Annotated in this window: 42 protein-coding genes and 1 pseudogene; 17 read left to right on the forward strand and 26 right to left on the reverse strand. The window is 68.9% G+C overall.

Features of this window, described 5'->3' with window-relative positions:
- Both AB0G14_RS25795 and AB0G14_RS25800 read left to right on the forward strand, forming a co-directional pair.
- A partial coding sequence (locus tag AB0G14_RS25795) for a helix-turn-helix transcriptional regulator (protein WP_357701553.1) occupies window positions 1-376 on the forward strand: 376 nt, incomplete at its 5' end.
- A 331-nt stretch (window positions 377-707) separates the two neighbouring features.
- Window positions 708-1,598 carry a peptidoglycan DD-metalloendopeptidase family protein gene (locus AB0G14_RS25800; protein ID WP_357701555.1) on the forward strand — a complete coding sequence of 297 codons (891 nt, stop codon included), beginning with the start codon at window positions 708-710 and terminating at the stop codon, window positions 1,596-1,598.
- 472 nt (window positions 1,599-2,070) lie between these two features.
- On the opposite strand, the pseudogene AB0G14_RS25805 reads toward AB0G14_RS25800, so the two are convergent.
- The 9 genes and pseudogenes from AB0G14_RS25805 to AB0G14_RS25845 form a co-directional block, all read right to left on the reverse strand.
- Window positions 2,071-2,256, reverse strand: a pseudogene (locus AB0G14_RS25805) (DDE-type integrase/transposase/recombinase); the annotation flags it as partial.
- A 240-nt stretch (window positions 2,257-2,496) separates the two neighbouring features.
- Window positions 2,497-2,784: a hypothetical protein gene (locus tag AB0G14_RS25810; RefSeq protein ID WP_357701557.1), complete on the reverse strand. Its 288-nt coding sequence runs from the start codon at window positions 2,782-2,784 to the stop codon at window positions 2,497-2,499.
- 16 nt (window positions 2,785-2,800) lie between these two features.
- On the reverse strand, window positions 2,801-3,121 hold the full coding sequence (locus AB0G14_RS25815) for a DUF4190 domain-containing protein (protein ID WP_357701559.1): 321 nt from the start codon (window positions 3,119-3,121) through the stop codon (window positions 2,801-2,803).
- Between the two features lie 82 nt (window positions 3,122-3,203).
- On the reverse strand, window positions 3,204-3,608 hold the full coding sequence (locus tag AB0G14_RS25820) for a hypothetical protein (RefSeq protein ID WP_357701561.1): 405 nt from the start codon (window positions 3,606-3,608) through the stop codon (window positions 3,204-3,206).
- Window positions 3,605-6,109: an AAA family ATPase gene (locus AB0G14_RS25825; protein WP_357701563.1), complete on the reverse strand. Its 2,505-nt coding sequence runs from the start codon at window positions 6,107-6,109 to the stop codon at window positions 3,605-3,607. Before AB0G14_RS25825 ends, AB0G14_RS25820 begins: the two co-directional genes overlap by 4 nt.
- A gap of 201 nt (window positions 6,110-6,310) precedes the next feature.
- On the reverse strand, window positions 6,311-6,571 hold the full coding sequence (locus tag AB0G14_RS25830; protein ID WP_357701565.1) for a hypothetical protein: 261 nt from the start codon (window positions 6,569-6,571) through the stop codon (window positions 6,311-6,313).
- Window positions 6,572-6,701: 130 nt separating this feature from the next.
- A complete protein-coding gene (locus AB0G14_RS25835) occupies window positions 6,702-7,124 on the reverse strand; it encodes a hypothetical protein (protein ID WP_357701567.1) in 423 nt (140 codons plus the stop codon).
- A gap of 31 nt (window positions 7,125-7,155) precedes the next feature.
- Complete coding sequence (locus AB0G14_RS25840) at window positions 7,156-7,917, reverse strand: hypothetical protein (RefSeq protein ID WP_357701569.1); 762 nt, start codon at window positions 7,915-7,917, stop codon at window positions 7,156-7,158.
- 90 nt (window positions 7,918-8,007) lie between these two features.
- A complete protein-coding gene (locus AB0G14_RS25845) occupies window positions 8,008-8,541 on the reverse strand; it encodes a DUF4352 domain-containing protein (RefSeq protein WP_357701571.1) in 534 nt (177 codons plus the stop codon).
- A 102-nt stretch (window positions 8,542-8,643) separates the two neighbouring features.
- On the opposite strand from AB0G14_RS25845, the gene AB0G14_RS25850 reads away from it, so the two are divergent.
- From AB0G14_RS25850 to AB0G14_RS25870, 5 genes are all read left to right on the forward strand, one after another.
- A complete protein-coding gene (locus tag AB0G14_RS25850; protein WP_357701573.1) occupies window positions 8,644-10,548 on the forward strand; it encodes an N-6 DNA methylase in 1,905 nt (634 codons plus the stop codon).
- 136 nt (window positions 10,549-10,684) lie between these two features.
- A complete protein-coding gene (locus AB0G14_RS25855; RefSeq protein WP_357701575.1) occupies window positions 10,685-11,752 on the forward strand; it encodes a serine/threonine-protein kinase in 1,068 nt (355 codons plus the stop codon).
- Window positions 11,753-11,766: 14 nt separating this feature from the next.
- Entirely contained in the window at window positions 11,767-14,568 is a 2,802-nt protein-coding gene (locus AB0G14_RS25860; protein ID WP_357701577.1) for a helicase-related protein, read from the forward strand.
- A complete protein-coding gene (locus AB0G14_RS25865) occupies window positions 14,565-19,478 on the forward strand; it encodes a class I SAM-dependent DNA methyltransferase (protein WP_357701579.1) in 4,914 nt (1,637 codons plus the stop codon). Before AB0G14_RS25860 ends, AB0G14_RS25865 begins: the two co-directional genes overlap by 4 nt.
- Before the next feature lie 31 nt (window positions 19,479-19,509).
- Window positions 19,510-19,698, forward strand: a complete 189-nt coding sequence (locus AB0G14_RS25870) for a hypothetical protein (protein ID WP_357701581.1) — start codon at window positions 19,510-19,512, stop codon at window positions 19,696-19,698.
- A gap of 116 nt (window positions 19,699-19,814) precedes the next feature.
- Here the strand turns inward: AB0G14_RS25870 and AB0G14_RS25875 are convergent, their stop codons facing one another.
- The 8 genes from AB0G14_RS25875 to AB0G14_RS25910 form a co-directional block, all read right to left on the reverse strand.
- Window positions 19,815-20,009, reverse strand: a complete 195-nt coding sequence (locus AB0G14_RS25875; RefSeq protein ID WP_357701583.1) for a DUF397 domain-containing protein — start codon at window positions 20,007-20,009, stop codon at window positions 19,815-19,817.
- Window positions 20,002-20,883 carry a helix-turn-helix transcriptional regulator gene (locus AB0G14_RS25880; RefSeq protein WP_357701633.1) on the reverse strand — a complete coding sequence of 294 codons (882 nt, stop codon included), beginning with the start codon at window positions 20,881-20,883 and terminating at the stop codon, window positions 20,002-20,004. Before AB0G14_RS25880 ends, AB0G14_RS25875 begins: the two co-directional genes overlap by 8 nt.
- A 398-nt stretch (window positions 20,884-21,281) precedes the next feature.
- Window positions 21,282-22,298 carry an EcsC family protein gene (locus AB0G14_RS25885; protein ID WP_357701585.1) on the reverse strand — a complete coding sequence of 339 codons (1,017 nt, stop codon included), beginning with the start codon at window positions 22,296-22,298 and terminating at the stop codon, window positions 21,282-21,284.
- A 161-nt stretch (window positions 22,299-22,459) separates the two neighbouring features.
- On the reverse strand, window positions 22,460-22,846 hold the full coding sequence (locus AB0G14_RS25890; protein WP_357701587.1) for a hypothetical protein: 387 nt from the start codon (window positions 22,844-22,846) through the stop codon (window positions 22,460-22,462).
- Window positions 22,843-23,598, reverse strand: a complete 756-nt coding sequence (locus tag AB0G14_RS25895) for a tetratricopeptide repeat protein (RefSeq protein WP_357701589.1) — start codon at window positions 23,596-23,598, stop codon at window positions 22,843-22,845. The genes AB0G14_RS25890 and AB0G14_RS25895 overlap by 4 nt, the downstream gene beginning before the upstream one ends.
- Window positions 23,483-25,216, reverse strand: coding sequence for an NB-ARC domain-containing protein (locus AB0G14_RS25900; RefSeq protein ID WP_357701591.1), 1,734 nt, complete (start codon window positions 25,214-25,216; stop codon window positions 23,483-23,485). The genes AB0G14_RS25895 and AB0G14_RS25900 overlap by 116 nt, the downstream gene beginning before the upstream one ends.
- Window positions 25,217-25,219: 3 nt before the next feature.
- Window positions 25,220-25,831: a DUF6879 family protein gene (locus tag AB0G14_RS25905; RefSeq protein ID WP_357701593.1), complete on the reverse strand. Its 612-nt coding sequence runs from the start codon at window positions 25,829-25,831 to the stop codon at window positions 25,220-25,222.
- On the reverse strand, window positions 25,824-26,096 hold the full coding sequence (locus AB0G14_RS25910; RefSeq protein WP_250100268.1) for a hypothetical protein: 273 nt from the start codon (window positions 26,094-26,096) through the stop codon (window positions 25,824-25,826). The genes AB0G14_RS25905 and AB0G14_RS25910 overlap by 8 nt, the downstream gene beginning before the upstream one ends.
- A gap of 110 nt (window positions 26,097-26,206) precedes the next feature.
- On the opposite strand from AB0G14_RS25910, the gene AB0G14_RS25915 reads away from it, so the two are divergent.
- Window positions 26,207-26,590: a hypothetical protein gene (locus AB0G14_RS25915; RefSeq protein ID WP_357701595.1), complete on the forward strand. Its 384-nt coding sequence runs from the start codon at window positions 26,207-26,209 to the stop codon at window positions 26,588-26,590.
- Window positions 26,591-26,630: 40 nt separating this feature from the next.
- Here AB0G14_RS25915 and AB0G14_RS25920 read toward each other — a convergent pair whose 3' ends face one another.
- Window positions 26,631-28,037, reverse strand: coding sequence for a CBS domain-containing protein (locus AB0G14_RS25920; protein WP_357701597.1), 1,407 nt, complete (start codon window positions 28,035-28,037; stop codon window positions 26,631-26,633).
- A gap of 219 nt (window positions 28,038-28,256) precedes the next feature.
- Between AB0G14_RS25920 and AB0G14_RS25925 the strand changes: the two genes are divergently transcribed.
- The 3 genes from AB0G14_RS25925 to AB0G14_RS25935 are packed head-to-tail and all read left to right on the forward strand — an operon-like array spanning window position 28,257 to window position 38,139.
- On the forward strand, window positions 28,257-34,685 hold the full coding sequence (locus tag AB0G14_RS25925; RefSeq protein ID WP_357701599.1) for a DEAD/DEAH box helicase: 6,429 nt from the start codon (window positions 28,257-28,259) through the stop codon (window positions 34,683-34,685).
- A complete protein-coding gene (locus AB0G14_RS25930) occupies window positions 34,682-36,862 on the forward strand; it encodes a UvrD-helicase domain-containing protein (protein WP_357701601.1) in 2,181 nt (726 codons plus the stop codon). The genes AB0G14_RS25925 and AB0G14_RS25930 overlap by 4 nt, the downstream gene beginning before the upstream one ends.
- 50 nt (window positions 36,863-36,912) lie before the next feature.
- The gene (locus tag AB0G14_RS25935) at window positions 36,913-38,139 is read left to right on the forward strand and encodes a serine/threonine-protein kinase (RefSeq protein WP_357701603.1); all 1,227 of its coding nucleotides are present in this window, start codon (window positions 36,913-36,915) and stop codon (window positions 38,137-38,139) included.
- Window positions 38,140-38,162: 23 nt separating this feature from the next.
- Here the strand turns inward: AB0G14_RS25935 and AB0G14_RS25940 are convergent, their stop codons facing one another.
- Window positions 38,163-38,378 carry a DUF397 domain-containing protein gene (locus AB0G14_RS25940; RefSeq protein ID WP_357701605.1) on the reverse strand — a complete coding sequence of 72 codons (216 nt, stop codon included), beginning with the start codon at window positions 38,376-38,378 and terminating at the stop codon, window positions 38,163-38,165.
- Window positions 38,371-39,261 carry a helix-turn-helix transcriptional regulator gene (locus AB0G14_RS25945; protein ID WP_357701607.1) on the reverse strand — a complete coding sequence of 297 codons (891 nt, stop codon included), beginning with the start codon at window positions 39,259-39,261 and terminating at the stop codon, window positions 38,371-38,373. The genes AB0G14_RS25940 and AB0G14_RS25945 overlap by 8 nt, the downstream gene beginning before the upstream one ends.
- Before the next feature lie 262 nt (window positions 39,262-39,523).
- On the opposite strand from AB0G14_RS25945, the gene AB0G14_RS25950 reads away from it, so the two are divergent.
- From AB0G14_RS25950 to AB0G14_RS25965, 4 genes are all read left to right on the forward strand, one after another.
- Window positions 39,524-39,811, forward strand: coding sequence for a DivIVA domain-containing protein (locus tag AB0G14_RS25950; RefSeq protein WP_357701609.1), 288 nt, complete (start codon window positions 39,524-39,526; stop codon window positions 39,809-39,811).
- Window positions 39,808-40,059: a hypothetical protein gene (locus tag AB0G14_RS25955; protein ID WP_357701611.1), complete on the forward strand. Its 252-nt coding sequence runs from the start codon at window positions 39,808-39,810 to the stop codon at window positions 40,057-40,059. The genes AB0G14_RS25950 and AB0G14_RS25955 overlap by 4 nt, the downstream gene beginning before the upstream one ends.
- Window positions 40,060-40,482: 423 nt before the next feature.
- Window positions 40,483-40,656 (forward strand): hypothetical protein, encoded by a 174-nt coding sequence (locus tag AB0G14_RS25960; RefSeq protein WP_357701613.1) that lies wholly within the window; start codon window positions 40,483-40,485, stop codon window positions 40,654-40,656.
- Window positions 40,657-41,157: 501 nt separating this feature from the next.
- Window positions 41,158-41,604 (forward strand): hypothetical protein, encoded by a 447-nt coding sequence (locus tag AB0G14_RS25965; protein ID WP_357701615.1) that lies wholly within the window; start codon window positions 41,158-41,160, stop codon window positions 41,602-41,604.
- Window positions 41,605-41,610: 6 nt separating this feature from the next.
- Here the strand turns inward: AB0G14_RS25965 and AB0G14_RS25970 are convergent, their stop codons facing one another.
- From AB0G14_RS25970 to AB0G14_RS25995, 6 genes are all read right to left on the reverse strand, one after another.
- Window positions 41,611-42,507: a hypothetical protein gene (locus AB0G14_RS25970; protein ID WP_357701617.1), complete on the reverse strand. Its 897-nt coding sequence runs from the start codon at window positions 42,505-42,507 to the stop codon at window positions 41,611-41,613.
- Window positions 42,508-42,563: 56 nt separating this feature from the next.
- On the reverse strand, window positions 42,564-43,184 hold the full coding sequence (locus AB0G14_RS25975) for a thymidylate synthase (protein ID WP_357701619.1): 621 nt from the start codon (window positions 43,182-43,184) through the stop codon (window positions 42,564-42,566).
- Window positions 43,174-43,887 (reverse strand): hypothetical protein, encoded by a 714-nt coding sequence (locus AB0G14_RS25980; RefSeq protein ID WP_357701621.1) that lies wholly within the window; start codon window positions 43,885-43,887, stop codon window positions 43,174-43,176. The genes AB0G14_RS25975 and AB0G14_RS25980 overlap by 11 nt, the downstream gene beginning before the upstream one ends.
- On the reverse strand, window positions 43,884-44,297 hold the full coding sequence (locus AB0G14_RS25985; RefSeq protein ID WP_357701623.1) for a hypothetical protein: 414 nt from the start codon (window positions 44,295-44,297) through the stop codon (window positions 43,884-43,886). The genes AB0G14_RS25980 and AB0G14_RS25985 overlap by 4 nt, the downstream gene beginning before the upstream one ends.
- Before the next feature lie 33 nt (window positions 44,298-44,330).
- Window positions 44,331-45,338, reverse strand: a complete 1,008-nt coding sequence (locus tag AB0G14_RS25990; protein ID WP_357701625.1) for a hypothetical protein — start codon at window positions 45,336-45,338, stop codon at window positions 44,331-44,333.
- A 113-nt stretch (window positions 45,339-45,451) separates the two neighbouring features.
- Window positions 45,452-48,064 (reverse strand): N-6 DNA methylase, encoded by a 2,613-nt coding sequence (locus AB0G14_RS25995; RefSeq protein ID WP_357701627.1) that lies wholly within the window; start codon window positions 48,062-48,064, stop codon window positions 45,452-45,454.
- 27 nt (window positions 48,065-48,091) lie between these two features.
- Between AB0G14_RS25995 and AB0G14_RS26000 the strand changes: the two genes are divergently transcribed.
- Complete coding sequence (locus tag AB0G14_RS26000) at window positions 48,092-48,466, forward strand: hypothetical protein (protein ID WP_357701629.1); 375 nt, start codon at window positions 48,092-48,094, stop codon at window positions 48,464-48,466.
- 381 nt (window positions 48,467-48,847) lie between these two features.
- A complete protein-coding gene (locus tag AB0G14_RS26005) occupies window positions 48,848-49,072 on the forward strand; it encodes a hypothetical protein (protein ID WP_357701631.1) in 225 nt (74 codons plus the stop codon).
- Window positions 49,073-49,158: the final 86 nt, after the last annotated feature.

Here is a 49,158-nt window from a genome sequence, read left to right on the forward strand (position 1 = left end):
CCGACCACGGTGTGGATCAACAAACCAGCAGCTCAACCCGCAGATCTACAGAACACCTGACCACGAAAACGTCTCACTTGACTTGACAGGTTCCGAGGCGTACACCGCGCCATCCCTGGCGGGCGCGCTCGCCGGCGACCGCTCCGCCCACCGACCGGTGTTGTCGGCGCGCGAGACCGAGGTGCTGATCCAGTGGTTCCAGTCGCAGTCCAAGGAGTTCGTGGCTCAACGTCTGGGGATTTCGCTGAGCACGGTCAACTCCCATCTGGAGCACATCCGGATCAAGTACGCGATGCGTGGCCGGGCGGCCCCCACCAAGGCAATGCTGGTAGCGCGCGCCATCCAGGATGGGTTGATCCAGCTCGACGATCTGTGATGGTGTGCGTGGTTGGCTTCTGCCCCGGATGGCTGTCGCACGCCTCGCCCGTCCTCGGCGACTACGGTCAGCACCGGGCGTGCGTTCCTGGCCGACGCGCCAACGTCGGCCTTCACCCCGTCACCACAAGCCCGATCGACCAGCATCGCGATCACTACTCATCCGAGACCATACCCATCGGCCCCACGGCCAGCTCCTGCCCCCAGGTGACCTCGGTCGCCATCTGGCACCTCATCCTTGATCGGTCGATCAACCGATATCTGTACAGTCCGATGCCCTTAGTCTCGTCGCCATCCACGCACTACAAAAAACCGCGGATGAGGAGCCGATGATGAGTGAGGAGATTCAGCCCAACTGCTGTGGCAGTGCGACAGACCGACCACCGGCCGGGCTCAGTCGCCGTACGTTGCTGCGCAGTACGACGTTGACCGCCGGTGCCCTCGTTGTTGGTGGTGGGGTCGTCGGTCTTCCCGGGACCGCCCACGCGGCACCAGCGATCTACAACCCGTTCACCGGATACCCGATCACCGGCACCTGGCAGGACCACCTCAACTACGGATCGCTCGGCGGGATCGACTACGGGATGGGGGTCGGCACCGCCTTGCCGGCCTGCGGCGCCGGCACGATCCAGAACATTCCCTACAACGGCACGGGCGGGCACACCGTCACGATTTACCACGCGGACGGCTACCGCAGCCAGTACATGCACCTGTCACAGTTCCTGCTGGCCAACGGGACCGCGGTCGGCGCCGGGACGATCGTCGGGCGGTCGGGTGGTGCCGTCGGCGCCCCCGGGTCGGGCAGCTCCACCGGCCCGCACCTGCACTGGCACATGATCAACCCGAGCGGGGTACGCATCAACCCGCTGACCTACATCAGCCAGAACCCGGGTGGCGGCGGCCTGCCCAAGACGACCACCGAGCAGGACGGCATCCCCGGCCCGATCTTCTACCAGCGGATGCAGAACTGGCTACGGATCACCGCCGGCTACACCGGCCCGATCGACGGCGTACCCGGCGTGAACACGTACGCCGCGCTGCAACGAGCCATGCGCAACTACGGCTACACCGGCCCCATCGACGGCGTGCCGGGGCCGAACACCTGGAAGGCCGTGCAGCGGCTCGCCTCCGGCTGGGGCTACACGGGGCCGATCGACGGGGTGATGGGGCCGAACTCGTGGCGGGGCTTCGCCCGCTTCCTCAACCAGGACCAGTGGGACTAACCTCCCCAGACCACCACCGCCAACCGAGAAACACCCTCGGCAAGAACCCCCGAACCGCAAAGCCAACTCGCTAAACCATGCGGCCCGAGGAGACTCGACCATCCACGGCTGGGCTGCGCCGGCACTGCTACCGCCGGCACAGCCCAGCCACGGCGACCAACAGAGCACCGAGTTTCCAGTGAAGATGTGATGGTCTCACCACTCGGGTCTGACTCCGAGGTGAGGTTCTCACCGCGATGTGGACACCGGGTTATGCCGCGATCTGGTGCAGCGTAGTGGGTGTGAGGGGCTGTTCGTAGTTGGCGGGGCTGAGGTAGCCCAGCGCGGAGTGGCGGCGTTGGTGGTTGTGGAGGCGATCCACCGGAACACGTCGCGGCGGGTGTCGGCGGAGTGGTTGCTGCTGTATTGGGTGCCCCTGTCCGGTGGAAGATCACGTCGTGGCACGGCCGCAGCGGGCGGCGATCGTCGCGTTGAGAGCGTCGATGACCAGGTCGGTGCGCATGTGGGTGTTGATCGACCAGCCGATCAGGCGGCGGGTGGCGATGTCGATGACGGTGGCCAGATATCACCAGCCGGCGCCGACACGCGGGTAGGTGATGTCGTCGCACCATCGCTGGTCGGGCGCGGTAGTGGTGACGTCCCTGCCGATCAGGTCCGGCGCCGGCGGGACGGCCAAGCCCGCCACGCCCAGCGCCTACTCGACCAACTCCACCAGCTCGGCTCCCAAACCACCCTCCAACCCACCGAAGCCACCTGACCTCAACCCTCAACAAGACCGCCCGATTCTCGCGTCAGACAGTCAGGGGTGATCTTCCGTGCTGGGACTCACCGTGCGTGCTTGCCTCAACGCCCAGCGAACAAGAAGTGGGCGGCGGAGCCTGCCAGCGAGCCGGTTGACCTACGACGGCCGCAGGTCGCGGCCGGCCGCACGCAGATGGACGACCAGCGTGTCCACGGGAATGCCCAGCACGCTCGCGAGCAACGTCAGCGGATCGCGGTGGCCCTTGCCCGTGAGGTCCTCATAGATGGCGAGCAGCCCGCGCAGGCGGGCGTCTGCGTCCTCGGGCCGGGGGGAAAGTTCGGCGACCCGCCCTTCCACGTACCGGCGCGCCATGATCTGGAACGCGTTCACGCCGAGCACGACGTCGTCGTCCGGCTCCGGGTGGCGGTTCTGGTCGGTCGGCATGGCGATCCGTCCTTACTCAGGGGGTGGGGGTGGTCGAGGGGGTGGCCGCGCCGATCAACCCGCCGAAGAAGACCATGACCGTGAGCAGGATCATCGGGGCGACGAAGACGTAGCCGAGGACCAGGCCCGCGACGGCCATGCCTCGCCCCGACTTCGCGTTGTTGCGGGTTTCGTGCAGGCCGATGTGGCCAAGAATGACGGCGAGCAGGCACGGCAGCCCGAACAGGCACCAGCCGCCGAGCACGCCGAGGATTCCCAGCACCATCGACGCGGTCGCCGTGCCCGACGTGAGCGGCGGCCGCACGGCCTGGGGATAGCCGCCGGGCTGATAGGGCACGCCGGACACCGGCGGGTACGGTCCCGGGACGCCGAGGACCGGCGGCTGCGGGCGGGTGGGGTCGTGGCCGGGCTGCGGTACGTCATCGTTCGGCTTCCGTTTCTCCGTCGAGTCGGGCGAGCAGGGCGCTCACCTCGGTGTGCAGGCGACGTAGCTCAGCGGCCGTCGGCGCCAGCTCGTAGCAGTGGTGATGGGCGGCGGCCGACAGGGTTGCCCAGGCGAACGCGACGCGGCGGGCGACGCCGACGCCGGGCCCGAGCCGGCCGCGCAGCATCAGCTGCTTCGCCCGGCCCTGCCGGCACTGTGCCACCGCCGGCCTGGTCCGCTGCCAGTAGGCGTCGATACCGCCCTCGAGGGCGAGCCGGATCAGGCACGCGCACGCGCGCGGCCACCAACCGGCGGTTACCGCGGCCCCACCGAGCGCGCCCGCGCCGTGCAGCAACTCCTCGGCCGCCGCCAGGCAGCGCTGCGGCGTCGGCGCGGTCACCGCAGCGCCTCCGCCAGCAGGCGGGCGTCCGCGACGAGGCCCGGCAGGTCCGACAGGTACGTGCCGTGCACGCCCTCCTTGCACGCCTTGTACGCGGCCACCGCCCGCGGCCCGTGCCGGCGGCCCAGATAACCGAGGACGTCGCCGCCCCGGTCGGCGTCGTCGAACAGCGCCAACGCGACCGTGGTGGTCAGCCGCCGGGACGCGCCCACGATGGCCGCCTCGATGTCGTCGTGCCGCACCCCGCGCGCCACCCGCTGCCGCCACACGACCCGATGGCAGGCCGCCTCCAGCGCCGAGCGGCACAGCTCCGCCACCACCGGCCCGCGCACCTCGGCGGCGATCTCCTCGTTGCGCGCCAGCGCATAGGCGTCCTCGAGGTAGCGGCTCACCGGGTCGGAGCCTGGCCGCAGCGTCACCACCGACCGCTCCGCGCGGGTCACCTCGACGATCCGGGCCCTGCCCAGGTCGAGCCGGCCGATCGCGTCGGGCAGCCGGGTGTCGTGGGTGAAGACCACCACCTGCCGCTGTTCGGCCAGCGCGGCGAGCACCCGGGCCAGCCCGTCGACCTTGGCCGGATCCATGCTCTGCACCGGGTCGTCGACGACGATGAACCGGAACGGGCTCTCCGGCGCGCAGCCGCGCGGCAGGAACGTCGCCAACCCGAGGGCGTGCATCTCGCCCTGGCTCATCACCCCGAGCGCGGTGCCGTTGTCGGCGCCGTCCACGCTGACCGGGAACACGACCCGCCGCCGGGTGTTCGCCCCGTCGAGGGCCATCGCGCCCAGCTCGACGTTGCTTTCCTGCCGCAGCTGCGCCCAGATCCGTTGCGAGTGCTCCGCGAACGGCGCCACCCGTTCGTTGCGCAACTGCACCGCGGTGGCCTTCAGCCAGGCCCGCGCCGCCTTCAGCCGGGCCAGCGTCGCCTCCCGTTCGGGCAGGCCGGCCGCGGCGTCGACCCAGCCGCGCAGCTCGGCCGCCGCCCGCCGCCACCCGGTGTCGCGCTGCCGCAGGAACCCCTCGGCGTACGCGCGGGCCGCGTCCGCCGCCGTCACGACGGCCGGGTACCGCGCGGCGAGGTGCGCAGCCAGTTCCGCCGGCTCCCCGGGTACGCGCCGCAGCGCGGCCACCGCCTCGCGCAGCGCGGCCACCGCCTCGCGCAGCGCGTCCAGCGGCGCCTCGCCGGCGTCGCCTTCCGGCACGGCGAGATCCTCGATGAGGTGGTGCGCCTGCCGTAGCAGCGCGGTAAGCCGCGCCGACGCCGACTGGGCGGCGAGACTGCGGTCCCGCAGCCGGGCCAGCGACGCCGCGGCGGCGGTGCGCCAGTCTCCGTCGAGAGCGCCGTCGGCGCAGACCGGGCACGGGCCGTCGCCGGTGTCGTCGTGGTGCTCGACGGCGAGGCGGAGCAGCTCCGCGGTGCGCAGCGCCGCCCGGGACCGGCCGCCGTCGTGCCGTAGTGCCTCGGCGGCAGCCTCACGCAACTGTTCCGCCAGCCGCGTCACCTCCCGCGTCGGTGGCACGGTCAGCTCGACCAGGCGATGGCACCAGCTCACCGGCCCGTCGGCAACGGCCTCGTCCGGTTCGTCGAGGATCGCGGTCAGCGCCGCCAGGTCGACGGGCCTGCGCCCCTTCAGCAGCGCGACGGCCCGCCGGGCCCGGTCGTCGGCGACGCCGGTCAGGCCCTCGGCGAGCGCGGCGCGTCGGGCGCGTACCTCCTTGACGGCCGCGTCGACGGGTCGGGAGGCGGCCATCAGCCGCTGGTCGGCGTCGGTGATCGCCTCCAGGCCGAGGATCGCGGAGATCGCGTCGAACAGCTGGCTCTGGGTGCCGGCGGTGAGCCGCCCCAGCTCGGTGGCGGTGAGGAACGGCCGGTACAGCTCCAGCGGGCGGGCCAACCCCAGCTCCGCCAGGTCGGTGTGCCGCCCACGGTCGCTGGTGACGGTGACCTCCGCGGCGGCCAGCGCCACGCCGAGCGGCCACGACCGGGTCACCGTCACCGGTTTCGCCACACCGTCGACGCGCAACTGCGTCACGATCCAGCACGGGTCGGGGGAGTGCAGGTTGCGCCACCCCGTACGCCAGACGCTGTTGCGGTCGGCCCAGCGGGCGCTGTCGCCGGTCAGCGCCAGCTCGACGGCCTCGGCGAAGCTCGACTTGCCGGAGCCGTTGCGGCCGACCACCAGGGTGAGCCCGGGGCCGGGTTCGATCTCGAGAGTGCGTTCCGGGCCGACGCCGCGGAACCCGGCGACGGTGATCGACGAGAGCCAGATCAACCCGGGCGCGCCGTCGCCGGCCGGGGCGGGCGGGCCGAGGGCGGTCCGCTCGCCGGCGAGGGCGGCGGCCAGGTCGGCGTCGCCGCTGAGCGCGGCGAGCACGACCTCGGCGGTGCCGTCCGGCACGTGGTCGGCGGCCAGCCGATCGAAGATCAGCTCGGCCAGCGGTTCGGTGCGGCGGGTGGGCAGGGCCCGTGTCGCGGGATAGTGCTGACGGGGGATCGGCATTGTCGTCTCCGGGCGCGTGGTCTCCGCGGACCGGCACGATTGCTGGCCCGCACGAGGTGAGCGGTGGGGGAAGGCTGTCGGTCAGAGGTCCAGGCCCGCACCTGCCCAGGGGCAGATCCTGACGGCGGCGGACAAGGTGGTGGTGCCGTGATCTGTGCGAGCCATGCCCGTCTTCCGGGGGTGAGCAGGCTGCCTGTGCGGTCAGCGCGCGACGCTGGTGTGCCAGTCGCGCAGGAAGGCGTCGACGAGGGCGTGCGCCCGGGGACGTACGTCGAAGGGCTCGCCGAGCCGCCGGCGCGCCATGTGGGACAGGCCGTCGGCGGCCTCGTTGAGGGCGTGGCCGCTGTGCCCCTTGACGTGGGCGAAGGACAGATCGGGCCGCCGAGCCACATACTCGGCGAGGCGCACCAGCGTCGGCTGGTCGGCCCAGCGGCGCGGCCGAAGGCTGTAGCCGGCCGGCATGGCGTCGGTCTCGCCGCCCTGCCAACGGTAAGATGGCGCAGGGCGGCCAGGCTGTCCAGCAGCACGGTCATGCCGGCCGGCGCCTCGTCGTACGCGGACAGCAGGAAGTCGACCGCCCGCAGCTCGTTGATCAGGACCCGCGAGGCGCCCGTCGGGTCCAGCCGGCCGGTGCCCCGACCGCGCAGGCCGTAGTGGCCGTCGCTGACGACGTACCCGATGCCGCCGGCACGTCCCTTCCAGCTCGCGTCGGTCGCGGCGACCACGGCCGCGGACGTCTCCGCCCAGCGACCAACCTGGCCGCGACCGCGTTCAGGGCTCGGCTGCGGGCGGTGGACCTCGGCCGGGCGGCCTGCTGTTCCGCCACGTCGAGCAGTTGTCGGGCCGAGCCGAGTTCGTCGTAGTGGGCGGCGGTGAGGGCTAGCCGCACGGCGTCGCCGATCCGCTGGCAGTCCTCGCAGCGGGTGACGCGGGCGTAGGCGCGCAACGCGACGGCGCGGTCGCGCAGGGGGTCGGGCAGCAGGTCCAGGGCGTACAGGAACTCATCGGGACGCACGTCGCCTCCTGACGTCTCGTACGGGAAAGGGTCAGAGCACCTTGATCGCGTCGACCTGGAGCAGGGGCACCGTCGTCTCGCCGCCGATCTGGGTGTCGTAGCTGAAGGCGCTGAGCACGGTGACGTTGGCGCGGAAGATGTCGTCCTCCACCAGGTTGTCGAGGTCCGCCGCCAGCCCGGTGAGCAGCGTGTTCGTCTCGTAGTCGTACTCGTCGGCCATCCGCCGGTGCGCGACGTTCGCCCGGAAGGTGTCGACGCCCGTCGCGGCGTCGAACTGGGTGACCCGGCCGAACACCACGTAGGTCTTGCCGATGTACGCGTCGGGGTTCTTGGCGACGAGCTTCCATTGCCGCTCGCTCAACGTCTTGTAGGACGGCGGCTTCGGCTTGGGCGGGGGAGTGGTCTTCGTCGGCGACGGGGCCGCGCTGGTCGGCGCGGTAGTGGTGGGTACAGCGGTTGTCGGCGCTGCCGTGGTCGGGGCGGCGCTGCTCGCAGCGGGCGACGTCGAACTGTTCGCGCGGGCAGCCGGGCCGGTGTCGTCGCCGGCCGCCGCGCCGATGACGACCCCGGCGGCGAGGGCGGTGACGAGGGCGAGGGCGCCGACGGCCCAGGTCCGGCGGTGGGAACGCTGCGGCGCGGCGGGGGGCCCGAGCGCGACACCGGCCTGCGGGACGGTCTCCGCGCGGGTCGGTACGGCGGCGATAGCCGGCAAGTCCTGCGACGATGCGTACGGCTCCCTCGCCGGCTGGTCGGTCGGCTCTTCGGAGGGCTTCGGGATGGTCGGATCGGTCACGACGGTTCTCCTGTCAACTGCGGTGGCTGTGGGTGGGACGCCGGGGTGGCGAGGGGCGGGCGGACCGCCCGCCCCTGAGACGTCGAGATGTCAGCTCAGGGCGACGGTGACGCCGCCGGAGAACGGCGAGTCGTGCAGCTCGAGCTTGGCGAGCTTGACGTTCTTCGGGATGTCGAAGACCACGACACCCGTGACCTGGTTGCCGGGGTTGATGTCGTTGAGGAACGTCTCGGCGTTCTTGTTGGCGTAGATGGCGGCGCCGGTGTCGGAGGAGTACTCGGTGCCGTCGGCCGCGTACGCCTTCTGGCTGCTGCCGTCGAACATCTGCGCTTCCTTGCCGATGTTCTTGACGTTGATCGTGACCAGGCAGAACTGGCCCTGCGCCTTCTCGCCGAGCACGCTGTCGCCGACCTTGGCGACGCCGCACTTGGACGACTTCACCGTGAACTCGAACTTCCCGTCCCGGGCCGACTGGCCGATCTTCGCGGTCTTCGCCGGCTTGTCCCCGCCCTTGGCGGCACCGTCGCTGCCGCCGGAGCTGCTCGCCTCGTCGCTGCCGCCGGAGCTGCAGCCCAGCGCGACGAGGGCGGTGGCGAGCAGGGCGAGGGTCGTGGTCTTGCGCATCGTTTTCCTCCAACTGTGAACGTGGCGGGGTCAATAGGAGCACCGTCCGACAACTCTGTCAACAGACAATGTGAACCTTGACAGACGTGCGAGACTTCGTACGTGAAGACACCGACCGTGACCGCCGCAGAGATCGCTCGGCTCGCCGGGGTCGGACGCGCCGCAGTCAGCAACTGGCGCAAACGGCACCCCGACTTCCCGGCCCCGGTGGGCGGCACCACGGCCAGCCCGGAGTTCGACCTCATCGAGGTCGAGCAGTGGCTACGCGGCCAGGGCAAGCTTCCGCAGCTGTCCCGCGCCGACCGGCTCTGGCAGCACCTCGCCGCCCCGAAGGAGACCCCCGCAGCCGCGCTGGCCGCCGTTGGCGCCCTGCTGCTGGCCCGCCACCGCGGCGACCGCCCGACGCCCGGCCCCGCCGACGCCCACCTCGCCGCCCTGCTGCCCGACGTCGACGCCCTCGCCGACGAACTCGGCCCCCAGGCCGCCTTCGACGAGTTGTGGCGACGGTTCTCCGCACCCGGCCCCGGCCGCCCCTTCGCCACCCCCGACGTGCTGGCCGACCTGATGGTCGGCCTCGCCGGCGTCGGCGGCGGCTCCGCCCTCGACCCGGCCGCCGGCACCGGCGCCATCCTGCGGGCCGCCGCCCGCGCCGGCTGCACCTCGGCGTACGGGCAGGAACTCGACCACGACCTCGCCCGGCTCGCCGGGCTGTCGCTCGCCCTGCGCGAGGTGCCCGGCGAGGTGTGCCCCGGGGACTCGCTGCGCGCCGACGCGTTCGCCGGCCGCACCGTCGACGCGGTCGTCTGCCACCCACCGTTCGGCGCCACCAACTGGGGCGACGCGGAACTCGGCTACGACCCCCGCTGGGAGTACGGCGTCCCACCCCGCACCGAACCCGAGCTGGCCTGGGTGCAGCACGCTCTGGCGCACCTGCGGCCCGGCGGGCACGCCGTACTGCTCATGCCGCCGACCGTGGCCGGACGCCGCGCCGGCCGGCGGATCCGGGCCGAGCTGCTGCGCCGAGGTGCGCTGCGCGCCGTCGTCGCACTGCCCAGCGGCGTGGCCGCGCCACACGGCGTACCCCTGCACCTGTGGGTGCTGCGGCGGCCCGCCGCCGACGCGCCCGCACCGGCGCGGGCGCTGCTGGTCGACGCCGCCGAGGGCGACCTCGCGGAGCTGTCCGCGCGGGTGCTCACCGCCTGGCGGGCCTTCGCCGCCGCGCCCGACGTCGAGGCCGACGAGGTCCGGTTCGCCCGGGCGGTGCCGGTCATCGAGCTGCTCGACGAGGACGTCGACCTCACCCCCGCGCGCCGGCAACCCGCCGTCGGGGTCGAGCGGACCGGCGAGCACCTGGTACGCACCAGGGAACGGCTCGCCGCGATCGTCGGCGACCTGCCCGCGCTGATGCCCCAGGTCACGCCCACACCTGACGGGGCAGCACCGCTCACGACGTCGGTCGCCGAGCTGATTCGCAGCGGCGCACTCCACCTGCTCGGCCCGGTCCGGGTGTCCGCCTCGACCCCGGTGACCAGCTCGGCGCCGGTGCTCACCGTGCCCGACGTGCTGGCCGGCGTCGACGCCACAGGCCAAGTCGACGAGCGGCTCGGCCAGGAGATCCCGCTCGCCGTCGGGGACGTGGTGGTGCCGATGATCGCCCGTACGCTCACCGCCCGCGTCATCACCGCGGAAGGTGCGCTGCTGGGGCGCAACTTGCACCTGCTACGCCCCAACCCGGCCGCGCTGGACCCGTGGTTCCTGGCCGGGCAACTGCGGACGTCGGCCAACGAGAAGCAGGCGTCGAGCCTGTCGGGGACGCTGCGGTTCGACATCCGACGGGCACAGGTGCGGCGGCTGCCGCTGGACGAGCAGCGGGCGCACGGGGAGGCGTTCCGGCGGCTGAATGCGTTCGAGTCGGCCATCCGACAGGCGGCGTCGCTGGGAGCCGAACTCGTCCAGCTCACCGCCGACGGCCTGGCCCAGGGCAGTGTCCGTCCGCACGGCGGATGAAGCTTGCGGTGCGGAAGAACCGACGTTCGGCGGCTGGCATCGTGCTCGTTCATCGTTGTACGGTCGTGCGTCCGCCGGGCGTGGGGCCGGCGGCGGGCGCATCGGCGCAGGTGGGTGCCACCACGTGGGGGGTCTGATGGCGCTGGAGAGAGTCGGCGGGTACGAAGTGGTGCGGCCGCTCGGATCGGGCGGGATGGGCACGGTGTACTTTGCCGTCTCGCCCACCGCCGACCGGGTCGCGCTCAAGGTGATCAAGAAGGAGTTGTTGTCGGACCCGACGATCCGCGAGCGGTTCGCCGGCGAGGTGGGCAGCCTGAAGCTGGTGTTCGGGTCCCGGGTGGCCCGCTTGGAGGACGCCGACCCCACCGGTGATCCGGCATGGCTGGCGGTCGAGTACGTGCCCGGTGCCACGCTGCGCCAGCATGTCGACGCGAAGGGGCCGCTGTCGCTGCCGATGGCCGCGATGGTGGGGGCGATGCTCGCCGACGGCTTGACCAAGGTGCACCAGGCCGGGCTCCTGCACCGTGACCTCAAGCCGCAGAACATCATCCTGGGCCCGGACGGCCCCAAGCTGATCGACTTCGGCCTGGCGGTGCTGATGGACCGCGAGCACTACGTGACCGACGCCGGTGTGCTGGTCGGCACGCCCGCCTACATGTCCCCTGAGCAGGTTCGCGGGGAGCGGGATCTGACATCGGCGGTCGACATCTACGGTTTGGCGGCCACTCTGGTCTTCGCGCTCACCGGTCACGGGCTCTATCCGCCGACCAACTCCTGGAACCTGCTGCTGCGGATCACCGAGCCGACCGATCTGCCCGATCTCTCCCGGGTGCCGGACGAGTTGGTGCAGTTGCTCGGCGCCATGCTGGCGCACGATCCGACGGCTCGGCCCGGGCTCGACGACGTCCGCGCCCGACTGCTGGCCGTCGCCACCGAGAGCGGCGGCAAGACCGCCCTCGACCTGCGCCGGGACGTCGCCGCCCTCACCTACGACGCGGGCACGGAACTGCTGGTCCCGCCGGACCTGGTCGATCCGCAGCAGGACCCGGAGGGGTTGCCGGTCGTCGACGAGGCGAGCACCGTGCAAGCACCCGAGACGGCGCCGACGAAGGTCGACCCCGAGCGCCCGGCGCCCCCACCCACCGATGTGAGCTGGCTGGTCGAGAAGCTTCGCCGCCAGTACGCCCGCCGCTCGACCCTGTAGGAAGGCTCCACCCGATGACCACCTCCCAGGCCGCGACCTTCGCCCCGGGCTCCCGCATCGTCGTCCGCGACGAGGAGTGGCTGATCCGCAGCGTCAAGACCGGCACCGCCGACGGCACCATGATCAAGGCGGTCGGGGTGTCCGAGTTCGTGCAGGACGTCGAGGCGACCTTCTTCACCGCACTCGAGGACATCACGCCGCTGGTGCCCGAGGAGACGGAACTCGTCCAGGACACGTCGTCGCGGTTCCGCCAGAGCCGGCTGTTCCTGGAGGCCGTGCTGCGGCGTACTCCGCTGCCGCGCACCGAGAAGGGCCTGGCCCTGGCCGACCGGTTCCTGCTCGACCCGCTGACCTACCAGCAGCGCCCCGTCGAGCTGGCGCTGTCCGGCCTGCGTCCACGGATCCTGCTCGCCGACGTGGTCGGCCTGGGCAAGACCCTGGAGATCGGGCTGATCCTCGCCGAGCTGATCCGCCGAGGCCGAGGTGACCGCATCCTGGTGGTCTCGCCGCAGCAGGTACTGGAACAGTTCCAGCGCGAGCTGTGGACCCGCTTCGCGATCCCGCTGGTGCGGCTCGACTCGACCGGCATCCAGCGCATCCAGCAGGAGATCCCGGCCGGGCGCAACCCCTTCACCCACTTCAAGCGGGCCATCATCTCCGTCGACACGCTCAAGGACGCCGGCCAGTTCGGCCACCACCTGGACGCCACGACGTGGGACGTCGTCGTCATCGACGAGTCGCACAACCTCATCAACCGGGGCACCCAGCGCAACGAGCTGGCCCGCCGCCTGGCTGCGAAGACCGACGCACTGCTGTTGGCCAGCGCCACCCCGCACAACGGTGACAAGGAGTCCTTCGCGCAGCTGATCTCGCTGCTCGATCCGGCGGCCATCGCCAACGAGAAGGACTACCAGGCCAAGGACATCGCGCACCTCTACCTTCGCCGCACCAAGATCAGCCCGGAGGTACGCGACCAGATAGGCGACCGCTGGGCCGACCGCGGCCCGTCGCAGGCGGTGCACTGCGCGGCCGGCCCGATCGAGGAGCAGATCTTCGACGAGCTGACCGACGTGTGGCTGGCCGGCAAGTGGACGGACGAGGCGATCACCGGGCAGCACCGGCTCTTCCCGTACACGCTGTTGAAGTCCTTCCTCTCCTCGCACCGGGCATTGCACGAAACGGTGAAGGCCAGGCAGAAGAAGGCCACCGGCACCGAGCGGGCGGCGCTGGACCGGCTCGCGGAGCTGACCTCTGCGATGACCGACCGGGACTCCAGCAAGCTCAATGGGCTGGTCGACGAGCTGAAGAAGATCGGCGTCGGGAAGAACAGCGACATCCGGGCGGTGGTCTTCTCCGAGCGGGTCCCCACCATCAAGTGGCTGGCCGAGGTTGTCCCCGGGCTGCTGGGGCTCAAGCCGAACCAGATCCGGGTGCTGCACGGCGGCGTCGCCGACAAGGACGAGCAGACGATCCTCCAGGAGTTCGAGTTGGCCGGCAGCGACGTCCGGTTGCTCTTCACCGGTGACGTCGCCTCGGAGGGTGTCAACCTGCACCAGCAGTGCCACCACCTGATTCACTACGACATCCCGTGGAGCCTGATCCGGATCGAGCAGCGCAACGGCCGCGTCGACCGGTACGGGCAGAAACACCAGCCGCAATTCCGCGCGCTCATCCTCACCTCGGAACGTGAGGACGCCAAGGACGACCGGACGGTCGCCGAGAAGCTGCTCGACCGGGAGGAGACCGCCCACCGCAGCCTCGGCAGCGTCGAGGCGGCGACCGGTCTCTACGACGCCAAGGCCGAGGAGGACCGGCTGGTCCGTGACCTGCTCGCGGGCAAGACGGTGGAGGAGTCGTACGCGGAGGCCCACGAGGAGATCGACGTCATGGCCGACCTCTTCGGCGACGTCGGCACCGCACCGGTCACCGCCGACGTGCCCCAAGCGCGAGTGCCGAAGCTCTTCGACTCCACCCGCGACTTCGTCGACGCCGCCCTGTACGAGATCTACGAGGACCGGCCCGAGGACCACATCGACCTGCGCCGGGAGGACGAGCTGCTGACCTTCCTCGCCCCCGACGACCTGGTGCACCGGCTCACCGACCTGCCCCGCTCCTACCTGCGCGCCCACCGCGAGGGTGAGGACCTGCGGCTGAAGGTCACCTTCGACCGGCCGCTCGCGCAACGCAAGCTCGACCAGGCCCGGCAGAGCAAGACCCCGATGTGGCCGGACATCGCCTTCCTCAGCGACGTGCACCCGATGGTCGACTGGCTGGTCGACAAGGTGCTGATCCGGCTCGGTCGCCAGCAGGCGCCGGTGCTCACCGCCGACGTGACCGCGCCGACGTTCCTGATCCAGGGCGTCTACGCCAACCGCCTCGGCCAGCCCACGGTCGTGCAGTGGATGGCCGTCGCCGGCCTGCCCGCGTCGCCGACGATCCGGCCCATGGACGAGGTGCTGCGGGAGGCCGACGTCGGCCCGGCCATGGTCAACCGCGCCGAGACCATCGCGATCGCCCCGCTGAAGGAGCTGCTGCCGGCGGCCGTCGACGTGGCCCGGCGGTACCTCGAAGGCAAACGTGACGAGTGGGCCGAGGCCAACGCCGAACCGCTGCGCCGGTACCGGGAGCAGTTGACGACCTTCCAGCAGGCCAGTCTCTTCGACGAGCTGCCCGGCCCGCACCGGGAGAAGCGACGCCAACGCGTCGACGCCACCGTCGCCGAGCAGCACGACCTGCTCGACCGCCTGGAAACCGCCGGCGACCCGCTGCTGCGGGTCCTCGCCGTCCTCGTACCGTCGCAGGAGAGTGCCGCATGAGTTTCGAGTCGCTGACCAACCGCGGCGAGTACCTCTCCGCCCACTACCTCGCCGAGATCCTGCCCACCACCCTCAAGGGCGGCCTGCTCAAGCAGTGGGCCGAGCGGGAGAAGAGTGGCGAGCAGACGCCGCGCACCCGGTTGCGCCGGATGCGCCGGCCCTTCTTCGACGCCAAGACCGAGCTGACCGACGCGGAATTCTTCGACCCGGAGCGGCTGCGCAAGCACCACCGGGACGTGCTGGAGGCGCTCGGCTTCCACCCGCAGCCGCAGACCGTCACCGTCGAGCGGAACGGCCAGGAGTACGAGGTCCGCGTCGCCCACGCCGAACTGGACGCCGCGCACGGGGTCGTCGCGCTGGACTGTGGTTGGGCGGTCGACACCGAGGCGGCCCAGGACCCGGACGGCGCCGGTCGCCTGCTCGACCCGCTCACCCTGTCGAGCACCGAGACCATCGAGACGGGCGCCAAGCTCGCCTCCCTGCTGTTCGCCGCCGACAGCCCGAAGCCCCGCTACGTGCTGATCCTCAGCGGTGGCGTCGTCACCCTCGCCGACCGCACCGTGTGGGGCGAGGGCCGCTACCTGGCCGTCAGCTTGGACACCGCGTACGCCCGCAACGACGACAGGGAACTCGACGTCGTCGCCGCCCTCTTCGGCGCCGACTCGCTGCGCCCACCCGCCGAGGGTGGCACCGAACCCCTCGCCGACCTGGTCGCCGGCTCCCGCCAGCACGCCGTCGGGGTGTCCAGTGAACTCCGCGAGGGACTGAAGGTCTCCGTCGAACTCATCGCCAACGAGGTCCTCGACCAGATCCGGCGGGCCGGCTACCAGCCGCAGCAGGTGATGGCCCTGGACGAGCTGGCCAAGGAACTGGGCCGGGAGGCCCTGCGCTACCTGTACCGGATCCTGTTCCTGCTCTACGCCGAGGCGCGCCCCGAACTGGGCGTGCTGCCGGTCAACGACCCGCAGTACGTCGAGGGCTACAGCCTCGCCCGCCTCGGTGACCTCGTGTCCCGGCGGATGGCCCCCTCGGCGGGGGGCAGCTACCACCTGTACGAGTCGCTGGACCTGCTGTTCCGCATGGTCAACGACGGGCACCGGCCGCGCGGCGGCGCGGCGGTCGAGGAGAAGGCCAGCGAGGGGGAGGGGCTGCGCTTCGAGCCCATGAAGTCGGACCTGTTCCTGCCGGAGAAGACCAAGCTCATCGGCCGGCTCATCCCCGAGCCGGACGCCGATGACATGGACGACGCCGACGCGCCGAAGATCGACACCCGGCTGCGCAACAAGGTCCTCTACGAGGTGCTGCGCCGGCTCATGCTCACCAAGGGCGGCAAGAAGCGCCGCGGCGGCTTCATCTCGTACGCCCAGCTCGGCATCAACCAGCTCGGCGCGGTGTACGAGGGCCTGATGTCGTACACCGGTTTCGTCGCCACCGAGCAGCTCTACGAGGTCGCCAAGAACGGTGACCCGAAGGACGGCTCGTGGATGATCCCGGCGTCCAAGGCCGACGAGTACGACGACAACGTCTTCGTCTACAAGGAGGACGCGTACACGGGCGTGCGCAGTCGGGTCAGCTACCAGCCCGGCCAGTTCGTCTACCGGCTCGCCGGCCGGGACCGGCAGACCAGCGCCTCCTACTACACCCCGCAGTCGCTTACCGAGGTCACCGTCCAGCTCGCCCTCAAGTACCGCCTCGACCAGGACGGCACGACCACCCCGGCCCGGGAGCTGCTGGACTGGACGATCTGCGAGCCGGCGCTCGGCTCCGGCGCGTTCCTCAACGAGGCGATCAACCAGGTCGCCGCCGAATACCTGCGCCGCCGCCAGAAGGAACGCGAGGTCACCCTCGACCCGGAGCAGTACCACCTCGAACTCCAGCGGGTGAAGGCGTACATCGCCCTGCACAACAGCTACGGCGTCGACCTCAACCGCACCGCCGTCGAGCTGGCCGAGGTGTCGCTCTGGCTCAACGTCATGCACGCCGGCCTCCAGGCCCCCTGGTTCGGCCTGCACCTCCAACGCGGCAACTCCCTGATCGGCTGCGGACGCAAGACCTACGAGCCGAAGCAGCTCGCCGACAAGTCCTGGCTCACCACCGCGCCGAAGGAACAACCGTTCCGGGACGGGCCGATCGACGAGGGCACCATCCACCACTTCCTGCTCCCGGCCGACGGGTGGGGCGCGGTCGCGGGGGAGAAGGAGGCCCGCGAGCTGGCGCCGGCCGAGACCGCCCGGTTGAAAGCCTGGCGTATGGCGATGAAGCGCACGCCGTCCGCCAAGGGCAAGAACCCGCAGGTCAAGCGGTTGCAGGCGCTCGCGCGACGCGTGGAGTTCCTGTGGGGGCTGGTGCAGCAGCGCCTCGCCATCTCCGAGCAGGAGATCCGCCGCGACATCCGGGTCTGGGGTGCCGACGACCTGCCGCCGGTCACCGAGGCGGTGCCCCGGGACGAAATCCTCGCCGACCTGACCGCGCCGGGCACCCCGTACTGGCGGCTCAAGACGCTGATGGACGTCTGGTGCGCGCTGTGGTTCTGGCCGCTGGACAAGGTCGGGCTCCTCGACGGCTCCGACCCGGCCTATCCGGCCGCGCCCGTCCAGGTCTCGCACGTCAAGGACGAGCCGGCGTACGAGGAACCGCCGGTCTACGAGACTCAGGACCTCTACGGCAACGTACAGCCGCAGCAGATGAAAATGCCGACGAAGGCGGCCGGCACACGGCGGACGACGGTGGCGGAACAGCTCCGCCAGCAGGTGCCGCTGTCCAACCTGGACGACTGGCTGACCTTCGCTGAAGCACTCATCGGCCGACGTGACTTGGACGAGGACACCGCGCGGTTCTACGACCGAAAATTCACGACCCTAAGCGAGATAAGCGAGTTCGAGGGAAAACTTGACGGGGTCATCGGCGTTGACTCACCTTGGACCCTCTCCGACCGCTTCCCCTGGCTCCTCGCGGCCCACCAGATCGCCGAGCAGCAGGGCTTCTTCCACTGGGAACTGAACTTTGCCCAAGCGTTCGCCAAGGGCGGCTTCGACCTCCAAATTGGTAATCCACCATGGGTGAGGCCGGACTGGAGAGAAGACCTCGTGCTAGCCGAGCGCGAGCCGTGGTTTCGCTTGGAAGAGCGCCCTTTGGTGGAGGTATGGCATGCCCGCAAATCGCTGCTCGTTCAACAAGAGCTCGTGCGTCGAGATTTTCTGCGTGAACTAACCATCAATGTGGGCCTAGTTAATTTCTTTGGTAGTGCCGCCACTTATCCCTTGCTCCACGGGACGCGTCCTGATCTTTATCGCGCTTTCATGTTGCAGGTGTGGTCGCATCTTGGGCTGCAGGGAATCTCAGGGCTCATACACCCAGACACCCACTTTGGTGGGCCCAAGGAGGGTCGTCTGCGTGGAGCCGCCTATAAGCATCTCCGGCTCCATGCTCACTTCATCAACAAAAAGAAGATATTCCCAGAAATTAGCGACAATGCGACGTTTGGCCTGCATGTTAGCGGCAGTAAGGGGCAGGTCGGATTCGACAATCTAAGCTGGCTGTTCGAGGCTAGGACCGTTCTTGAATCCATGGTTCATGATGGCGCGGGTCCGGTTCCAGGTTATCGTCACCTGCATGCCTGGGATGCAAGACCCCACAAGTCGCGAGTCATTAGAATCGATTCAGAGGTTCTTTCGACATGGCAGCGCCTGCGGGGTGTCTCTAATGCTGCAGTCGACGAGACGCCCTTGCTCTATCCCATTACTACCTACGAGGACAACGCGATCCGTGCTCTGGCGTCCTTTGCTACAAGGATCGGCGACAGCGACTTGGCAATCAGTGGCGGGTACAACGAAGCCAATGGTAAGAGGGCCGGCATAATTCAGTGGCATGAAGGAAGGCCAAATTCCTTGAGTGCCTTGGTGATTCAAGGGCCGCACCTCGGCGTAGCCAATCCCTTCGCTAAGGAACCGAGGGTGCCCTGTAGGAGCAACAATGACTGGGTTGCTCTGGATTTACAGAACGTGTCCTCGGATTTCGTGGCGGGCGCGAACTATATTGTCGCCAGCCCGGAAGCTAGCAGCAGTGCTGGCGGGACGGCATGGGGTGGCGTTCGCGACGTGGACCGATATCGGATTGCGTGGCGAGAGATGATTGCATTCAATGGTGAGCGTTCGTTGTTCGCTGCGATGATTCCCCCAGGTCCTTCCCATGTGAACGCGGTTCGTAGTGCTGCATTCCTGAATGATCGTGCCACTGTCCTCTTGTCTGGATTCTTCGCTGCGCTCCCTCTCGACTATTTGCTGCGGATTACGGCGCGTGGCCATCTTGATGTCTCAGACGTAGCGGCCTTACCGATGCCCGACCCCGCGCATCCTTTGGCGGCGGCGGTAATCGCGCGTGCCCTCCGCCTCAATTGTCTGACCCGCGCCTATGCGCCTCTCTGGGATGGGGTATTTGATCAAAAGTGCATTTCGGAGCGATGGGCTGTGGACTGGCCCGTTCTGTCTCCTCTCGGCGGGATTGAAACAACTTGGAATTTTCATTCACCTCTCAGGAGTGAATTCGCACGACGGGCTTGTCTCGTTGAGATCGACGTTCTCACCTCTTTGTGGTTGGGCATGGGGGTTGACGAGCTAGTTGCAATCCTTCGCTCGCGCTACCCGATCCTTGTCGAACGCGAGGACCAAATGTGGTTCGATGGTAATGGGCGTAGGATCGCGGCCGAGTCATTCGCTTTCGGTTTCGGGCAGAAAAAGGAGAATTATGATCAGTTGATGGCGTACCTCGACGATCCAGTGCGGAATCCGGTGCCGGTGGGGTACGTAGCGCCGTTCTACAAGGCGGATCGGGAGAACGAGTATCGGCAGGCGCATGCCGTGTTCAGTAAGCGGCTTCAGGATGCGATCGACGCGGGCTGGCAGCCGTCGTAGCCCACTATCCCTCTATGATTGGCAAGGATTGATGAACGGCAAGGGTCTCGATCTGGGTGGGTGCCTCATCGCGCTGTTCGTCCTGATGGTGCTGCTCGGGTGTCTTTTCTGGACCACCGAGAAGCTATTTGGCAGCGCTGGGGAGCCTGTGGGCTACGCCGTCATGGCGCTCATTGCACTCGCCGTCATCCGTCGCTTCTGGCAGAGTGTGAACAAGTAAACTCCGGGAAACGGCAGGGCGCGGAGCTGTTCTTTGCGGTTGCATATCGGAGTCTGCTTCAGACGCGGGAGCGCGCCCCTGTGGTTGCTCGGGCGCGCTCCCTTGCGACGCGGGGGTCAGACCCAACGCTTTGTCGCCCGGACGAACCTTGCCCAAGCGGCGGGGGAGAAGGTGAGGGCGGGGCCAGCCGGGTCCTTGCTGTCGCGTACGGCTACGAGTCCCGGCAGGTTGTCGGCGACCTCCACGCAGTCGCCGCCGTTGCTGCCGCTGCGGGTGCTCTTGCGCCACTGGGCGCCAGCCAAGTCAGCCACGGTGGACCTCCACGATGATCTTGTTGATGAGCTGCCTCGATTGTGCCTCATCGAGCGTCAGGTCATCGAGGCTCGCCCACACCTGTTCGTAGGCTGCGTACTCCTCCGGCCGATCCAGGTAGAGCGCCCCGGTCCATGACTCGCAGTAGACCACAGACGGCTCGGTGGTGGTCCGCTTGGCGGGTGGGAAGTCGAGAATGACGAAGGTCCCCGCCTCCGCGCCTCGATGGATCCCGGCGGTCAACGGAAGCACCCGGACAGAGACGTTGGGTAGCTCCCCGACCTCCAGCAGGTGACGAAGCTGGCCGACCATGGTCGCTGCATCGCCGACCGTGCGGAGCAGCGCTGCCTCGGCCAGGATCACCTCTAGTTTGGGTGCCCGGGGCAGCCTCCGGTGAAGAAGAGTCTGCCGTTGTAGGCGTACCTCGACCAGGCGCTCACGCTCTTCTTCTGTCACCTCGTGTCGATGCTGATAGACGGCCAAGGCGTAGGCGCGCGATTGGAGCATTCCAGGGATCAGTGCTTCGTCGAAGCGGCGGATAAAGGACGCGGCGGATTCCAGGCCGACGTACAGCTCGAACCAGTCGGGGATGGCGTCGCCGTACGAGTGCCACCAGCCCTTGGCCTTGGTCTCGTTGGCCAGGGCGGTGAGCGCGCCGGTCAGCTCGGCGGTCGCCCCGTACAGCTCACACATGGCCTTGGCGTCGACGGCGCGTACCGCGCCGAGGCCGGTCTCGATGCGCCACATCTTCTGCCGGCTGCACTGCAGCGCTTCCGCCGCGCCGTCGAGGGTCATCCGGGCCTCGGTGCGCAGCTCGCGCAGCGCCCGCCCGAGCTGCCGTCGCGGCACTGTCGATCCCATGTCGTCGGCCATCCGCCACCCCTCTCCGTGTTGCACGGTGTTACATCTTGACGCCATCGCTGAAACGTGGAACCGTTGCCATTCGGCGATTCTCCGGCGGCTCCACCGCATCAATAGCGATACGCGTCTGACCATACAAGACCGTCCCGACAACAGTCATGTACGCGCAATTCCCATGCGACGATTGTCGGCGTACCAATGGGCGTCCTGCATGTTTTTCGGGTCGGCCGGAGCCGGCGGTCGGGATGGGGGAGTCGGGTCAGCCGGCCAGCGGGCTGAAGCTGTGGCCGTCGAGCACGTTGATCAGCTCGTCGTCGCGGTGCACCTCGTGGCCGCGCCGCCGCAGCTCGGCCACCGGCTCCGCCTGCGGCGAGCTGGCGGCCAGCGGCCGCCGGCTGCCGCCCGAACAGTTACGTGGCGTCGGCCTCAGGGCCGGCGTCTTCCCGGTAGCTGGCCAATGCGGCCGGCAGCGGCAGCCCATACTTGTCGCACAGGAATCGGGTCTGGCAGTACCGCTGAGCGTCGGCGGCCACGCTGCCGAGCACTGCGGAATTCATCCCGGCACCGATGAGGACACCCACGAATGGCACGACCTTGGCGACGTTCTGCACTGGAACCTTGGCACCGGCCGGACCCGTGTGCTGCAGCAGCTTCTCAATAGCGGCCACGAGGCGATGGTCCGCGCGGAGCTTGTCTGACCATCTCACACGTCCCTTGATCGCGCTGGCGGCTCGTGCGGTCTCGCGTAGCGGCCCCACCTTGGCTGCCTGTGCCATGAAGGACCGGTGTACCAGGCGTTCGATGAAGAGCTGCTCGGCGGGATCTTTAGCGTCGTAGCCGTAGGAGTACGCGATGCGCGACGCGATCGACGCGCTCAGGACCTGAATGACGAGGATGTCCGCGGTAATCGCGGCGGGAATCCCGGCGACGGGGACCATGGCGAGCAGACCCATGGCGCCACCCTCGACCGCGCCGGCGGTCCGCCACTTCAGTGTGTTGCGGGTCAGGAGCCGGTCGCACACCCTGAGGTCCTGCTGCCGCAGCTCAGCGAAACTGCCGAGTTCGAGGCCACGCTTGCGCGCGACCTTTTCGACGCCTCTCGGGTCATTGAGCTCCAGGGCCCAGGCGTTGACCAGTTCCAGTAACGCTGCCGCGGCTTCGGCCGCCGGTCGCAGGGCCATGCTGGCAACCGCGTCGCTCCCGCGACGGACCGGCTCCTTGATCGCCTCCGGTACAGCCCTGCTGGCCCGGCTCGCGGCTTGTCGCGCGACGTCACCGGAGCGATCGAGCGCAGCGCTCGCCCAGTTCGGGAGACTACGGCGGTTGTTGCGGCGCTGCCAGTGCTCGTTGAGCCTGTCCCACACCTGCCCTTCGTACGCGCTCATCGGGGTTGTGCCGTCGACGAGCGGGTCGGTGACAGTACTCATCGAGGTTCTCCATTCGACTGCGATGACTGGGACATGATGGCACTGTCGGGTGACACGTGGGTGTCCCGTTGCTGCCCGTAGTCGCACCGGTTTCCGAGAGCGGGCCGACGACATCGGCGCACTTCTGCTGACCCGAGGCGAGCCTCGCTACAGCAGGGCGCTCAACTGTCGATCACGCGTAGATAGACCGTGCCGCTGGTGGCATCCAGGGAGACGGTGCCGTTGTAGTGCGTGGTCCGCACGTCCTCGGTGTACCGCTCACTGATCCGCCAGTCACCGGCGTAGGGCAGGAACGGGCGCAACTCGGCGCTCAGCAGTGCGTCCCGATTGGGCGGTGCCGGCTGCCATTCGTACGCCTTGATGGTTGTAGCGGGCGTGTCGGGTGGCAGCACGACCAGCGCCTCGATGCGCGTGTCGGTCGGGCCCGGGACGCGGTTGTTGTCAATGCCGGCCGTGGACACCCTGCCAGTGGCCCTCGAGAAATCGCCCAGACGCGGAAAGCGCTTGGCGATCGGTTCGCGATCGGTCCTCACCGTGGCCGGGCTCACGCTGGTGTCACCCTTGCTCGCAGTCGTCCCGCCCGTGGGTCGGGAAACCGCGCCAAGATCATGCTCGCCTCGTGCCAGCAGCGGTTCGCCTCCTCGACCTGACCACTCTCGGCCAGTGCAGTCGCCAGGTGATCCAGGGCCAGCGCGAGCTGCCAGCCGTCACCGAGCTGCCGGTGGACCGCGGCGGCCCGCCGGTGGAAGGCGACCGACTCCTCCGGCCGCCCCAACCCCCGGTACGTCGCGCCGGTCTCGTCCAGCGCCATCGCCTCCCGGCTCCGGTCACCCAGCCGGCGCTGAATAGTAGCCGCCCGATGTGCCGCCTCCAGCGCTGCGTCCGGCCGGCCCAGGGCGCGCTGCACCCGGGCGTACTCGACCAACCAGTGCGCCAACCACACCGGGCTGCCATCCTCGGCGATCGCGAGCGCCGCCTCGATCGCGGCCAGCGCCTCGCCGGTACGGCCAAGCTCGCGCAGTGTCATGCTGAGGAAGAACAGCGAGTTGCCCTCCTGCCCCCGGTCGTCGATGGCCCGTTGCACCGCCAACGCCTGCTCCAACAGCGGCACCGCCTCGGCCAGGTCACCCAACTCGTACCGGGTCTCCGCGAGATTGCTCAACAGCAGCGCCCGCCACCGCCGGTCATCGCGACGGGTGAAGATCGCCAGGCTCTCGCCGAAGTACCCGAGCGCATCGGCGAGCCGCCGATGCCGCAGGGCCAGCAGCCCCCAGTGCGTTGATCGACACCCCCGTGCCATGCTCGTCGCCGATCTCCCGCCGGATCGCCAGGGCAGCCTGGTGGTGCTCCTCTGCCTCCACCAATTGGCGAGCCTGGAAGTGCGCCTTCCCGAGACTCTCCAGCGCCTCGGCTTCCGCCCGCCGATCGCCGAGCGACCGCGCCGCTGCCAGACCGATCCGGCCGGTGGCGAACCATGCGTCGAAGACGTTGCGGTGCATGAAGACGCTACGCAGCAGGACCGCCAGGTGCCAGGCCACCCGGGGCGAGCCGGTCTCGGCGGCGGCGCGGGTGGCGGCGACGAGATTGTCCTGCTCAACCGTGAACCAGGTGTCGGCCTCGCCGGCCGTGGCGAAAGTCAGCGGTGTGAGGTCGGGTGGTGGGTCCAGCGGGACCGTCCGGTAGAACGGCAGGGTACGGCCCAGCGCGGCGTCTGCCGTGTGCAGGTAGAAGCGGACGACCCGGCTCAGCGCCGCCCGGCGGCTCTCCTCACTTTCCAGATGCCTCGCCTGATCCACCGCGTACGCGCGCAACAGGTCGTGCAGTTGGTAGCGGCCTGGCGCACTCTCCTCCAGCAGGTGGGCGCGCACCAACGCGTCGAGTGGCTGCCGGACCTGCCCGACCGGCACGCCGGCGAGCGCGGCGGCGGCCGGCACGCCGACATCCGGGCCGGGATGCAGGCCGAGCAGCCGGAAGAGCCGGGCCGCCGAGGTGTCCAGCGCCCGATAGGACCAGGCGAAGACCGTGCGTACGGCGTCGGCCTCCTCGCCCTCCTCCGCGGTGAGGGCGTCCCAGAGCGCCGACTCGTCCCGCAGGTCCTGGATCAGCTCGCCCAGCGGCATGAACGGTCGGCTCGCCGCCCGTTCGGCCGCGATGCGCAGCGCCAGCGGCAGCCGCGCGCACAGCCGGGCCAGTTCGGCCAACTCCTGCGGATCGTCGCCGCTGCGGTAGTCCGCGGTCACGTCCCGCAGCAGCGTCACCGCGTCGTCCTCGGACAACATCCGCAGCGTCAGGCGGCGGCCACCGTCGCGACTGACGAGACCGGACAGCAAGCTCCGGCTGGTGACGATTACCAGGCAACTGCTTGTGCCCGGCAGCAGCGGACGTACCTGCCGGACGGTGGCGGCGTTGTCCAGCAGCACCAGGACCCGCCGGTCGGCCAGCCGGGAGCGGTACAGCGCAGCGCGATCCTCCAGATCGGCGGGGACTGCGGACGGCGGCACTCCGAGCGCCCGCAGGAACCGGTCGAGCACCTGCTCCGGTCGGCTGGGCTGCCCCGGGTCGTAGCCTCGGAGGTTCGCGTGCAGCTGCCCGTCGGGAAACCGCTCGCGTACGGCGTGCGCCCACCGCAGAGCCAGCGCGGTCTTGCCCACGCCGGCTGTGCCGCAGATGACGATGAGGGTGGCGCGGACGGCCTCGTCGACGAGAAGGCGGTTCAGCGAGCCCAGCTCCTCGACCCGGTTGACGAAGCCGGGTACGTCGCCGGGCAGCTGGCGGGGCGGCGGATGGGCGGGGGAGGAACCTCCAGAGTGGAAGTGGACCCCGCCGTACACGTCGCGGGCCTGCACGAGGTCGGCGGATCCGGACACCGTGGACCGGTTGACCTGCTCCGGTCGACGGTCGTCGTCACTGCCGACCATCGGTCAGTCCAGGTGCGGAGGCTCCAGTGGTGCCACCGCGCGCGCGAAGTACTCGTCCAGGGGTTCACCATCGTGGTAGAGCGACTCGATGAACTCCTGACACCCGGCCACCACCGCCGGGTCGCGCCAGCGCCGGGCGGCTTCCAGCACGCCGTTGGCGTCGTAGACCGCCTCGTACATCACGTCGGTGCCGAGGGTGTAGATCTCCGGCAGCGGCCCGCCCATCTCCGCTCCGGCGATCCGGTCCGGCCCCACGACCCGGGTCAGGCCGCCGTACACGTGCCGCAACCGCAGCACGTGCAGCTCCCACTGCAGGTACGGAGTAAGCGGCTCTTGGACCACGCGTACGCGCCGCGTGGCGAACCCGCTGTCGGCGATGCGTCGGTAGTAGCCCTCGAACTCGGGACGTCGCGCTTCCAGGATCCGCAGCGAGTCCTGCCACCGGCCGCCGGCGAACGCCTGCCAGCCCTCGTCATTCGGCTCCTGGAACGTCTGCTGCCGTTCCAGCTTCCAGAACCCTGGCGGCCCGGTCTTCCAGAACCGCTGCTCGAAATCGGCCCAGTAGGCGTCGAGGGCCAGCAGTTCACCAGGGTCTCCGCCGAGGAGTTCACGCATCAGGGATGTCCACCTTCGCCGCGATCATGGTCGATCGAGGGATGATGATAAGCCGTTCGCCGGGATCCACGGAGACTCCGTCGGGAAGCTGATCTCGGTAGCTGTCGGTCAGATCCTGCCCGATCACCGCCACATCGCCGTTGCTGAGCTCCCAGATGTCGGGGCAACTGCCGTCTCCGGAGGTGTTGCCCAGCTCGTGCGACGACTTGCCCCAGCGGCGACTGAGCTGGGCGGAGGGGTCCGCTTCCCACCGGCGTGCGCTCACGACAACCTCCTGTGGAGTAGTGGCTTAGCTGCGGATAGTAACATCGAGCTAGCTGAATCGATGTGGATCTGGTCGGATGCCGACGGTCGTGGCGAAACTGGAGGTGCGTAGTGGACGACCCGCTCATGCTCACGGCGGCGACCACGCTTGTCGCCTGGGCGACCACCAATCTCGCCGAGGGCGCCCGGTCGGCCGTGACTGACCTGACCGAGTTCCTCCGGCGTCGCTTTCGCGGCGAGGCCGCCGTGCAGGGACTGGTCGAAGTCGGCCGGCACCCACCCGCACCGGACACCGCTCGTCGTCTCGCCACCCTCCTCGAGCAGGAGGCGGAGCGCGACCCCGCCTTCGATGCGGAGTTCCGCGCCCGCTACGCCCAGGTCCGGGCCGTCGTGGCGAACCACGCGGGCAACGTGACGAACACCGTGTCCGGCGATGTCGCCGGGCCCGTCGTACAGGCCCGTGACGTTCACGGAGGAATCTCGTTCGGGGGTTGACGCGCGGGAAGAATCTGCCCGCTCGGGGATCAATCGCGGGTCATGAGCCGATGTAGAGCCGAATCAGACCAAGGAAGTTTCGCAGCTTCGCCACCTCTGTGGCCCGCACGGGGTCCGGGTTGAAGTGCATGACTTTGTTACGCACTTTACGTAGCTCGTCCAGCCGCTGGATGAACAGCCCCCGGTCCAACGGCCAGCCGAGCTGCGCCCAACAAGCGGCATTGTTGAGGACGGCCTGGTACTGCCCGATCGACATCGTGTCGAGGGATTTGAAGGAGAGCTTCGCATCTAGGCACGCCTGCTTGACCGTCTCCTCGTCGAAGCTGTTCACGATGAGTTGTCGTAGTTCCTGGTCGATTTCGCCGATGAGGAAGAACGGCGTTGCCGTCTCGTCGTACTTGCGAACCACGTCTGCAGCTGTGACGATCCCGCTGATCTTCCGCTGGTCGTCGCGAACGAAGATGAAGCCGTGCTGTTGCAGCGTGCCCAGCACGTCCAGCAGTCGCGTGTCGTAGTCGAAGACCCGATCGCGCGCCCGCCGGTCGATCGCGTCGCTGAAGGTGGCGGTCGGGTTCCGATGCTTCGCGGCGGCAATCGACTCCCACGACACCGAGCCGTAGATCTGGTGGGAATTTGCCAGGACGGCAACTTGCGAGTAGTCGTTGATCTGCATGGCGGTGATCGCCTCTTCGAAGGTCGCCGAGGGTGGCACCGAGACCAGTGACATCCTGTGCGGGAACAGATTCTCGAGCGTCAGGCCGATGTCGACGCCCTCTTCGCTCAGCTCACTGGCAGTTGCCTCGGCGGCGGCACCGGTTTCACCGGCCTCACCTTCGCTCTCCTTCTGCTCGGGCAGCATGACGACCCGGATGATCCGGTCGAGACTGACGGCCCGGAAATCGGGACTGGTGGTCAGGCCATGATTCGCCAGGTCAGCCTCGATCTGTGTAGTAGCCATTCGGTCGCGGTCCTCCAGGCCCCACAGTCCGATGAACTCTCGAACGGTGAACGACCGAGGTTGCCCGGATTCGGCCGCTGCCCGTGCCGCTTCCAGCGTCGCGAAGCGGTGGCGAACGACCTCAGCCTCTTCCTCGGACGTGTCCTGGTCCGCGCCGACCTCATTGGCGACGTCCTGCAGCAACTCCAGCCGTAGGCGGTGCAGGGTTGGACCGTTGCGTCCCACCTGCCAGGCCGACCACCCGGCCACCGCTCGCCGTCCGGCTACGGTTGCTCCGGCCCGGGAGGGAGTCGTGAACTCGCGACCGTCGGGCAGCCGGAGGCGCGCTCGATCGGTGACCATGGCCTGGTGCGGATCCTCCCCGATGCGCTGCTGGAAGAACAACTCGTCTCCGGGCTTCAGTAGGCCGGCGTCGATGAGGTCGGAGATGCGGACCCGGCGGCCGTCGAGTAGGTGCTTTCGCCGTGGACGAGACGAACTGTTCGACATCGCTTCTGCTCCAGGTCGAGGCTGAGGGCGGTGAGGGTAGACATGCCCGTGCGTCGTCTGCGTTATCGGCCCGCATGCCCATCGCTCGGACTCAGGTCGTCGCAGCGTAGGTGATGATCGACACCGCGCGGTGTCGCGAATCTGACTCATACGTGCTCCAGGCTGTCGGGCAGCTCAGAGCCGGTAAGGGGTGAAGTAGCATGCGGCGGTGATCCGCTCATGAGACCGACGATCGCCGCCGACACGCTGCGTCGGACCCTCACCCAGTACCTGACCACCACCTTCGGCCTGACCGAGGACGGCGTACGCCAGGGTCTGGAGGGTTTCCTCTCGCACCCGGAACAGGGCATCTTCCGTGGCCCGTACCTGCGGATCCGCACCCCCTTCCGCCCGGCGGCGGGGAACTGGCGCGCGAGCCTGGACTGGGCGCCAGCGGACTTCACCCCCTACCTGCACCAGGCGAACGCATTCGCCCGACTGTCGACGAAGGGCAAGGCGGCCGAGCCGACGCTGATCACCACCGGCACCGGGTCGGGCAAGACGGAGTCGTTCCTGATCCCGGTGCTCGACCACTGTCGGCGGCAGAGGCAGCAGGGGAAGGCCGGGGTCAAGGCGATCCTGCTCTACCCGATGAACGCCCTCGCGACCGACCAGACGCAGCGGATCAACGAGCTGCTGTCCGACCCGGCACTCAGCCAGGTGACCGCCGGTCTCTACATCGGCGACGTCGCGGCCATCGAGTACCCGCACGTCTTCACCAAGCGGTCGGAGATGCGCCGTACCCCTCCGGACATCCTGATCACCAACTACAAGATGCTGGACCTGCTGCTCCAGCGCGCCGACGACCTGCCGCTCTGGGAGGGCGCTGAGCCGGCGTACGTGGTGCTGGACGAATTCCATACCTACGACGGCGCGCAGGGCACCGACGTGGCGATGTTGCTGCGCCGGCTCGCCGCCGCGCTCGACCTCGACGAGCCGGAGCGGCCCCTCGGGCCGATCTGCCCGGTGGCAACCTCCGCCACGCTCGGTGAGGGCGGTGGCCGGGACGGTCGTACCGCGATCCGTGAGGTCGCCGAGCAGGTCTTCGGCATCCCCTTCGACCCCGGATCGCTGGTGGGGGAGGACCGGTACGAGGCCGGGGAGTTCATCGCCCGCCAGGACTTCAGCCTGCCGCTGCCTACCCCGGAGCAGCTCGCGGCCGTCGACGACCGCGACCCCGAGGCGATGATGGCCAAGGTCGCCGAGTTGGTCGTCGGCGAGCGCTGTCTCGACGCCCCGACGCGCCTTGGTGATCTGCTTCGTCAACATCCGTTGACGAAGGCGGTGCTCGACTCGCTCCAGGCCAGGCCGTGCACCCTCGACGAGATCATCGACGTGCTGCCCCGCAAGAACGCCACCGGCTGGGGCAGCGTGATGAAGACTCCGCACGAGATCACGGCGAAGGCTCTCGCCCGGTTCGTCGGTCTGCTTTCCGTCGCGCAGAACCCGGAAGCTCCCGGCCGCCCGCTGCTCAACATCGAAACCCACCTGTGGGTACGCGCGGTCTCCCGCCTGCTGCGCGGCACCTCCCACCAGGCCGCATTCGGCTGGTACGGCGAAGCGCCGCGTGAATTGGACCCGTACGCCGCCGACGCCGACGTGGTCGTGGCCGACAACCGCTACCCACGGTTGCCGGCCATCTACTGCCGGCACTGCGGCCGCTCCGGCTGGATGGCGTTGTCGCCGGAGAAGGACCCGCAGGAGCTGGAGACCGACCCCGACAAGATCTACCGAGCCAGCGTCGGTCGGGACAAGCGCAGGGTCCGCGCGTTGATCGCCGCAACCGGGGACGAGGTACGCCAGCGCTCCCGTGGCCTGCTGGTTCTGGAGTACGGCCGTCGGGTGCGCCCCTTCGACGAGCAGCGCGACCGCAAGCCCACCGACGACGCGATCGTCGTGCTCGGCGACGTTCTCGACATCGATGGTGCCGAGAAGGACCGCTGCCCGTCCTGCGAGTTGGACCACGGCGTCCGCTTCCTCGGCGCCGGCCTGGCGACCCTCGCCTCGGTGGCGATCACTCAGCTCTTCACCGGTGGGGAGCTCGACGAGGCCGAGAAGAAGACGCTGCTCTTCAACGACTCGGTCCAGGACGCCGCACACCGCGCCGGTTTCGTCGCCAACCGGTCCTACTCGTTCTCGCTGCGCTCCCTGCTCGCCAGCCGACTGACGTCGGGGGAGTCGATCGGGCTCGACGACCTTTTCGCCAAGATGATCGAGGCGGCGGCGCAGCCGGAGATCCTTTCCACCGTCGTGCCGCCGGACCTGCACGACCAGCCCGGTGTCGACAGCCTGCTCGCCGGTGAGCACAACGGCAGCCGGGAGACCTGGGAGCTGATCAGCGAGCGGCTCGTCTTCGCCACCGTGATGGAAACCGGTCTGCGTTCCCGCCAGGGCCGCACCCTGGAGTTGACCCGCAGCGTCGCCGTCGAGGTAGCCCTCGACGACCCCGCCGGAGCTGCCGCGATCTGCCGGGACGTCCATCTGACCGGGCCCGGCCACCTCGACGGAACGCCGCCGGACGACGCCCGCTACCTTGCCTTCCTCCGCGGCCTGCTGGAACGACTGCGTACCCGCGGTGCCGTTTACCACGAGTGGCTGGTGCCGTACCTGAAGCGCGGTGGCACCCGATGGCAGGTCTGGGGCGGTCGCCCCGCCGGCATGCCCGCGTTCCCGAAGGGGCTGTCCGCGCCCGCGTTCCTGCTCGCGACGCCGAAGTCCCGCTCGGAGTTCGACGTGATCACCGCGCGCGGCAACTGGTACCAGGACTGGACGTCGCGCTGCCTCGGCCTCGACCACGGCGAGGCGGCCGGCTTCCTCACCCGGCTGCTGCCGGCCCTTGCCGCCGCCGACGTGGTCGCCGCCGGCGACACCGAGGACGGCAACACGGTGTACGGGCTGATGCCCGGCCACCTACGGGTGACCCGGCTCGACGACGCGTCCGCTGCGGCGGCCGGGGTCGGCTGCGACACCTGCCACTGGGAGCAGACGGAGCATCCCGACCGAGTTGCCGACTGGATTGGCCAGCCGTGCCGCCAGTACCGCTGCCGAGGCCAACTGCAGGCCGTCCACGATGACACCGCTGCCGACGACTACTACCGGCGGCTCTACCTGGACAGCCCGGTGTTCCGGGTGGTCACCGGCGAACACACCGGCATGCTCACCCGCGCCCAGCGGGAGACGGTGGAGAAGCAGTTCCGCGACGGCGAGCGCTACACCGACCCGAACGTGCTCTCCTGTACGCCCACCCTGGAGATGGGCATCGACATCGGCGCCCTGTCGGCGGTGGTTCTGGCGTCGCTCCCGCATGGCCCGGCCAACTACGTTCAGCGGGCGGGTCGCGCCGGCCGCAAGAGCGGCAACGCGCTGGTGCTGACCCTGGTCGGGCGAACCGAGCGCGACCGCTACTACCTCACCGATCCGCGCGACATGATCGCCGGCCAGATCGTCCCGCCCGGCTGCTTCCTGTCCGCCGTGGAGATCCTGCGCCGCCAGTACCTCGCCCACCTGATTGACCTGGCCGCCCGTGGGCGCCTGGCCGGAGTGTTGCCGATGCCACGGCGGGCGCACGTGCTGTTCGGTCCGACCGGTTGGCTGACCGGCCTCGCCGAGGCTGGTCGTCGCGACGGTGGCCGGCTGGTGGAGGAGTTCCTGACCCTCTTCGGCGACAAGGTCCTGCGGGCCGCCGCCGATCAGCTGCGTGAGTTCGCGGTGGACGGCATCGTCCACCGGGTCAAGGAAGCCGACGAGGTCTGGGAGTCTCGGCTGGCCGACCTGCGCCGTCGAATGCAGGAACTCGCCACCGCCCGGAGCACGCTGGTGCCCAGCGACCCGGACCACGCCCGCGAGATCAAGATGCTGAAGGCGGAGGAGGGTGCGGTCCGTCGCCGGCTGCGCGAGGTCAGCGGGGCTGCCGCCCACAGCACCCTGGTCGAGTTCGGTCTGCTGCCGAACTACGCGCTCATCGACAACCGGACCGACCTGGAAGCCACCCTGACCTGGGAGGACAAGGCCGACGGCGACCGGCGGTTCCACAGCGAACTCCGCGAGTACGCGCGCCCCGCTCGCCAGGCGCTCGTCGAGATCGCCCCCGGCAACAGCTACTACGTGCGCGGCTACAAACACGAGATCTCGGGGCTCGACGTCGGCCCGGTGGACCGTCCGGCGTACGAGCAGTGGCGGATCTGTGCCCAGTGCGGCTACGTCCGTACCCACCTGGCGAAGGAGGACACCAGCGCCTGCCCGCGTTGTTTGGACCCGGGCATCGCCGACCACGGACGGCTGTTCCAGGTTCTCCAACCGACCCGGGTGCTCAGCCGCGACAAGCGCGACGACGCCCGCATCCGCGACGACAGTGACGACCGGGACCGGCGTTTCTACGCCACCACCGTCGCCGTCGACGTCGACCCGGCTAGGGTCGATTCGTCCTGGCGGCACGCCCATGACACCTTCGGTGTCGACTACAGCCGGCACGCGATGATCCGTCATTTCAACCTGGGCGCCCAGCGCTACGACCGGGCGGCTGAACTCTTCGCTGGCGAGGAGGTGCGGATCAACCGGTTCCACACCTGCACCTCCTGCGGGGGCACCACGGTCGACGGCGTTCCCGCCGTGAGCCAACAACTCGCCGCGGAGACCTCCGGGTCGACCGTCGCCAAGGGAGCCGAGCACCACCGGCCGTGGTGTCCCTACCGGCGCTCGCCGGCTGCCCCGGACGCCCATGTCGACCTGATCCTGGCCCACGAACTGGAAACCGAGGCGCTGCGCATCCTGATCCCCGCCGCGACCGCCGTGGTACAGGAGCGCGTCGCGTCGTTCGCCGCCGCCATCCGCCTCGGTATCGCCGCACAGTACGGCGGCGACCCCGCGCACCTGCAGGCCGTGTCGGCCACCATGCCGGACGGGCAGAGTGACGGGACGCGCAACTTCGTGGTCGTCTTCGACACTCAGCCGCAGGGCACCGGCTATCTGCACCGCCTCGCCAAGCCGGAGGAGTTCCGCGCCATCCTGGAACTGGCGCGGCAGCGGATCGCCGACTGTGTCTGCCGGCACGAAGGTAGGGCGGTGTGTCACCGCTGCCTCCTGCGGCACGCGCGTAACGAGCACTTCGCCCTGATGAGCCGCGACGAGGCGTTGGGCATGCTGGACAAGCTCCTCGACAACTGGGACGTCGAGGAGGGCACTCGCACGGACGAGATCTCGCTGATCCACCAGGTGGAGAGCGAGTTGGAGATGCGTTTCCTCACCAAACTGCTGGCCCTTGGCGAGACACCCGGCTCGGGCCTGAGAATCGATCGGCGAACCGACCACGACGGTGCCCGCATCGCCGACCTGCGGTTCGTCCGGGACAACGGTCAAAGCGTCACCCACTGGCAGATGAAGCTGCAGAACACCGTTAGAGGCACTCGTCCCGACGTCCACTTCAAGCGCCTTGACGCCCCGTCGCCCGAGGTGGCTGTCTACCTCGACGGATTCAAGTACCACGCCTCGTCCCAGTACAACCGGCTCGCGGACGACGCGGAGAAGCGGGCCCGGCTGCGGGCGCACGGTTATCTGGTCTTCGCCGCCACCTGGGACGACATCAAGACCTGGGGTAGCGCGGACGGGCTGGGGCAGTGGGCCCCGTACGGCGGGGTCAGTAAGCAGGCTGCCCGGGAGAGATATCGGCAGTTCCTCCCCGGCGCCGACCCGGATGAGCTCGAGGAGACCATCTGGGTCAATCCGATCGAGCAGCTGATGCGATTCCTCGCGAATCCCGACCTCACCCGTTGGCAGCGTCGTGCGGAAGCAACCTTGGCAGGCATGCTCAAGCAGGCTCGGGACAATACCGCCACCGACTCCAGCGGTGTGGCAGAGCGGCTGTTGGCTGCACTGCGCGGAGAGCCCTTGCCCAGGCCGACTGCAGGAAAAATCATGATCGCTCGCGCTCGGGACCACGCCGACTGCCCGGTGGCTATGGTCGTCGACGGGCGAAGCAAGCCTCTGCCGACGTGGTCGGCGCTGGCCGTCCTGGACGACCTGCCGGCTGCCGTGGCCGATGCGGGCCACAAGGAACGCTGGGCCGCGTGGCTGGCCTGGGGCAACGTCATCCAATTCCTCGGCAATGGTGGCGGCGACGCAGGTCAGCTCGCCGTGTCTACTCTTGACGCCTTCGAGCCGGCCTCGATGGCGGTCACCGAGGGCACCGGGCTCGTGCTGACTCAACGCGCACTGCCGCTCGACGAGGAGACGGCGACGTGGCTCGGCGTCGTGGCGCAGCCGGTGGCCGCCGAGCCCGAGACGCTCGGCAAGGAGTCGCCGTGGCGGGACGTCCTGCGTTACCTGGACCCGACCGAAGACACTCTGGACCATCTCGTCCAGCAGCTGGCCCGGCAGGATCTGCCCGCACCGGTCGTCGGCTACGAGCTGGGCGACCAGGGCTGGCAGGCCGAGCTGGCCTGGCCCGACCGGCGGATCGCCATCGTGCTCACCGGTCCCTCCGACGATCCGGAGACGGAGGACCGCGACCGGGCGTACGCGGAGGCGGGCTGGCACGCCCGTACCGCTCGGCAGTGGTCAGTTGACGAATTGGCCGCGGAAATCAGGGCGACGAGCGGGGGAGAACGTCGATGAGCACCGAAGCAACAACCCTGCGGATGCTGGACCGCGCCGACAAGGAGGTCATGAAGCTCACCCGCGCCGACATCGGCGCGGTGTACGAGTTCATGCACAAGTTCCGGCACAACCCGGAAAACCCGGGGCTGAACCTCAAGTCGCTCAACGGCGACTCCCGGCTGATGTCCGCGCGGGTGAACAAGGACTACCGTGCCCTGCTGCTGCACATCGCCGAACGCGACTACCTGCTCGTCGCGGTCAAGCACCGCGGCGAGGTGTACGACGACCTCACCCGCTACGCCTACCGGATCAACCGGATCACCGGTGGCATCGAGGTCGTCGACCTGGCGCCAGTCGGCGACAGCATCATCGGCCGGGTGGTCCCGCCCGAAGCCGAGCCGGAGCCCACGCAGAAGCCGCTCTTCGACACGTACACCGACGCGCAACTCCTGGAGCTCGGCGTGTCCGAGCCGCTGCTACCCCAGATCCGGAACCTCACCACCGAAGCCGAGCTGCTGGAACTGCTTGACCGGGCGCCGCAGCTCACCACCGACGTGCTCTTCGCGCTCTTCGACGGCACCCCGTACGACGAGGTGCTCCAGCAGGTCACCGACCCGGTCCGCGCCGACGAGCCGGTCGACCCGGAGGACTTCGAAGCTGCCGTGGAGCGGCCCGCCACCCAGGTGACCTCCGACGACGAGGCGCTGCAGGCGATGCTTGGCGAGGCATTCGAGCGGTGGCAAATCTTCCTCCACCCGACGCAGCGGAAGTTGGTGGAGAAGAAATACAACGGCCCTGCTCGTGTCGGCGGAGGGCCCGGCACCGGAAAGACCATCGTCGCCCTGCACCGGGTGGCGCACCTCGCCCGGCAGCTACCCCCGGGGGCCGACAAGCCCATCCTGCTCACCACCTTCAACCGCAACCTCGCCGCCGACCTGCGGACCCGCCTGATGGCCCTCGGTGGCCAGGAGCTCGTGTCGCGCGTCGACATCGTCAACATCGACCGGCTCGCCAGCCGGGTCGTGGCCGAGGCGAAGGCAGGTGGCAGCCGGCGGGTCGTCGACGACAACAAGGTCCCCGAGCTATGGGCCGAGTTCCTCGTCGAGACAGGCGAATCCGGCTGGGACGCGGAGTTCCTGTCCGCGGAGTGGACCCAGGTCATCCTCGGCCAGGTGCTCAACTCCCGCACCGACTACTTCAAGGCCCGCCGCCCCAACCGCGGTCGCAGCCTCAACCGAGTCGAACGGGACCAGATCTGGCAGCTGACCGAGCGGTTCACCACCTGGCTCGAGGGCCGTGGTCTCTGGACCTGGCGTCAGGTGGCCCAGCGGGCAGCACGCCTGGAGATGGACCGTGCGGCCGCCGCCGGCGCCACCGGAGAAACATCCGGCGGCTTCCACCGCCCGCGCTACCGCCACGTCGTCGTCGACGAGGCGCAGGATCTCAGCGCCGCCCACTGGAAGATGCTCCGTGCCATGGTCGCTCATGGCCCCGACGACATGTTCCTCACCGGGGACACCCACCAACGCATCTACGACAACCACGTCACGCTGAGCAGCCTCGGCGTCAACATCCGCGGTCGGTCCTCGCGGCTGACCTTGAGCTACCGCACCACCCGGCAGATCCTTGCCGACGCGTTGCAGATCATGACCGGTGAGGTCTACGACGACCTCGACGGCGGCGAGGAGGACCTGGCAGGCTACCGCTCGCTGCTGCGGGGCGGCCGGCCGACCTTCCGTGGGACGGCGACCTGGGCGCAGGAGCGCGACATGATCGTCGACCAACTGGCGACATGGGGAAACCCGACGAACGGCTCGGTCGCGATCTGTGTGCCCACCAAGGAATTGGCCGGCGACGTGATCGCACGTCTGCAGGCGGAGGGCCTGCCGGTCGTGGAGATCGGACCGGACGGGCCGAAGCAGCCGGATGGCATCCACGTCGGGACGATGCACCGGTTCAAGGGGCTGGAGTACCAGCGCATGATCATCGCTGGTGTGTCGGACGGGCTTGTGCCGCGTCAGATGATCAGCCGTTACCGGGACAGCGACCCCAAGCGTTACCAGCGCGAGCGCCAACGGGACCGGTCTCTGCTCTTCGTCGCCGCGACCCGCCCCCGGGACGAGCTGGTCGTGTTCTGGCACGGGACGCCAAGCCCGTTCCTCACCAGCCGGCTGGTTCAGCGACAGCTGATGTGACTGCCCGGCCTCCGCTGCAGCGCAGGCCGGTATGACGTATTGGGGGCGACGTGCAGGCGCGGGACCGTATCGGTGACCGGTACGAGCTGACATACCCGATCGGACGCGGCGGAATGGGCCAGGTCTGGGCGGGCTACGACGAGCGGCTCGACCGGCCGGTGGCGGTCAAGTTCCTGCGTCAGATGGAGGTACCGGAGGGCGAACGCGCTACTGCCGTGAAGCGGTTCCGGCGAGAGGCACGTGTCACGGCGCGGCTCGACCATCCCGGCGTACCTGTCATCCACGATCTGGGCGAGCACGGCGACGACCTGTACATCGTCATGCAGCTCATCCGGGGCTGTGTGCTGGCCGACCACATCGCCGAGCAGGAGCAGCTCGCCGTGGGCGAGGCGGCTTCGATCGCCGCCCAGATCAGTTCCGTGCTCGCCACCGCTCACGCTGCCTCCTTGGTGCACCGTGACCTCAAACCGCAGAACCTGATGATCACGCCCTCGGGTGCGGTCAAGGTCTTGGACTTTGGTGTCGCCGCCCTACTCAGTCCTGCGGAGGCGTCCCGCCTGACCGCCACCGGCCACACGCTGGGGACGCCGGCCTACATCGCGCCGGAGCAAGCCGCAGGTGATGCCGTCGGTCCTGCTGCGGACCTGTACGCGCTCGGATGCATCCTCTTCGAGATGCTTGCCGGAAGCCCACCGTACGAAGCCACGAATGCGCCGGACCTGCTGCGCCGGCACCTCCGGTCCCCGATTCCCATCGTCAGCGAGTACCGGCCCGATGTGCCAGATGATCTGGCGCACCTGATCTACTGCCTGCTCGGCAAGAAGCCGACCGACCGCCCCACAACAGCCGTCGAGGTGGGACGGCTCCTCGCGCCGTTCCTCGACGACAGGCCAGCCGCTGTCGGCAGGGCGGGTCGAACGGATACTCCGGTTTCCATGTGGCCAGGCCCGACGCTGACGCCGAGCAGCCACCACGATTTGACGACGTCGCACGACCGGGCACGGGAGTTGGCCGAAGAGGAGCGCTTCATGCAGGCCGTCGAGGTCCTGGAGCGCGCACTCAAGTCGGTACGCGACGCTCGCGGAGCGGACGACCCACAGGTTCTGGCGGTCCGGATCGACCTCGCCGATCTCCGTTTCCTCGCCGGGGACTATCGGATGGCTCGGGACGACTTCGAGGAACTGGCAAGCCATCTGGAGAAGTCAGGCGGCGATCAGAGTCTCGCTCAGCAGTGCCGCGAGCAGGCGCAGGCATGTCAGAGGGAGCTCGCCGAATAGCGATCCGCGCGCGACGCCGCACTTCAGCCGCAGTCCACGGGTGCGGCAGGTCCGCCCACCACTGCTGAAATGAAGGCAGACCACGTGGCGGGCTGGTAGATGAGGACGGGACCGGCCTGGTCCTTCGAGTCGCGAACGGCGACGATGCCCGGCAGGTTGGTGGCGACCTCGACGCAGTTGCCGCCGTTGCCGCCGCTGCGAGTGCTCTTGCGCCAGACGGCGCCGGTCAGGTCAGTCATGCCGCAGCTCCCCGATGATCCCCTTGATCATGTCGCTCGATTGTGCCTCATCGAGTGCTAGCGCATCGAGGCTCTTCCAGGCGGCCCGGTAGGCGGCCAACTCGTCGGGCTTGTCGAGGTACAGCGCTCCGGTCAGAGACTCGCTGTAGGCGACTGACGGCTCCGGTGCAGCCCGACCGCCTTTTGTGGCGGGGAAGTCGAGGACGACGAAGGAGCCGGCGACCGCGCCGGAATGCGGTCCGGCGGCGAAGGGCAGCACCCGCACGCTGACATTGGGCAGGCTGGCGACCTCCAGGAGTTGACCGAGCTGCCCGATCATCACGCCGGGGCCACCGACGGTGCGGCGGAGTACCGCCTCCGACAGGATCGCGTCGAGCTGCGGTGGCTGGGGTAGCCGTCGAGTGAGCAGTCCTTGGCGTTGCCGCCGTACTTCGACCGCCCGTTCGCGCTCCTCCTCGCTGAGCGAAGGGCGGTCGAGTCGGGCGAGTCCGAGGGCGTACTGGCGAGTCTGGAGCAGCCCGGGGATCAGCGTCTCCTCGTACTGCCTGAGATGCGCGGCGGCGGATTCCAGGCCGACGTACAGCTCGAACCAGCTCGGGACCGCATCCCCGTACGCGTGCCACCAGCCCTTGGACTTCGTCTCCGTGGCGAGCCCGCGCATCGCCTCGGTCATCTCGGCGGACACCCCGTACAGCTCGCACATCGCCTTGACGTCGAGGACCCGGACCGGGCCCATGCCGCATTCGATCCGCCAGATCTTCTGCCGGCTGTATTCGAGGGCCTCGGCGGCGGCGTCGAGGGTCACTCCCGCCTCGGTGCGGTACTGGCGCAGCAGCCGGCCGAGTTGCCGGCGCGGCACGGTCGATCCGACATCCTCGGTCACCCGGACACTCCCTGGTTCCGTCGCGCAACACTGCGTCACCTAGTCATGTAACAGCTATCGGTAGCAGCAAAGAAAGTCAATACATCTGGGAAGAATTCTGTCGTGGAACGTTGCCTCGATGCTGCGTGGCGTCACAGGATGACCACAAGCCCTGGTGTCGTACCGCTGATCGAAGCTGCGGCGGCAGGGCGGGGTGGCCCGTGCGTGCGGGGAGGCCGCACGGGCCACCCCTTCCAGTCCACGAGGGAGAGGCAGGCAGCAGATGAGCGTCCGCAACCAGCGACCGGGAGCGACCTACCGCTCCTCGGCGTACACCAGCCTGCTGCCGTGGCAGGTGCGTGAGCGGCGCTTCAAGTCGGTCGGGCTCGGACGCCGCGGCCTGGAACCGGCCGACGTGTACGACTTCCTCGACCGCGTCGCCGGCGACATGGCCACCGTCTACGCCGCCCTGGCCGCCAGCCGCCGGGAAGCCGCCGTGATCAAGGACGCGCTGCGCCGCTGGCAATCCGAGCAGGCCCGCGCCCGCGCCGACCGGGGAAACCAGGCATGACCCAGCGGTACGTCATCCACCTGCCCGTCGCCGCCGCCGACCTGCCGGCCGCGCAGCGGCTGGCCCGGGTGATCAGCCGGTGGCTGCTGGTGCTGCCGCAGACCGACCCGGGGGAGATCACCGTGTCGGAAGAGGACAACCAGCACGTACGTCACCGGGTCTTCTGTGACCTGCGGATGCCCGGCGGCCGGCGCTGCCTGCTTCGTGCCGACCACGACGGCGCCTGCTCTCGTCGCCTGCCCCGGTGAGGGGAGACGGCCGGTCCTGGCGCCCAGTGGTAGCCGACGATCCGCCGGCTCCGGTCCCCGCTGCGCCTGGCTGTGGGTGCTGTCCGGGCTACGGCCGCCGAACAAAGTTCGTCTGGCAGGCCAGCATGCGACTTGCGCGACTGATCCGGGCCTGCGCTGAATCGCCATGCGGTAGGCCGATGACCACGTGGATATCGTCGCCACGCTGGTGCGCGAGGGCGGGCGAAGCAACTGAATGCGCAACGACCACCCGCGCTGCGTCAAGGCCACCCACCACGTCGCTCGCCGCTAAAATGTAAACAGACGGATCCCGCCGGCTGATCGGACCGCCCACCGCCGTCCCCACGCGGCCGAGGTCAGCAAGCGCTGCCCGGCGGTGAGCCGCCCCGGGTCGCCCGGCCGGACCCGGATGACGACCGCATCGTGACGCCTGTTCCGCTCGCCCAGGCGAACGGGCTGGTCGAACTGCACTGGCGGAGCCCCACCGAGGATCCCCATACCAGGAAGTGCCCGGACTGCGGCGCCGACGGCACCTGCCCCCGGGCGGCCTGGGCCGACTCGATCATAGTGCGCTGCCTGCGGAAGTACTGGCGGTGAACGTCTTCGACCTGTCGCCCGCGCAGATCCGTAACCGGCTGATCCTGCGGGCGCGGCGGGCGGCGCTGGCTGCCGGGGCCGGACCGCAGCCGCCGGCACGCTCGCATAGTCACGTCGAGGCGGTGCGGGCGGCGGTAGCCCGGGTGCCGGTCGTTCCGCGAGTGTCCGTCGCTGCCGGGGACGTGGTCCAGCTCGCCGAGTCCGACTACCGGTACGCGGACGGTCCACTCCGGCTCCGGATCGTCCGGGTCCGGCCGGACCTCAGCGAGTGGTACGACGGCGAGTGGTGTGGCTCGAAGGCATCGACATCAGCCCGGACGGCCAGGATGCTGCGTTCCGCCCGGTGCTGGCCCGGGTCGCCGCGCTGCGGCCGGACGGGGGTGAAAGCCGAACGTCGGCGCGCGGTATCCATGACACAGGCCGGCGGTTCTTGAACCATGGCAGGGCCTCGTGGGAGGGTCCGCACATGCTGGAGCAACACCTGCCCGCAGGACATGCGGCATGAGGCTGCTCCGCCGGCGACGGCACCTCAACCGCAACGAGTGCACGGCGATCATCGGGGCGGCGGCGACGCTTGCTTCGATCTTCGACATCACGTGGAAGGTCGCAGACAACGTGCCGGGCCAGAGCCTGGTGACGCTGGCCGGCAGCCTCGTCGAGGCCCGCCGGGACGGCCGCACGTTCCTTCTTCCCGAGGATGCGCGAGGCTGGTTCGACCTGAGCTTCGACATACCGGACACCGCGTATCCTCTGGCCCTGATCCGCGTGTGGTCGGTCGCCGCGGCCCAGGCAGCGGACGGCGACGCCTCGAACGGGGGCCACGTGTCGGTCGCGATGTGGCATCTGCGCCACCTTCTGCCGCGGTCGGCGCACCACGCGCTCGCCGACATCGAGCACGCCTTCGCGCAGTTCGATTCGCCGGCACACACGGACGCGCAGGTCGGCTGATCAGGCTCACCCGATGTCCGAGGGTTGCCGCCTGGCGGCTCTCTCCAGGTGCATCAACAGCAGGAAGGGCTTGGCGCGCTGGGCTGCCTTTCGCCAGGTGAGTGCTCGGAGGCCGTACTTGAAGACGACCGTCGACGGCACAGTGGCGCCGAGGACATCCCACACCACCTCCTGCGCGACCTGACCAGCGACGCGGGGCCGGGCGAACTCCGCGATTGTCTCGCGGTAGCGACGGGTCAACTCACGCGCCGTCGCCTCCGGTGTCAGGACCGGGTCGAGGCCCCGCGACAACGCGAGCAACGACTCGTCCAGCAGGCTCCGGAAGCCTGCGTTGTAGCGGCGTGACTCGACGATCTGGTCGACGCTGAGCTGGTCGAGTGAGCCGATCTGAAGCTGCCCCAGCACCTCCCGGACCACCGCGGCCTCGAAGCGTTGCGGTTGCGGCTGACCGAGGCTCCGCGTGAGCTGGGCCTTCACCGCCGGGTTGGACAGCATGCCGTCCTGTCGCAGCTCCGAGGAGATCACGAGGGAGGCCATGTGGTTGCGCAGGCTCACGATCTCCGCCGCACCCTGCCGCAGCGTGCGCGTGTCGGTTTCGGTCCGGCGGTACGCCTCTTCCCGGATCGCCCGCATCACCTCGTCCATCCGGGTCAGGCTCTCGCGCATCTGTCCTTGCGCGATGACCAGGTCAGCGCGGCGTCCCCGCTTCGCGCTTTGACCGAAGCGCACCCTGCCACCGTCGTCGACCTCGTACTCGTGGCCCCAGAGCCCCAGGAGCCCAGCCTCCCGCAGTTCGTCGACACGCCGGTTGATCTCGGCGGCGCGCTCCCGGTATGCGGCCGAGACCTCGAAGGAGGCCCGCAGCACGACGCGGTCGGAGAAGAACACGACCGACTGCAGCACCTTGTCGATGGTGTGCGTGTCGACCAGACCGCTGTCCAGCAAGGTGAGCGACCGTGTCATCGTGCCCCCGCCAGATAGGTGAGGTAGTCCACCTCGTATAGGTGCATGCTCCACGAGTGGTAACAGACCTTGCTGCCGCGCAGCCCGAGAGCAAGGGCGGCGTCGGAGATCAGCTGCGCGAAGGTCAACAACTCGGGCACGAACCCGACCCAGATGTCGACGCTTCGGGCGGTGAGGAAGAGAACGAGGTCGTCGCCGACGATCCGGAGGGCACCACCGACCGGCGACACCGGGAAGCGGCCGCCCAGGTCCTCCTCCGGCCGCCACATGGAGAAGACTGCCGACCTGCTGTGCTCGTCCTGCCGAAGCATTTCGGTGGCCTGCTCGAACTGGTCGATCGGCGAGCCGTCCGCCGCGACCCAACCCCGCAGCCGCTGGTAGAGCAGCGACGATTCCCGCTGCTCGCCGAAGATCCGGTCGCGATAGTCCTTGATCAGTTCCGGGTACAGGTAGTCCCGCGGTGGGGTCAGGTCTGCCGGGTTTTTCAGCCAGACGGTAAGACCCGGGATGTCGAAACAGATCCCGTGCCGCGTCGCGACCCGCGCCGGCTGGCCTTGGGAGAAAACCGAAAGCACGTCGTGCCAGCCGGACGCGACGGTAGCTACCTCAAGCTCCACGCGATGGTCCCCCTGATGATTTTCGCGTCACCGACGCCGCCCTCCGTCTCATTTGCCGCTGGATGGGCTCACCAGACGCCCGCTGCCTCGCAAAGCTCGGCAGGGGCAGCACCGGCAGCGTCGGCAGGTCGATCAGCGTTCCCCCGCTGAATAACGGGGTACGCGTCACGACGCACACATCGGTGGCCAGAAGAGGCACCTCCACGTCGAGTCCGTTCGCGGCCAGGGTCTCGCCTGACGTCACGAGCAACACTCCGGCGCCGCTGTCGTCGGCGCGGATGACGCCCTCGGTGGCCCCGTGCAGCCGCACGATTCGCATCGGTCGTAGGTCCGCGCACGCGGCGAGCCAGGCTCGGGTGATGGCCGGATACTCGGTGTAGATCGTGCGCGGCTTCCGGCCGGCGACCGTGCAGTAGGTGACGAATGACGTCCGGGCTGGCGGCAGCGCGTGGAGAATGAGCGGCTGGTCGTTCGCGAGACACCATTCGACGCATACGTCGTAGCCGGTGATGCCGATGTCGACGGCTCCTGAGGCCACAAGTTCCGGTATGTCGAAGCCCCGGCAATGAACGAGCGAATCCGCGCTCATGCGGCGCCACAGCGACCTCGGGTGAACTTCCTCCAAGCCGGCGAAGCGGCTTGCGACGATGTCGGCGACCGGGCCGTACAGTCGGCTTGAGGGACTGGGCACCGCTACGATCACTGCGACCTGCCCGCCGCATCGGCCCTGGTCACCGATCGCACTCCGGTGCCGATGGCTTCGACCGGGACAACCGCGTCGACCAGCGCCCGGAGCGCGAACTCCGCGGGCCGCTCCGAGAACAACACCACCTTGCCCTGCCCCACCGCGTAGCCGACCTCGATGCACACACTGACGCCGGCATATCCACCGTTGGCCACGACAAAGATCGCATCCGACCTCGCGATCTTCGCGAGGAAGTCACGCGTGAGCTGGATCTTGTCCGGCTCGTCGACCCGCACATGCTGCTCGTTGAAGTCGTAGCGCGGGGTGTAGACGGTCATGCCCAGGTCGCGGAGTGCTGCCTCGGCAAGCTGAGCTGTGTCGTAAAACTTGGAACTGCTGCATATCGTGACTGCCTCGATCTCCGGCATCGATCCTCCAAAGCGTGCCGTCGGTATCCGTGCTCAAGTGAGCGGTACCAGATGTCGGGGTTCCTCGAGATACCCGACACCGATGTGCCGCCGCAAAATCCTCTCCCACACCATCGAAGGCGCTTCGGACTCGGCCGGTCGAGGCAGCCTGCGGCGGTCCGCCAGCGCGGGATAGTCGAGGTGAAAGGGACGCACCGCGAGTCGCCGGGGGAGCCCCGGGCTGATCCGGGCCAACGCGTGGAAGCTCATGTCGAGTTGTTCCGCGGTCCAGTCGTTGGCGCCGACCGCCGGAAACAGATCGAAGCCAAGCTCGAGCGCCAGGACGATCCCGTCGCGGATGGCGGGCCAGTCGCCGCTGCCGGGCGGGTGATGGAGCGTCGCGTGCACCTTGACGTGCCGCAGCTCCTCGCGCTCGACTGCGGAAAGCCGAGGTCCGCTCTGCTGCCACGCGTACGGCAGGGCGGAGAGGTTCGACTCCACCTTGAGGACGACGGAGCCGAGCAGGCCCCGCGCCGCCACGGCACGGTAGATTTCGATCACGAGGGAGGGGGCAAGCAGCGGCTCGCCGCCGCTGACGCGCAACAGGCTGAGCTGCCGACCGGCAGCCTGAGCCGTGCGCCTGAGTGACACGAACTCGTCCGCCACCTCGTCGGCATTGGTAAGGAAGGCGTCCCGACCGGCCAGATGGCGGTAGTCGACGTAGCAGTAGGAACAGCGGAAGTTGCACGCGGCGACGTGCGTGATGGCCGCCAGATTGTGCTCCGACCAGTGCCCTCCGAGCTCCGCCGCCACTGTCACCGGGCTGTCGGACAGATTGGCCACATGCCGCAATCCCGCGAACTCAGGCAGAGAGGTAGGCAAGCGCATCCGCTCCCGCCGCACCGGCGTGAAGAAGCGGAACTGCCGGCTCTGCACGCCGCCGAGGTCTGTCTTGCGAAGGTCGGTGAAGGCGTAGTCGCCTCCGCCGACATTTACGGTCCGGTGCGCTCTGGGCAGTATCGGCCGTTCCTTCGGCTCGGCAGGGAACGCGTTGCTGACCACTCAGCCCTCCATCTGGGAGTGTTGGACAGCTTGCTCGTCATGTTCATCGACGAGCCATCGACTGTGAAGGTGCTTCGCAGGACCGTGTAATCCGGAGGTAGGTGAAGTGTCCATCAACCGAGCATCTCCAGGACGATGGCCTCGATCTCCGGCGTGGCCGGGTGCTGCGCGAGTTCGGCTCGAACCCGCCGACGCATTGTCACGAAGTTCCGGCCCTCCTCGAGGTTGAGCCCGGCCACGATCTGACACTGCTCCTGGCCGAGTTCCGCGAGCCGTTGGTGCCGCTGGTCCGTGTCGTCGTATCGAGGGATGGGTAGTTTCCACACGTGTTTGTCGATGTGCCGTTCGTCCTTGCCATAGGACATCAACGGACGGGCGAGCGCGGTGAGGGCGGGGCTGTTCAGGATCGCGCTGAGGTAGTGGCCTTCCGCTTGGCTGTCGATCGGGCAGTAGTAGAGCCCATGCTCGATGACTGCGGCCGGGTCGTCGACGATAGCGGCGGCGACGTGCATCCCGGAGGCCGAGTAGGCCAACCGGAGAGGCGGTGCGGGGAACTGCGCGGTCAGCTTGTGCCGGAAGTCGAGCTGCTCGGCCAGGGTGAGGCGCGTGCTGCTGCGGTGCGCCTCCCAGGTGGCTTCGGCCGTCCGCCACCATTCGGCGAGACCGAAGTAGTAGTCGATTCGCGATCCAGGTCCGGTCATCAGCGTGGAACCGTCGAGCGGCAACACCGCCTTCTTCGCTGGCAAGATCCGGTACGGCAGCAGGCTCTCGCCGAGGAGCACAGGTCGGATGAACTCGGATTCCACGACGCCTTCGAGCGAGGGCAGCTCCTTCCACGGGGCCTTCTCCAAGTTGCTGCGCGCCGAGCGAACGGCGTGGCGGCCGGCCCCGAGGCCGAGCCGCCCGCCGGAATCCGTGTCCACGAAGAACAGCAGCTTCGGCACGATCGTGGCGCCCTGGGTGAACCGTGGCTTGTACGGCGACTCGGTCAGGGCCGATCCGCCGGCGACCAGATCGGCTGTCTCCCGGGCGATGAGAGGTTCGACCTGCTGCCACGACTTTGCGTCCGTCGGCACGCGTCCCGTCCAACGCTCCGTCACTGAAGGCAGGCGTCGGTAGGTGCTCAGCGCTGCTCGGTCGCCGAAGACGACGCCGGCGCCGCGCGGAAAGAGATGGGGGCGTAGGCGTCGCAGGTCCCAGGACCCGGTGAAGGCGACGGCGGTTGGCTCGGCGGTGTCCTCGTACCATCCCCTGCGGAAGCCCTCGAAGTACTCCCGATCGAGCACCGAGTTCGGCAGGACGAAGGCGAACGAGCCGTCGTCGCGAAGGTACTGCTGGACCGCTCGGGTCACGAAGAGAGCTGAGAGGTCCTGGTTGGTGGCGAACTCCCGGCCGTGCCACAGCCCGCGGTCTCGGGAGAGCTCCCTGAACCGGGTCTGCATGTCCCGAGGCATGTGGCGGTACGAGAGCCACGGCGGGTTGCCGATCAGGATGTCCACCCGGTTGTCGTCCATCGCTAGCCAGACCGGCCGGGCCAGGTTACGCAGGTAGTAGCTCCAGATGTGGTCGCGGCCCTCGTCGTGCAGTCGGCACATCGCCTCGAAGGTGCCGCGGATCATCGGCTGGTCGTCTGGCCCGATCCTCATGTGGTGGAAGAACGCCGCCAGCGATGGCGGGTTGTCGGGATCTCGCGGCTTTGCCGCGATGGTGGCGAGCCCCGCGACGATCTGGTCGAAACGGCTCGGCTCATCGAGCAGGCTCTTCGGGAAGCGCAGCCACTCCTCGACCTCGCTGGCGTTGTAGCCGGCACTGATCCGTACGTGATCCTCGGTGAAAAGGTCGCGGCGTTCCCGCCACTGCATGCTGTCGCCGAGGTAGACCGGGATGGTGATGGCGTCCCGTTGATCGGTGAGCCGCTGGTGGCCGATGGCGAGGAGGTAGGTTACGCGCGCGAGCGCCACGGCGACCGGGTGCAGGTCGACGCCGACCACGTGGTGGGTGAGTTGCGTCAGCGCGGCGTCCAGCGGCACGGCCGCCGTCTCGGCGGCGGCGAGGTACCGGCGTACGGCGTGAAAGAGGAAGGTGCCGGAGCCGCAGGCGGGGTCCAGCACCCGTTGCCGCAGCGGATCGGTGACGACGGTGTCGACGAGGTGCTCGGCGAGCCAGTCGGGCGTGTAGTACTCGCCCATCCGCTTGCGCGTCTCGGTGCCGATCATCGACTCGTAGAGCACCTTGAGGATGTCGTGGTCGGCCTGAAGCCAGTCGAACCGGGCCAGTCGCCGGGTGAGTCCCTGGATGAGCTCGCGACCGCCGGGTACCTCCGTGGTCCAGCCGAAGAAGTCGTGCTCGACCACGCCCAGGATGCGGGCCTTGTCGAACCGTTGCCCGGTGATGAGGTCGTGTGGCTGCAACTCCAGGGCGTCGATGCCGACGACCAGGTGCGCGATGATGTACGCGCTGTTCATCAGCAGGGTGTGCTCGACGAACAGATCCGAATCGTCGACGAACTGGGTGCCTAGGGCGCTGTCCAGCAGCTCCGCCCACAGCTTCCGCTTCAACTTTACGGTCGGCAACTGCTCGTGCTCTGCGTAGAGGGCGGCGAGTGCGGCGCGGTCCAGCTTGTGGGAGGTGCTGTGTGCGCCGAGGCGGCGTGCCACCTCGGCGGGAGCCGGCCGGACCCGTTGGCTCGTCGCCAGTACGCCTTCCAGCCAGTAGAAGAGGGGCATGCCGTCAGGGCGTGTGGCCGCCAATGTGTGGGTGTCGATGAGGGTCAGCGCGTCGCCGGTCAGCTGGTACGCACGCCAGGTGGCGCCATCGGTCAGGATGCCGACGTATCGCTGGCCGCTCTTCATGCTGCGCGACCGAACGTAGCCGCCGAGCTGCCGCTCGGCCTCCAGCAGCGGGCGCCCGTTCTGGAGTCGTCGCTTGACCTCGATGACGGTGTAGCCGACTTCGATGTCGATGCGTCGGCCGCCGCCGGCCGGGGCTTCGAGGTCGACGTCGTCGAGGTGGTCGTGGGAGAGTCCGAAGTCACCGGCCAGCAGAAGCTGGCGGATGTCGGCCTGCAGGGTTGCTTCGCTGCGGGCGGCGCGCCGATCGGCGATCCGCGCCAGGAGGGGCTGCAGTGACGGGGGGAAGCCGTCGGGCGCGCGTACCTGAGGCCGGGGTGCTGAGCGGCGGCTCCGGCTTCCATCTGGCGTACCGTCCGAGCGGGCCATACATCAGTGTGGATATTGAACGTCGCCGAATCCAAGAGGCTGCGAATCGCTGTCGGATTATGGACAGCTCACGCGCGGTGACCGACCGGGCTGCCAGGACCCGGTAGCTTCGGTTCGCGTCAGCGCTGCCGACGGCGTCCAACCCGACACATCAGTAGCCGGTAGGGCCGCACCCACCGCCTCGACCGACCATGCAGGAGGCCGCCGTGCCGCAGCTTGCCTTGGCCAACAGCTTCTGGCAGAGCCACGACGTCCTGGAGAAGCCGGTCCAAGGCCGGCGTACGCAAGGCGATGGAAAAGTTTCAGCAGCTCAGCATCGCCGAGCTGCACGCCGACAAGGGCCTGCACCTGGAGTCGGTGAACAACGCGCGGGATCCGCGGATGCGGACGATCCGGGCCACCGACTTCTGGCGCGGGGTGGTGGTGCTGGCACCCGACGACGGCAGCGACAGGTTCCTGCTGCTTAGAGCGACCGGCAGTAGGTCTGGGATCTGGGCAGACGGGACTCCTGGGTAGTGACAGGCACGGGGCCATTGATCATCGGAGTTCTCTACGCTTCGTGACCGATGGAGTCCCGTGCCTGCGCTGCCATCTTCGTTGTT

The organism is Micromonospora sp. NPDC023814 (assembly GCF_040639595.1).
Lineage (GTDB): Bacteria > Actinomycetota > Actinomycetes > Mycobacteriales > Micromonosporaceae > Micromonospora.

What these genes read in the sequence shown, in the direction of transcription:
- AB0G14_RS25800 (WP_357701555.1), top strand. Translation starts at nt 708, where the DNA reads ATGAGTGAGGAGATTCAGCCCAACTGCTGTGGCAGTGCGACAGACCGA.
- AB0G14_RS25810 (WP_357701557.1), bottom strand. Translation starts at nt 2,784, where the DNA reads ATGCCGACCGACCAGAACCGCCACCCGGAGCCGGACGACGACGTCGTG.
- AB0G14_RS25825 (WP_357701563.1), bottom strand. Translation starts at nt 6,109, where the DNA reads ATGCCGATCCCCCGTCAGCACTATCCCGCGACACGGGCCCTGCCCACC.
- AB0G14_RS25830 (WP_357701565.1), bottom strand. Translation starts at nt 6,571, where the DNA reads ATGCCGGCCGGCTACAGCCTTCGGCCGCGCCGCTGGGCCGACCAGCCG.
- AB0G14_RS25845 (WP_357701571.1), bottom strand. Translation starts at nt 8,541, where the DNA reads ATGCGCAAGACCACGACCCTCGCCCTGCTCGCCACCGCCCTCGTCGCG.
- AB0G14_RS25855 (WP_357701575.1), top strand. Translation starts at nt 10,685, where the DNA reads ATGGCGCTGGAGAGAGTCGGCGGGTACGAAGTGGTGCGGCCGCTCGGA.
- AB0G14_RS25860 (WP_357701577.1), top strand. Translation starts at nt 11,767, where the DNA reads ATGACCACCTCCCAGGCCGCGACCTTCGCCCCGGGCTCCCGCATCGTC.
- AB0G14_RS25865 (WP_357701579.1), top strand. Translation starts at nt 14,565, where the DNA reads ATGAGTTTCGAGTCGCTGACCAACCGCGGCGAGTACCTCTCCGCCCAC.
- AB0G14_RS25870 (WP_357701581.1), top strand. Translation starts at nt 19,510, where the DNA reads ATGAACGGCAAGGGTCTCGATCTGGGTGGGTGCCTCATCGCGCTGTTC.
- AB0G14_RS25880 (WP_357701633.1), bottom strand. Translation starts at nt 20,883, where the DNA reads ATGGCCGACGACATGGGATCGACAGTGCCGCGACGGCAGCTCGGGCGG.
- AB0G14_RS25885 (WP_357701585.1), bottom strand. Translation starts at nt 22,298, where the DNA reads ATGAGTACTGTCACCGACCCGCTCGTCGACGGCACAACCCCGATGAGC.
- AB0G14_RS25895 (WP_357701589.1), bottom strand. Translation starts at nt 23,598, where the DNA reads ATGGCACGGGGGTGTCGATCAACGCACTGGGGGCTGCTGGCCCTGCGG.
- AB0G14_RS25900 (WP_357701591.1), bottom strand. Translation starts at nt 25,216, where the DNA reads ATGGTCGGCAGTGACGACGACCGTCGACCGGAGCAGGTCAACCGGTCC.
- AB0G14_RS25905 (WP_357701593.1), bottom strand. Translation starts at nt 25,831, where the DNA reads ATGCGTGAACTCCTCGGCGGAGACCCTGGTGAACTGCTGGCCCTCGAC.
- AB0G14_RS25920 (WP_357701597.1), bottom strand. Translation starts at nt 28,037, where the DNA reads ATGTCGAACAGTTCGTCTCGTCCACGGCGAAAGCACCTACTCGACGGC.
- AB0G14_RS25925 (WP_357701599.1), top strand. Translation starts at nt 28,257, where the DNA reads ATGAGACCGACGATCGCCGCCGACACGCTGCGTCGGACCCTCACCCAG.
- AB0G14_RS25930 (WP_357701601.1), top strand. Translation starts at nt 34,682, where the DNA reads ATGAGCACCGAAGCAACAACCCTGCGGATGCTGGACCGCGCCGACAAG.
- AB0G14_RS25940 (WP_357701605.1), bottom strand. Translation starts at nt 38,378, where the DNA reads ATGACTGACCTGACCGGCGCCGTCTGGCGCAAGAGCACTCGCAGCGGC.
- AB0G14_RS25950 (WP_357701609.1), top strand. Translation starts at nt 39,524, where the DNA reads ATGAGCGTCCGCAACCAGCGACCGGGAGCGACCTACCGCTCCTCGGCG.
- AB0G14_RS25955 (WP_357701611.1), top strand. Translation starts at nt 39,808, where the DNA reads ATGACCCAGCGGTACGTCATCCACCTGCCCGTCGCCGCCGCCGACCTG.
- AB0G14_RS25965 (WP_357701615.1), top strand. Translation starts at nt 41,158, where the DNA reads ATGAGGCTGCTCCGCCGGCGACGGCACCTCAACCGCAACGAGTGCACG.
- AB0G14_RS25985 (WP_357701623.1), bottom strand. Translation starts at nt 44,297, where the DNA reads ATGCCGGAGATCGAGGCAGTCACGATATGCAGCAGTTCCAAGTTTTAC.
- AB0G14_RS25995 (WP_357701627.1), bottom strand. Translation starts at nt 48,064, where the DNA reads ATGCCCCTCTTCTACTGGCTGGAAGGCGTACTGGCGACGAGCCAACGG.
- AB0G14_RS26005 (WP_357701631.1), top strand. Translation starts at nt 48,848, where the DNA reads ATGGAAAAGTTTCAGCAGCTCAGCATCGCCGAGCTGCACGCCGACAAG.